The organism is Amycolatopsis sp. NPDC024027, from assembly GCF_040638975.1.
Lineage (GTDB): Bacteria > Actinomycetota > Actinomycetes > Mycobacteriales > Pseudonocardiaceae > Amycolatopsis.
Genome location: NZ_JBEZYY010000002.1, coordinates 232662 through 288256, shown reverse-complemented (window position 1 = coordinate 288256; position 55595 = coordinate 232662). Strand labels below are relative to the sequence as shown.

The 55595-nt window shown below is 70.6% G+C and carries 56 protein-coding genes and 1 pseudogene (1 of these 57 only partly in view); 36 read left to right on the top strand and 21 right to left on the bottom strand.

Going from position 1 to position 55595, the window contains the following annotated elements; genetic code table 11:
- Both AB0F52_RS06250 and AB0F52_RS06245 read left to right on the top strand, forming a co-directional pair.
- Window positions 1-343, top strand: the 3' end of a protein-coding gene (locus AB0F52_RS06250; RefSeq protein WP_360165113.1) for a hypothetical protein. Its footprint begins 4271 nt before the window's first position; only the last 343 of its 4614 coding nucleotides appear in the window; its start codon lies off the left edge, out of view; it ends in the stop codon at window positions 341-343.
- 145 nt (window positions 344-488) lie between these two features.
- A complete protein-coding gene (locus AB0F52_RS06245; protein WP_360165110.1) occupies window positions 489-1196 on the top strand; it encodes a CAP domain-containing protein in 708 nt (235 codons plus the stop codon).
- Window positions 1197-1206: 10 nt separating this feature from the next.
- On the opposite strand, the gene AB0F52_RS06240 is transcribed toward AB0F52_RS06245, so the two are convergent.
- From AB0F52_RS06240 to AB0F52_RS06230, 3 genes are all read right to left on the bottom strand, one after another.
- Window positions 1207-2211, bottom strand: a complete 1005-nt coding sequence (locus tag AB0F52_RS06240) for a cation diffusion facilitator family transporter (RefSeq protein WP_360165108.1) — start codon at window positions 2209-2211, stop codon at window positions 1207-1209.
- A gap of 17 nt (window positions 2212-2228) precedes the next feature.
- Window positions 2229-2660: a DUF742 domain-containing protein gene (locus AB0F52_RS06235; RefSeq protein WP_360165106.1), complete on the bottom strand. Its 432-nt coding sequence runs from the start codon at window positions 2658-2660 to the stop codon at window positions 2229-2231.
- 318 nt (window positions 2661-2978) lie between these two features.
- Entirely contained in the window at window positions 2979-5192 is a 2214-nt protein-coding gene (locus AB0F52_RS06230; RefSeq protein WP_360165104.1) for a (Fe-S)-binding protein, read from the bottom strand.
- A 169-nt stretch (window positions 5193-5361) separates the two neighbouring features.
- Here AB0F52_RS06230 and AB0F52_RS06225 point away from each other — a divergent pair, with 169 nt between their 5' ends.
- Window positions 5362-5922, top strand: coding sequence for a TetR family transcriptional regulator (locus AB0F52_RS06225; RefSeq protein ID WP_167455037.1), 561 nt, complete (start codon window positions 5362-5364; stop codon window positions 5920-5922).
- Window positions 5923-5943: 21 nt separating this feature from the next.
- Window positions 5944-6381 carry a GNAT family N-acetyltransferase gene (locus AB0F52_RS06220; RefSeq protein WP_360165102.1) on the top strand — a complete coding sequence of 146 codons (438 nt, stop codon included), beginning with the start codon at window positions 5944-5946 and terminating at the stop codon, window positions 6379-6381.
- On the opposite strand, the gene AB0F52_RS06215 is transcribed toward AB0F52_RS06220, so the two are convergent.
- From AB0F52_RS06215 to AB0F52_RS06205, 3 genes are all read right to left on the bottom strand, one after another.
- Window positions 6378-6536, bottom strand: a complete 159-nt coding sequence (locus AB0F52_RS06215) for a DUF397 domain-containing protein (RefSeq protein ID WP_360165100.1) — start codon at window positions 6534-6536, stop codon at window positions 6378-6380. The genes AB0F52_RS06220 and AB0F52_RS06215 overlap by 4 nt on opposite strands.
- 1 nt (window position 6537) lies before the next feature.
- Window positions 6538-7377, bottom strand: coding sequence for a helix-turn-helix transcriptional regulator (locus AB0F52_RS06210; RefSeq protein WP_360165098.1), 840 nt, complete (start codon window positions 7375-7377; stop codon window positions 6538-6540).
- 86 nt (window positions 7378-7463) lie between these two features.
- A complete protein-coding gene (locus tag AB0F52_RS06205; protein WP_360165096.1) occupies window positions 7464-7997 on the bottom strand; it encodes a YbhB/YbcL family Raf kinase inhibitor-like protein in 534 nt (177 codons plus the stop codon).
- Between the two features lie 173 nt (window positions 7998-8170).
- Between AB0F52_RS06205 and AB0F52_RS06200 the strand changes: the two genes are divergently transcribed.
- From AB0F52_RS06200 to AB0F52_RS06170, 7 genes are all read left to right on the top strand, one after another.
- The gene (locus AB0F52_RS06200; protein ID WP_360165094.1) at window positions 8171-8941 is read left to right on the top strand and encodes a DUF4097 family beta strand repeat-containing protein; all 771 of its coding nucleotides are present in this window, start codon (window positions 8171-8173) and stop codon (window positions 8939-8941) included.
- Window positions 8942-8969: 28 nt separating this feature from the next.
- Entirely contained in the window at window positions 8970-9203 is a 234-nt protein-coding gene (locus AB0F52_RS06195; protein WP_360165092.1) for a hypothetical protein, read from the top strand.
- Between the two features lie 67 nt (window positions 9204-9270).
- The gene (locus AB0F52_RS06190) at window positions 9271-10713 is read left to right on the top strand and encodes an alpha/beta hydrolase (RefSeq protein ID WP_360165090.1); all 1443 of its coding nucleotides are present in this window, start codon (window positions 9271-9273) and stop codon (window positions 10711-10713) included.
- A 654-nt stretch (window positions 10714-11367) separates the two neighbouring features.
- Window positions 11368-13242 (top strand): molecular chaperone DnaK, encoded by a 1875-nt coding sequence (gene dnaK / locus AB0F52_RS06185; RefSeq protein WP_103338017.1) that lies wholly within the window; start codon window positions 11368-11370, stop codon window positions 13240-13242.
- Window positions 13239-13946, top strand: coding sequence for a nucleotide exchange factor GrpE (gene grpE, locus AB0F52_RS06180; RefSeq protein WP_360165087.1), 708 nt, complete (start codon window positions 13239-13241; stop codon window positions 13944-13946). Before dnaK ends, grpE begins: the two co-directional genes overlap by 4 nt.
- 36 nt (window positions 13947-13982) lie before the next feature.
- Window positions 13983-15164: a molecular chaperone DnaJ gene (dnaJ, locus tag AB0F52_RS06175; RefSeq protein ID WP_360165085.1), complete on the top strand. Its 1182-nt coding sequence runs from the start codon at window positions 13983-13985 to the stop codon at window positions 15162-15164.
- Between the two features lie 5 nt (window positions 15165-15169).
- Window positions 15170-15595 (top strand): helix-turn-helix transcriptional regulator, encoded by a 426-nt coding sequence (locus AB0F52_RS06170; protein WP_360166575.1) that lies wholly within the window; start codon window positions 15170-15172, stop codon window positions 15593-15595.
- A 164-nt stretch (window positions 15596-15759) separates the two neighbouring features.
- Here AB0F52_RS06170 and AB0F52_RS06165 read toward each other — a convergent pair whose 3' ends face one another.
- From AB0F52_RS06165 to AB0F52_RS06145, 5 genes are all read right to left on the bottom strand, one after another.
- Window positions 15760-16293, bottom strand: coding sequence for a DUF305 domain-containing protein (locus tag AB0F52_RS06165; RefSeq protein WP_360165083.1), 534 nt, complete (start codon window positions 16291-16293; stop codon window positions 15760-15762).
- Window positions 16290-17045 (bottom strand): lytic polysaccharide monooxygenase, encoded by a 756-nt coding sequence (locus AB0F52_RS06160; protein WP_360165081.1) that lies wholly within the window; start codon window positions 17043-17045, stop codon window positions 16290-16292. The genes AB0F52_RS06165 and AB0F52_RS06160 overlap by 4 nt, the downstream gene beginning before the upstream one ends.
- A gap of 146 nt (window positions 17046-17191) precedes the next feature.
- Window positions 17192-17908 (bottom strand): dienelactone hydrolase family protein, encoded by a 717-nt coding sequence (locus AB0F52_RS06155; RefSeq protein ID WP_360165079.1) that lies wholly within the window; start codon window positions 17906-17908, stop codon window positions 17192-17194.
- 74 nt (window positions 17909-17982) lie between these two features.
- Window positions 17983-19086, bottom strand: coding sequence for a globin domain-containing protein (locus AB0F52_RS06150; protein ID WP_360165077.1), 1104 nt, complete (start codon window positions 19084-19086; stop codon window positions 17983-17985).
- Between the two features lie 357 nt (window positions 19087-19443).
- Entirely contained in the window at window positions 19444-20619 is a 1176-nt protein-coding gene (locus tag AB0F52_RS06145) for a globin domain-containing protein (protein WP_360165075.1), read from the bottom strand.
- A 305-nt stretch (window positions 20620-20924) separates the two neighbouring features.
- On the opposite strand from AB0F52_RS06145, the gene AB0F52_RS06140 reads away from it, so the two are divergent.
- The 4 genes from AB0F52_RS06140 to AB0F52_RS06125 all read left to right on the top strand — a co-directional run bounded on the left by AB0F52_RS06140 (window position 20925) and on the right by AB0F52_RS06125 (window position 26353).
- Entirely contained in the window at window positions 20925-21368 is a 444-nt protein-coding gene (locus AB0F52_RS06140) for a MarR family winged helix-turn-helix transcriptional regulator (RefSeq protein WP_360166572.1), read from the top strand.
- A 99-nt stretch (window positions 21369-21467) separates the two neighbouring features.
- Window positions 21468-22655, top strand: coding sequence for an MFS transporter (locus tag AB0F52_RS06135; RefSeq protein WP_360165073.1), 1188 nt, complete (start codon window positions 21468-21470; stop codon window positions 22653-22655).
- Between the two features lie 98 nt (window positions 22656-22753).
- Window positions 22754-25348, top strand: a complete 2595-nt coding sequence (gene clpB, locus AB0F52_RS06130; protein WP_360165071.1) for an ATP-dependent chaperone ClpB — start codon at window positions 22754-22756, stop codon at window positions 25346-25348.
- Window positions 25349-25510: 162 nt separating this feature from the next.
- Window positions 25511-26353: a hypothetical protein gene (locus tag AB0F52_RS06125; protein ID WP_360165069.1), complete on the top strand. Its 843-nt coding sequence runs from the start codon at window positions 25511-25513 to the stop codon at window positions 26351-26353.
- Here AB0F52_RS06125 and AB0F52_RS06120 read toward each other — a convergent pair.
- Window positions 26350-27303, bottom strand: coding sequence for a hypothetical protein (locus AB0F52_RS06120; RefSeq protein WP_360165067.1), 954 nt, complete (start codon window positions 27301-27303; stop codon window positions 26350-26352). The two genes, AB0F52_RS06125 and AB0F52_RS06120, sit on opposite strands and share 4 nt — an antisense overlap.
- A 137-nt stretch (window positions 27304-27440) precedes the next feature.
- Between AB0F52_RS06120 and AB0F52_RS06115 the strand changes: the two genes are divergently transcribed.
- The 10 genes and pseudogenes from AB0F52_RS06115 to AB0F52_RS06070 all read left to right on the top strand — a co-directional run bounded on the left by AB0F52_RS06115 (window position 27441) and on the right by AB0F52_RS06070 (window position 35025).
- A complete protein-coding gene (locus tag AB0F52_RS06115; protein WP_360165065.1) occupies window positions 27441-28205 on the top strand; it encodes an SDR family oxidoreductase in 765 nt (254 codons plus the stop codon).
- A gap of 75 nt (window positions 28206-28280) precedes the next feature.
- Complete coding sequence (locus AB0F52_RS06110; protein WP_360165063.1) at window positions 28281-29042, top strand: ABC transporter ATP-binding protein; 762 nt, start codon at window positions 28281-28283, stop codon at window positions 29040-29042.
- Window positions 29042-31489, top strand: a complete 2448-nt coding sequence (locus AB0F52_RS06105; RefSeq protein WP_360165061.1) for an ABC transporter permease — start codon at window positions 29042-29044, stop codon at window positions 31487-31489. Before AB0F52_RS06110 ends, AB0F52_RS06105 begins: the two co-directional genes overlap by 1 nt.
- Before the next feature lie 27 nt (window positions 31490-31516).
- The gene (gene pyrE / locus AB0F52_RS06100) at window positions 31517-32080 is read left to right on the top strand and encodes an orotate phosphoribosyltransferase (RefSeq protein WP_013230857.1); all 564 of its coding nucleotides are present in this window, start codon (window positions 31517-31519) and stop codon (window positions 32078-32080) included.
- A gap of 104 nt (window positions 32081-32184) precedes the next feature.
- Window positions 32185-32736 carry a sigma-70 family RNA polymerase sigma factor gene (locus tag AB0F52_RS06095; RefSeq protein WP_360165059.1) on the top strand — a complete coding sequence of 184 codons (552 nt, stop codon included), beginning with the start codon at window positions 32185-32187 and terminating at the stop codon, window positions 32734-32736.
- The gene (locus AB0F52_RS06090) at window positions 32727-33326 is read left to right on the top strand and encodes an Asp23/Gls24 family envelope stress response protein (RefSeq protein WP_360165057.1); all 600 of its coding nucleotides are present in this window, start codon (window positions 32727-32729) and stop codon (window positions 33324-33326) included. The genes AB0F52_RS06095 and AB0F52_RS06090 overlap by 10 nt, the downstream gene beginning before the upstream one ends.
- The gene (locus tag AB0F52_RS06085; protein WP_360165055.1) at window positions 33323-33694 is read left to right on the top strand and encodes an Asp23/Gls24 family envelope stress response protein; all 372 of its coding nucleotides are present in this window, start codon (window positions 33323-33325) and stop codon (window positions 33692-33694) included. The genes AB0F52_RS06090 and AB0F52_RS06085 overlap by 4 nt, the downstream gene beginning before the upstream one ends.
- Window positions 33691-33999: a hypothetical protein gene (locus tag AB0F52_RS06080; RefSeq protein WP_360165053.1), complete on the top strand. Its 309-nt coding sequence runs from the start codon at window positions 33691-33693 to the stop codon at window positions 33997-33999. The genes AB0F52_RS06085 and AB0F52_RS06080 overlap by 4 nt, the downstream gene beginning before the upstream one ends.
- 310 nt (window positions 34000-34309) lie before the next feature.
- Entirely contained in the window at window positions 34310-34705 is a 396-nt protein-coding gene (locus AB0F52_RS06075; protein WP_360165051.1) for a DUF2784 domain-containing protein, read from the top strand.
- Window positions 34645-35025 (top strand): annotated as a pseudogene (locus AB0F52_RS06070) (hypothetical protein). The gene AB0F52_RS06075 and the pseudogene AB0F52_RS06070 overlap by 61 nt, the downstream one beginning before the upstream one ends.
- Before the next feature lie 3 nt (window positions 35026-35028).
- Here the strand turns inward: AB0F52_RS06070 and AB0F52_RS06065 are convergent.
- Together AB0F52_RS06065 and AB0F52_RS06060 are read right to left on the bottom strand one after the other, a co-directional pair.
- Window positions 35029-36015 carry a cellulase family glycosylhydrolase gene (locus AB0F52_RS06065; RefSeq protein WP_360165049.1) on the bottom strand — a complete coding sequence of 329 codons (987 nt, stop codon included), beginning with the start codon at window positions 36013-36015 and terminating at the stop codon, window positions 35029-35031.
- A gap of 98 nt (window positions 36016-36113) precedes the next feature.
- Window positions 36114-38255: a molybdopterin-dependent oxidoreductase gene (locus AB0F52_RS06060; protein ID WP_360165047.1), complete on the bottom strand. Its 2142-nt coding sequence runs from the start codon at window positions 38253-38255 to the stop codon at window positions 36114-36116.
- A 51-nt stretch (window positions 38256-38306) separates the two neighbouring features.
- Here AB0F52_RS06060 and AB0F52_RS06055 point away from each other — a divergent pair, with 51 nt between their 5' ends.
- The gene (locus AB0F52_RS06055) at window positions 38307-39335 is read left to right on the top strand and encodes a glycoside hydrolase family 76 protein (protein ID WP_360165045.1); all 1029 of its coding nucleotides are present in this window, start codon (window positions 38307-38309) and stop codon (window positions 39333-39335) included.
- On the opposite strand, the gene AB0F52_RS06050 is transcribed toward AB0F52_RS06055, so the two are convergent.
- The 3 genes from AB0F52_RS06050 to AB0F52_RS06040 all read right to left on the bottom strand — a co-directional run bounded on the left by AB0F52_RS06050 (window position 39300) and on the right by AB0F52_RS06040 (window position 41795).
- The gene (locus AB0F52_RS06050; protein WP_360165043.1) at window positions 39300-39812 is read right to left on the bottom strand and encodes a GNAT family N-acetyltransferase; all 513 of its coding nucleotides are present in this window, start codon (window positions 39810-39812) and stop codon (window positions 39300-39302) included. The genes AB0F52_RS06055 and AB0F52_RS06050 overlap by 36 nt on opposite strands.
- A 9-nt stretch (window positions 39813-39821) precedes the next feature.
- Window positions 39822-40688 (bottom strand): substrate-binding domain-containing protein, encoded by an 867-nt coding sequence (locus AB0F52_RS06045; protein WP_360165041.1) that lies wholly within the window; start codon window positions 40686-40688, stop codon window positions 39822-39824.
- Between the two features lie 69 nt (window positions 40689-40757).
- Window positions 40758-41795, bottom strand: a complete 1038-nt coding sequence (locus AB0F52_RS06040; protein WP_360165039.1) for a LacI family DNA-binding transcriptional regulator — start codon at window positions 41793-41795, stop codon at window positions 40758-40760.
- 106 nt (window positions 41796-41901) lie between these two features.
- On the opposite strand from AB0F52_RS06040, the gene AB0F52_RS06035 reads away from it, so the two are divergent.
- The 8 genes from AB0F52_RS06035 (at window position 41902) to AB0F52_RS06000 (ending at window position 48585) form a co-directional block, all read left to right on the top strand.
- A complete protein-coding gene (locus tag AB0F52_RS06035) occupies window positions 41902-42918 on the top strand; it encodes a substrate-binding domain-containing protein (protein ID WP_360165037.1) in 1017 nt (338 codons plus the stop codon).
- Window positions 42915-43910: an ABC transporter permease gene (locus AB0F52_RS06030; protein ID WP_360165035.1), complete on the top strand. Its 996-nt coding sequence runs from the start codon at window positions 42915-42917 to the stop codon at window positions 43908-43910. Before AB0F52_RS06035 ends, AB0F52_RS06030 begins: the two co-directional genes overlap by 4 nt.
- Window positions 43907-44716, top strand: a complete 810-nt coding sequence (locus AB0F52_RS06025) for an ATP-binding cassette domain-containing protein (RefSeq protein ID WP_285987298.1) — start codon at window positions 43907-43909, stop codon at window positions 44714-44716. Before AB0F52_RS06030 ends, AB0F52_RS06025 begins: the two co-directional genes overlap by 4 nt.
- A 2-nt stretch (window positions 44717-44718) precedes the next feature.
- A complete protein-coding gene (locus tag AB0F52_RS06020) occupies window positions 44719-45546 on the top strand; it encodes a PfkB family carbohydrate kinase (RefSeq protein ID WP_360166569.1) in 828 nt (275 codons plus the stop codon).
- Window positions 45543-46178 carry a nucleoside/nucleotide kinase family protein gene (locus AB0F52_RS06015; RefSeq protein ID WP_013230842.1) on the top strand — a complete coding sequence of 212 codons (636 nt, stop codon included), beginning with the start codon at window positions 45543-45545 and terminating at the stop codon, window positions 46176-46178. Before AB0F52_RS06020 ends, AB0F52_RS06015 begins: the two co-directional genes overlap by 4 nt.
- Window positions 46175-46915 carry an SDR family oxidoreductase gene (locus AB0F52_RS06010; protein ID WP_360165033.1) on the top strand — a complete coding sequence of 247 codons (741 nt, stop codon included), beginning with the start codon at window positions 46175-46177 and terminating at the stop codon, window positions 46913-46915. Before AB0F52_RS06015 ends, AB0F52_RS06010 begins: the two co-directional genes overlap by 4 nt.
- Window positions 46916-46987: 72 nt before the next feature.
- Complete coding sequence (locus AB0F52_RS06005; RefSeq protein WP_360165031.1) at window positions 46988-47989, top strand: 2OG-Fe(II) oxygenase family protein; 1002 nt, start codon at window positions 46988-46990, stop codon at window positions 47987-47989.
- A gap of 182 nt (window positions 47990-48171) precedes the next feature.
- Window positions 48172-48585: a VOC family protein gene (locus tag AB0F52_RS06000; RefSeq protein ID WP_013230839.1), complete on the top strand. Its 414-nt coding sequence runs from the start codon at window positions 48172-48174 to the stop codon at window positions 48583-48585.
- 106 nt (window positions 48586-48691) lie between these two features.
- Here AB0F52_RS06000 and AB0F52_RS05995 read toward each other — a convergent pair whose 3' ends face one another.
- The 4 genes from AB0F52_RS05995 to AB0F52_RS05980 form a co-directional block, all read right to left on the bottom strand.
- Window positions 48692-49366: a DedA family protein gene (locus AB0F52_RS05995; RefSeq protein ID WP_360165028.1), complete on the bottom strand. Its 675-nt coding sequence runs from the start codon at window positions 49364-49366 to the stop codon at window positions 48692-48694.
- A gap of 132 nt (window positions 49367-49498) precedes the next feature.
- Window positions 49499-50320 carry a YceI family protein gene (locus AB0F52_RS05990; RefSeq protein ID WP_360165026.1) on the bottom strand — a complete coding sequence of 274 codons (822 nt, stop codon included), beginning with the start codon at window positions 50318-50320 and terminating at the stop codon, window positions 49499-49501.
- Window positions 50317-52911, bottom strand: coding sequence for an MFS transporter (locus AB0F52_RS05985; RefSeq protein WP_360165024.1), 2595 nt, complete (start codon window positions 52909-52911; stop codon window positions 50317-50319). Before AB0F52_RS05985 ends, AB0F52_RS05990 begins: the two co-directional genes overlap by 4 nt.
- The gene (locus tag AB0F52_RS05980; RefSeq protein WP_360165022.1) at window positions 52908-53438 is read right to left on the bottom strand and encodes a MarR family transcriptional regulator; all 531 of its coding nucleotides are present in this window, start codon (window positions 53436-53438) and stop codon (window positions 52908-52910) included. The genes AB0F52_RS05985 and AB0F52_RS05980 overlap by 4 nt, the downstream gene beginning before the upstream one ends.
- A 186-nt stretch (window positions 53439-53624) precedes the next feature.
- Here AB0F52_RS05980 and AB0F52_RS05975 point away from each other — a divergent pair, with 186 nt between their 5' ends.
- Window positions 53625-54050 carry a PPOX class F420-dependent oxidoreductase gene (locus AB0F52_RS05975; protein WP_360165021.1) on the top strand — a complete coding sequence of 142 codons (426 nt, stop codon included), beginning with the start codon at window positions 53625-53627 and terminating at the stop codon, window positions 54048-54050.
- Between the two features lie 73 nt (window positions 54051-54123).
- Window positions 54124-55515 carry an FAD-linked oxidase C-terminal domain-containing protein gene (locus AB0F52_RS05970; RefSeq protein WP_360165019.1) on the top strand — a complete coding sequence of 464 codons (1392 nt, stop codon included), beginning with the start codon at window positions 54124-54126 and terminating at the stop codon, window positions 55513-55515.
- The last annotated feature ends 80 nt before the right edge of the window (window positions 55516-55595 follow it).

Genomic DNA, 55595 nt, shown 5'->3' with positions numbered 1-55595 from the left:
ATCGGCCGGTGACGCAAAAGTCGATGTCGTCCACCCGGAGATCGCCGTGATGAAAGACGCGGCTCCGTACGAAGTCCGGGAAGGCGACACCGTCACCTTTTCGATCCTGGTCAAGAACACCGGTGACGTCCCGCTCGCCGACGTGAGGGTCGTCGACGACCACACGCCGTCTTGCGCGCACACCGTGCCGGACCTGGCCGTGGACGCCGAAGTCTCGTACATCTGCACAACGATCGCGGGCAAAGTTGGCTTCACGGGCAAAGCAACGGCCACCGGTCAAGACCCGGTCCGGCGTCCGGTGACAGCTTCCGGCGAAGCGACGTTCGTCGTTCGAATGAGCTGAATGGAGTAACGCGAGAGCGGCCGATTGCCTCGAAATCGGTGCCTGTCACCGACGGGAAATGTGACCAGTGCGTTCGTAGGGTTCTCGTCGTAATTGTCCCGTGATACGTTCCTGCGCCGTGTCCCCCATTGGTGAACGTGCGCACGTGGTGATCGTGTCACTCAGTGTGCTGCTCGGCGTTTTTTCTGCCGCGGCAGGCACCTGGATGGCCACCGCGGAAGGAAACACCGCGGAGCTCGGCGCCGCGGCGCTGGTCCTGCCCAACGCGCCCGCCGGCGCCGGCAGTGGCAGCGGGACCGACCTCGCCGGCGGCCAGGTCCAGACCACCACCCCCGGTCAGCCCGCCGCGCCCCCGAGCTCGGCCCCGGCTCCGACGTCCTCCAGCGCGGAACCCACGCCGACCGAGACGTCCGCCGCGCCACAGCCCTCGACGTCCGAAGCTCCACCGCCGCCGTCGACCACCAAGCCCGCCGCCCGCGTGGCGCCTTCGACGGCCGCTCAGGTCATCGCGCTGGTCAACGACGAGCGCGCCAAGGTCGGCTGTGAGCCGCTGACCGAGGAATCGCACGTCACGAAGGCCGCGCAGGACTACAGCGACCAGATGTCGGCCGAGAACTTCTTCTCCCACACCAGCCCCGACGGCACGACCTTCGACCAGCGCATCAAGCAGGCCGGTTACCCGAAGCCGGGCGCGGAGAACATCGCGCGCGGGCAGACGTCCGCGGCGCAGGTCATGGACTCCTGGATGAACTCCGAAGGCCACCGCGCGAACATCCTGAACTGCTCGCTCAAGAAGATCGGCGTCGGCGTCACCACCGCGGGCTGGTACTGGGTCCAGGACTTCGGGTACTGAACCAAAGCCGCTAAGGCTTGCTCCACCGCTCGGCGATGTCGCCGTACCGCGCCAGCACCGTTGCCCGCAGGTCCGGATCCGACCGCGGCACCGGCTCGATGAACACCTCGGTGACGTCGTGGAACGCCTCGGTCAGCTCGGACGCGAGCCGGACGCAGGCGCGTTCGAGGTCGGCGGCGCCGAGTGAGTCGTCGAAGTCCACGCGGGTGCAGACCAGCACCTGATCGGTGCCCATCAGCATGGTCTGCAGGTCGACGACGGCTTCGATCTCCGGCGCGGCGGTCAGGTGGTCGCGGATGCCGCGGACCAGCGTCGGGTCGGCCTGGCGCCCGACCAGCAGGCCGCGGTTGGTGCGGCCGAGCAGGTAGGCGACGCAGGCGAGCAGCAGGCCGATGGCGATCGACGCGACGCCGTCCCAGATCTCGGAGCCGGTGAGCTGGTGCAGGCCGATGCCGCCGAAGGCGAGCAGCAGGCCGATCAGCGCGGCCGAGTCCTCGAACAGCACGGTCTTCGGCGTCGGGTCGTCGATGAGCCGCAGGTACGTCCACAGCGAGCGGTTCTCGGCCTTCGACTCCCGGACGACCTGGCGCACCGCCTGCAGCCACGACGTGCCTTCGAGCAGGAACGCCACGGCGAGGACGATGTAGCTGAGCAACGACGTGCTCTGCGCTTCGCCGTGCCCGAGCAGCGTCGAAACGCCCTCGTAGAGCGCGAACATCGCACCCGAAGCGAAGATCGAGACGGCCGCGAGCAGCGACCAGAAGTACCGCTCCTTGCCGTAGCCGAAGGGGTGCACGCGGTCGGCGGGGCGCTCCGAGCGCTTCAGCGCTGTCAGCAGCAGGACTTCGGTGATCGTGTCGGCCACCGAGTGCGCCGCTTCGGACAGCATGGCGCCCGAGCCGGTGATGATGCCCGCGACCAGCTTCATGATGGCGATCGCCAGGTTCACCCCGCCGGCGAGCAGGACGGTCAGGGTGCTTTCGCCGCCGGAGTTCCCGGAGTCTTCCTCGCTCACCTTGGTGAGCGTAGTGCTCAGAGGCGGCGCAGGCCGTGCAGAACGCGTTCCATGAGCGCCATCGCCGGCCGGCCGTCGGCACTGGTCCGGCTGTCGTGGATGGTCACCAGGCCCTGTTCGGCCATGTCGTCGAGCAGGACGCGCACGACGCCGAGCGGCACGCTCAACGTGGCCGCGACCTCGGCGACCGAACGCGGGTGCAGGCACAGCGAGCGCACCGAGCGGATCTCGCCGGTCACCCGGGCGCCGTCCCAGTGCGCCTCGGCCCGCGTCGAGACCATCGCTTCGATCGCGAGGTGCCGCCGGGACTGCGTCCGGCCGCGCGTGAGGACGTACGGGCGCACGAGGGTGCGCTGTGTGGGTACGTAGTCCTGGGCGAGCCGGATTTCGTCCGGGATGGGGTGGAGTGCGTGTCGGCCGGTCGTAGTGGTCCGCCGGTCCTCGGCCATCCGTGCCGCCCCCTGATTCCTTGATCGTCAATGGTGCCCTCGCTGGCAACGGCGGCGGCGAGGAAAGGCCAGGATACGCCGCTTGTCCAGGGTTCAGGCCGTCGTTTCTCCTCAACCTGATGGGCCATTTCGGTGATTATCATGAACAACTTTCAGGAAAACGATTACTTTCACGAAGTCCCAGCTAGCGAGCCTGACAGACAGGACAAAGGTGTGACAACGGGTAGTGGAATGGCTACCTGATTGCCAATCTTGCCGATCACGAAAACGGCCCCGGTCAGGAGTCCTGACCGGGGCCGTGCGTTCTCGGGAAATGTGTCACTCCTCCGCGAGTGACGGCGCTCCGAGCGCGATCGGCTTCGGTTCCGGCTTCCGCTTGACCGACTCCAGCAGCATCTGCGCGACGTCGACGATCTCGACCTTCTCGCTCGCGCTGCCGTCGGCCTGGCGGGCGGTGAGGCCGTCGTTCAGCATCACCTTGCAGAACGGGCAGCCGGTGGCGATCTTCGACGGCGCGGTGCCGAGCGCCTCGTCGACGCGCTCGATGTTGATCCGCTTGCCGATCTTCTCTTCCATCCACATCCGCGCGCCGCCCGCGCCGCAGCACATCGACTTGTCGCCGTGCCGTGGCATCTCCCGCAGCTGCGCCCCGGTCGCGCCGACCAGCTCGCGCGGCGCCTCGTAGACCTTGTTGTGGCGGCCGAGGTAGCACGGGTCGTGGTAGGTGACGTCCTCGGCGACCGGCGCCACCGGCACCAGCTGCTTCTCCCGCACCAGGCGGTTCAGCAGCTGCGTGTGGTGCACGACGTCGAACTGGCCGCCCAGCTCCGGGTACTCGTTGGCGAGGGTGTTGAAGCAGTGCGCGCAGGTCACGACGACCTTGCGGGCCTTGCGCTCGCGGCCCTCGAACACCGAGTTCAGGACCTCGACGTTCTGCTGGGCCAGCATCTGGAAGAGGAACTCGTTGCCGGCGCGGCGGGCCGGGTCACCGGTGCACGACTCCTCCGAGCCGAGCACCTTGTACTTCACGTCGGCCATGTGCAGCAGCTCCGCGACCGCGCGCGTCGTCTTCTTCGCGCGGTCCTCGAACGCGCCCGCACAGCCGACCCAGAACAGGTATTCCGCGTCGCCCATGTCGCCGTCGAACACCGGGACCTCGAAGTCGAGGTCTTCGGTCCAGGCCAGCCGGTCCTTGGCGTTCTGGCCCCACGGGTTGCCCTTGTTCTCCAGGTTCTTGAACATGCCGTTCAGTTCGCTGGGGAACGACGACTCGATCATCACCTGGTAGCGGCGCATGTCGACGATGTGGTCGACGTGCTCGATGTCGACCGGGCACTGCTCGACGCAGGCGCCGCAGCTGGTGCAGGACCACAGGACGTCCGGGTCGATGACGCCGCCGTCGTCCCCGATCAGGGCCTTCTGCGACTCGGCGATCGCCAGGACGTCGATGCCCGCGTACATGTTCTCGCCGGACAGGCCGACCTCGTCGCCCGCCATGTCCCGCTTGCCGCCCGCCAGCAGGTACGGCGCCTTCGCGTACGCGTGGTCACGCAGCTGCGTGATGAGCAGCTTCGGCGACAGCGGCTTGCCGGTGTTCCACGCGGGGCACTGCTCCTGGCAGCGGCCGCACTCGGTGCACGTCGAGAAGTCCAGCCAGCCCTTCCAGCTGAAGTCCTCGATCTTGCCGACGCCGAAGGTGTCCTCGTCGGGGTCGGCTTCCTCGAGGTCGAGGACCTTGCCGCCGCTCATCATCGGCTTGAGCGCGCCCAGTGCGACGCCGCCGTCGGCCTCGCGCTTGAAGTAGATGTTGAAGAACGCGCTGAAGCGGTGCCACGCGATGCCCATGGTCATCGTGCGCGCGACGACGATCAGCCAGACCGTGGCGCTCATCAGCTTGACGAACGCGAAGACCGTGACCAGGTTCGGGCTGGCCGGCAGCAGCTGGCCGATCGGGTTCGAGACGAAGGACGCCCACAGCGGCCCCTCGTGCGTGTTCAGCGCGGACTTCGCGGCCCGGACGCCGATGATGCCGATGCCCTCGATGAGGACGACGGCCTCGATGAAGTACGCCCACTTGAAGTTGGAGCCGGCGAAGCGCGACTGACGGTCGGCGCGGCGCGGGTGGTTGCGCTGCCGGATCGCCATCAGGACCAGGATGCCGACGATCGTGCCCAGCCCGAGCAGCTCCATGAGCAGCTGGAACGGCGGGAAGTCGTCGAGGATCGGCCAGCCCCACGTCGGGACGAAGACCTCGCCGTAGGCCTCGAACAGGGCGAGCGAGCCGAGCAGGAAGCCCCACATCACCAGCCAGTGGGCCGGGCCGACGCTGCGCTTCCGGTTCATCCGCGTGTGCGCGGCGAACTCCTTGATCAGCGTCTTCATGCGCGGCATGAACGGCCCGTTGCGCGTCGAGTCGGGCTGGCCGAGGCGGATCACCCGTACGAAACGGGCGATGGTCGCGGCGAACATGCCCCAGGCGACGAGGCCGAGCACGACGGAGATTCCGCCGAGCGTCAGTTGCAGAGCGCCCATCGTTCGGGTGCCTTTCGTCCGGGAAACTGCGTTGATCAAAGCAGTGGTGGTGCGGGGAGACTAACCGTCCTTACTGATGAGTAACCCGTTGAGTGGCCCTAAGTCCCACCGATGTGGTGTACGTCGCTCTTTGTTTCGGGACGATCGTTCAGGTAGTTTTCACCCTATGGTGAAGCTGCAAGTGGACGGCCGTAAGGCGCGCGGCGAGAAGCGGCGCGCCGAACTCATCGAGGCCACGCTGCGAATCATCGAGCGCGACGGCGTCGCGGGCGTCACCCACCGCACGGTCGCGGCCGAGGCCGGCGTGCCGACGACGTCCACGACCTACCACTTCTCGTCGCTGGACGACCTCCTGGTCGCCACGCTCATCTCGTGCGCGAGGGACATGGCGACCGAGGTCTACTGGATGATCGACCGGGCCCGGTCCCGCGGGTCGCGCGGCGCCGAGGAGGTCGCGGCCCTGCTCGCCGAGGCGCTCGGCCCGCGGCGCGGGCGCACGATGGCGGAGTACGAGCTGTACCTCCTGGCCGCGCGGAAGCCGGAGCTGCGGCCGGCCGCGCGCCGCTGGCTGGACGTCCTGACGTCGATGGTCCGCCACGACGACGAAGTGGCGTTCCGGGTGTTCCTCGCGGGCATCGACGGGCTGCTCATCCAGGGCCTGATCGACGACGGGCCGCCGTCGGCCGACGAGCTGCGTCCGGTGGTCGACTACCTGCTGAAACCGCGTTGACGGCTGTCTTAGTTTCGGATCATGAGGACCTTCGGTGACTACGAGCTCGACGACGACCGCGCGCGGCTGGACCTCGACGTGGTGTGGAAGTTCCTCTCCACCGAGGCCTACTGGGGGCGCTGGCGCACCCGGGCGCAGGTCGAAGCCGCCGTCGACGGCTCGTGGCGGGTCGTCGGCGCCTACCGGAACGGCTCGATGGTGGGGTTCGCCCGCGCCTTCTCGGACGGCGTCTCGTCCGCGTACCTCGCCGACGTCTTCGTCCTCGACTCCGCGCGCGGCAGCGGTCTCGGCAAGGAGATCGTGCGCGAGATGATCGACAACGGACCCGGCGCGCAGTTTCGGTGGATGCTGCACACCGCCGACGCGCACGGGCTGTACCGGCAGTTCGGCTTCGCCGAGCACACCCGCGGGCACTACCTCGAGCGGGAAGGGCCCAACTCGGCGAACTTCGTCGGCTAACGCAGCTCGGCGAGGAGGGCGTCCCACGATCGAGTGGACGTTTCGAGGGTTCCGCCCGGGCGGTCCTTCGTGTCACGGATCCGCACCACCGGGGCCAGCGCCACTTCCACGCAGTCGGCCTCTTGGCCGCTGTAGGTCGACTTCCGCCAGGTCACGTCAGGCCTCCAGTTCGGCGATCACCCCCTCGATGAACGCGCGGGATTCGTCCACGTCCAAGGCGAGGGATGCCACGGTCTTCGCGGCCGACTTGTAGTCCGCCACCTGATCCTCATCGTAGAGGTAGGCGCTCCCGCGATGCTGGTCCAAGAAGACGATGGAGGGCAGGTCGGAGTACTCGAATACGGCGAAAGAACCGTTGAGGCCGGGGTGGAAATCGCCGCCGGACGGCACTACCCGGACCGCCAGCCGTCGCGGGAGACCGAGGAGGTGGCGAAGCTGGTCGGTCAACGCCTCCGTGCCGCCCACCCGCTGCCGGAGCGCGGTTTCGCCGAGCAGGAACGAGCAATCCGGCGCGCGGTGCTCGCGCATGGCCGCCTGCCGGACCATGCGCACCCGCAGTCGCTGCTCGACCAGCTGTGCGGGAGAACCGCCGTAGGACAGGATCGACCGGGCGTAGTCGGGCGTCTGCAGCAGGCCGTGCACCAGCATCGGCTGCCAGCTGAAGATCGCGGCCGCGGTGCGCTCGTACTCGGCCAGCGTCGTGAGGATCGCGGGCGCGTCCGGCATCTCCTTCTCGGCCCAGTTCGGCTCACGCGCGGTGCGGGCCAGCTCGAACAGCCTGTCGCGCTCCTCGCCGAGCACCCGCAGCTGCCCGAGCAGGAGCGCGACCTCCTCGATCCGGGGCACGCGCAGCCCGAGCTCCCAGTTGGACAGCTCGGCCGCGTGCACGCCGGTGGCGCGGGCCAGCTCGCGCAGCCCGTACCCGCGCGCCTTCCGCGCTTTCCGCAGTCCGAACCCCAGCGCTCTCGACCGGGGTGTCGCTATCGGTGGTGGCATGACCGCAGTGTGTCAGCGGGGTCCGACAAAAACGGGCCCGGCTCCGTTGCCGATCCGCAACAGCGCCGGGCCCGTCGTGCGAAAGCTCAGCCCTTGTTCTCGTACACCGGCGTGAGCACCGCGCGGGCCAGCGTGTGGCCGAACATGTTGAAGCCGAGGAACGCCGGCGTCGCGTCCTCCGGCACGTCCAGCTTGTCCAGATCGAGGGCGTGCACCGCGAAGTAGTAGCGGTGCGGGCCGTGCCCGGGCGGGGGTGCCGCGCCGAGGAACTGCTTGACGCCGCCGTCGCCCTTCAGCGTCACCGCGCCTTCCGGCAGGCCCGAGCCGTCTCCCGCGCCGGACGCCAGCTCCGTCACCGAAACCGGGACGTTGAACACCGCCCAGTGCCAGAATCCGCTGCCGGTCGGGGCGTCCGGGTCGTAGCAGGTGATCGCGAAGCTCTTCGTCTCCGCGGGGAAGCCGTCCCACGCCAGGTGCGGCGAACGGTCCTCGCCACCGGCGCCGAAGATGCCGGACAAGTGGGGCGTGGCCAGGGTTTCGCCGTCGGCGACGTCGTTGCTGCGGAGGGTGAAGGACGGCACGTCGGGCAGGAACTCGTACGGGCCGGGTGCTTGCGGCATGGATCCTCCTGATCATGGCACTGGAGACTTCGCCAGGTTAGGCCCAGGGCACCGTCCCCGCGTCTCAGGGAGGTATCTCAGGGTCTTTCGGGGGGTTACCCCCATGTACGGCCCGCTCACCTCGTCATAACGTTTCTCACGCAGAGGAAACAACACTGAGGGGACCAACGACCATGGCGCGCCCGCTTCTGGCTCTGGGTGGCATCGTCCTGATCGGCGTCGGCCTGGCCACCGCGCTCGGGTGGGGCTGGGGTTCGGACTTCGACAACACCGGCACCGTTGCGCAGACCATCCGCAGCGTGAAGCTGGAGGGCGACGCGGGATCGGTGAAGATCCGCACCGGCTCCGGGCCGTCGACGGTGCACGAAGAGGTCAGCTACCACTGGCGGAGCAAGCCGAGCGGCCCCTTCTACCGCGTCGACGGCGACCAGCTGGTGCTCGGCGATTGCGGCACGAACTGCTCGGTCGACTTCGAGGTCGTCGTGCCGCGCGGGGTGCCGGTCACGGGGAACGTCGACTCCGGGGGGCTGGACATCGCCGGGGTGTCGAGTGTGGACGTTCACGCCGATTCCGGGCAAGCCCGCGTCGAGGACGTCTCCGGCGCGGTGAAACTGGTGCTGGACAGCGGCTCGATCGACCTGCGGGACGTCGGCGAAGTCCAGCTGCAGAGCGACTCCGGCAGCATCACCGGCCGCGACGTGCGCGGCCCGGTCGACGTGACGTCCTCCAGCGGCAGCGTCGACTTCACGCTGGCCCAGGCGAACGACGTGAAGGTGCACGCCGACAGCGGCAGCATCGAGCTGGCCGTGCCGGGCGGGCCGTACCGCGTCGAGGGCAACAGCGACAGCGGGCACCGCGAGTTCGGCGTCCCGACCGACCGGTCCGCCCAGCACGTGCTGGACCTGACGACCGAAAGCGGCAGCGTCACGGTTCGCGCGGCCTGACCTTTCTCTTACTACGGGGGCATTTCCGATGGGCAGGATCGAACGGCGGGTGCTGGTGGCCGCGCTGCTGGGGGCGGTCGCGATGTTCGGGGCCGTGGGCTTCTCGCGCGGCGAGCCGGCGGAAACGCCGGCGCAGGGGGTACCGGTCGCCGCGGATTCCCACTATCGGGTGACTTCTTGGGTGGGGCCCCCGGCAGAAGTCGTTGTGCAGCAAGGAAACCCGGATTTCTTCTTCTCTTCCTGGACGGCCCGCCGCTCCTGAACTGTCGGTGGCCGCTGTTAGGAAGGAAGCACGCCGAAGGCCGGCGTGCAGGGGGAGGAACCACATCATGGACGTGCGCCGGGTCGTCGCGGTCATCGCGGCGGTCGTTTTCGTGGCGGCGGTACCGGCCGTCGCCTCAGCGTCGGGTCTGGCGTGGCGCCCGTGCGCCACGCAGCAGGAGCCGTCGGCGGAGTGCGCGACGGTCGACGTGCCGATCGACCGCGCGCGGCCGGAACTCGGGTCGGCGCAGCTGGCGCTGGCCCGGCTGCCCGCACTCGATCCGGGCGGGCGGATCGGCTCGCTGCTGGTGAACCCGGGCGGGCCGGGCGGTTCCGGCGTCGGCTTCGTGCAGTTCGGCGGGCTGGCCTCGCCGGATCTCGCGCAGCTGCGGCAGCGGTTCGACGTCGTGGGGTTCGATCCGCGCGGCGACTGGTACAGCACGCCACGCATCACGTGCGACGCGGCGACGCTGTTCGATCCGGCCCTGAACCGGTTCCCGTCGACGCGGGCCGGGTTCGACGCGCTGGTCGCGCACAACCGCAAGGCGGGCGCGGACTGCCTGGCCCGCACCGGGCCGCTGCTGGCGAACGCGGACACGCAGAGCGCGGCCGAGGACATCGAGACGATCCGGGCCGCGCTCGGCGAGCCTCGAATTTCCTGGCTGGGCCTGTCCTACGGCACCGAGCTGGGCGCGGTTTACGCGTCGAAGCACCCCGGCCGGGTGCGGGCGATGGTGCTCGACGGCGCGATCGACCACGCGCGGCCGATGAACCAGGCGATCCTCGAGGAGGCCGCGGCCACCGAGGATGCGCTGGTCCGGTTCGCGGACTGGTGCCGCGCCGCGCCCGGCTGCGCCCTGCACGGCCGGGACGTCCTGCGCTTCTACGACGACGTCGTGGCCAGGGCGGCGCGCGGCTTGATCTGGTCGAGCGACCTGGGCCGGCCCGCGACGGCCGACGAGGTCTCGGCGGGGGTGTACGGCCACCTCTACCTCCGTGACGACTGGCCGGCACTGGGCCGGGACCTGGCCGCGGCCGGTGGCGAGTTCCCCGACGCGAAGGGACTGACCGAACGCAACCAGTTCCGGTCGCCGATCTACGGGGCGTACCGGGCGATCGGCTGCCACGACTTCCCCTCGCCGTTCACCGGGCCGGCGGACCTGGACCGGATGGCCCGGCTGGTGCGCGCGGCGGCCCCGCACAGCTGGCGGTACTCGGAGTACTGGGACTTCGCGAGCGGGTGCACGGGCTGGCCGATCCCGCCGAAGAACCCACCCCGGCCACACCCGGTCCACGGCGCCCCACCGATCCTGGTCGTGGGCGGCGCCCACGACCCGGCAACCCCGCTGGCCTGGGCCCGCGGCTTGGCGGCAAGCATCGACGGCGCGGCACTGCTGACCCGCACCGACGACGGCCACACGGGACTGTTCAACACCGCCTGCGCCCGGGCCGCCGAGGTCGCGTACCTGGTGAGAGGCGTTGTTCCTGGTCGCGGGGCGGTCTGCCGGTGAGCCGGTTCGGTTGGCCGGGCGGGTCTGGCGGGGCTCGGGTTCGGGCGGTGCGGCTGCGGGCTTGCGCCGGGTGTGGCCGGGACGGCCGGGTCAGGTTCGCCCGGTGCGGCGGCGGGCCGGGGGCTTGCGCGGGGTGGGCGCTGGGCTGCGGTTCGCGGCGGATCCACCCTCCGGCCGGTGGCCGGATCCACCTCCCGACTGGTGGCCGGATCCGTGGTCGGATTCGCAGCTGTCCGATGGCTGGGTGCCCCAGGCCGCGGCAGCAGCCGGCTGCCGGGCCGTCCCCGGGGCGCCCGGTGCCCGCGGATTGCCGACCGTTGCCCGCTGGGTGCTCGCGTCCCCAAGGCTCTCGGGCGCCCCGTCCGGCCGTCGACAGGTGTCCCCGTCGGCAATACCGCTGGTCGCGAGCGGTCTGCCAGCCAGCCGAACCACTGGGTGAGCGGCGTCACAGGAGGTTCGGAGCCCTCGCTCACCGGCCCCGGGAACAAGAACCCGGATCGCCTCGTTAGGCTGGGTACAGAGGTTGAGCGCAGTCGACTCAAGTCCGGCTTGACGGAGTGCGCGAAGGCCCGATAAAACTTGCCAGGGTCTCGCTCAAGGCGAGCGCAAACCTGCAGGTCATGAACATAGCAGTCGCAAACAGGAGGAAGCACCATGGCGCGAGCGGTCGGCATCGACCTCGGCACGACCAACTCGGTCGTCGCCGTCCTTGAGGGCGGCGAGCCGACGGTCATCGCCAACTCGGAAGGCTCCCGGACCACCCCTTCGATCGTCGCCTTCGCCAAGAACGGCGAAGTGCTGACCGGCCAGCCGGCGAAGAACCAGGCCGTCACGAACGTCGACCGGACGATCCGGTCCGTGAAGCGGCACATCGGCACCGACTGGAAGACCGAGATCGACGGGAAGAACTACACCTCCCAGGAAATCAGCGCGCGCGTGCTGATGAAGCTGAAGCGCGACGCCGAGGCGTACCTGGGCGAGACGATCACCGACGCGGTCATCACCGTCCCGGCGTACTTCGAGGACGCCCAGCGGCAGGCCACGAAGGAAGCCGGCCAGATCGCCGGCCTGAACGTGCTCCGCATCGTCAACGAGCCGACCGCCGCCGCGCTGGCGTACGGCCTGGACAAGGGCGAGAAGGAACAGACCATTCTGGTCTTCGACCTCGGTGGTGGCACCTTCGACGTCTCGCTGCTGGAGATCGGTGAGGGCGTCGTCGAGGTCCGCGCCACCTCCGGTGACAACCACCTCGGTGGTGACGACTGGGACGAGCGCATCGTCAAGTGGCTGGTCGACAAGTTCAAGGCCACGAACGGCATCGACCTGACCAAGGACAAGATGGCGCTGCAGCGCATCCGCGAGGCGGCGGAGAAGGCGAAGATCGAGCTGTCCAGCTCGAACTCGGCCAGCATCAACCTGCCGTACATCACCGTGGACGCGGACAAGAACCCGCTGTTCCTCGACGAGACGCTCTCGCGCGCCGAGTTCCAGAAGATCACCGCGGACCTGCTCGAGCGCACCCGGAACCCGTTCAACAACGTCATCCGGGACGCGGGCATCGCCGTCGGCGACATCGACCACGTCGTGCTCGTCGGTGGTTCCACCCGCATGCCGGCCGTGTCGGACCTGGTCAAGGAGCTGACCGGCGGCCGCGAGCCGAACAAGGGCGTGAACCCGGACGAGGTCGTCGCGGTCGGCGCGGCGCTGCAGGCCGGTGTGCTGAAGGGCGAGGTCAAGGACGTCCTCCTGCTGGACGTCACGCCGCTTTCGCTCGGCATCGAGACCAAGGGTGGCGTCTTCACCAAGCTCATCGAGCGCAACACCACGATCCCGACCAAGCGCTCGGAGATCTTCTCCACCGCGGACGACAACCAGCCGTCGGTGCAGATCCAGGTGTTCCAGGGTGAGCGCGAGATCGCCGCGCACAACAAGAAGCTCGGCATGTTCGAGCTGACCGGTCTCCCGCCGGCCCCGCGTGGCGTGCCGCAGATCGAGGTCACCTTCGACATCGACGCCAACGGCATCGTGCACGTGACCGCGAAGGACCTGGGCACGAACAAGGAACAGTCGATGACGATCACCGGTGGCTCCGCGCTGCCGAAGGACGACATCGAGCGCATGGTCAAGGACGCCGAGGCCCACGCCGAGGAAGACAAGACCCGGCGCGAAGAGGCGGAAACCCGCAACCAGGCGGAGACGCTGGTCTACCAGACCGAGAAGTTCCTCAAGGACAACGACGACAAGCTGCCCGAGGACCTCAAGGCCAAGGTCAAGTCCGCGATCGACGAGTCGAACGAAGCGCTCAAGGGCACCGACTCGACCAAGATCCGCGAGTCGATCGAGAAGCTGAACACCGCTTCGCAGGAGCTGGGCACCGCCCTGTACGCCAACGCGAACGCCGACGCGGCGGCCGGTGCGGCCGGTGCCTCGGGCGCGGCCGGTGCGGACCAGGCCGGTGCGGCCGGTGGCCAGGCCAAGGCCGATGACGTGGTGGACGCCGAGATCGTCGAAGAGGACGAGAAGAAGTGACCCACAGCTACGACGAATCCGAGAACCAGGGCCGAGGCCCCGAGGAGCCGGTGGTCGTGCGGGATCGGCGGCGGGTGGACCCCCAGACCGGGCAGGTCCGCCCGCCCGGTCCGGCCCACGCCGCCCCGGAGCCGGAGGAAGCGCCCGTGGAGCACGCGGGCCCCTCGCTCGGCGAAACCATCGTGGACGACTCGGTGTCGGTCGTCTCCGACGTGGAGAAGGAGCTGGCCGAGCGCACCGCCGACCTCCAGCGCCTGCAGGCCGAGTACGCCAACTACCGCAAGCGCGTCGAGCGTGACCGCGAGGCGGTCGTGATCGGCGCGAAGGCGACCGTCGTGAACGACCTGCTTCCGCTGCTCGACGACCTCGAGCGGGCCGAGCAGCACGGCGACCTCACCGGCGCGTTCAAGGCCGTCGGTGACAAGCTGATCAGCGGCCTGCAGCGCGCGGGCCTCGAATCGTTCGGTACCGAGGGCGAGCCCTTCGACCCGAGCGTGCACGAGGCCGTCCAGCACAACACCTCGCCGGACGTGGCGGGCCCGACGGTCACCGTGGTCATGCGCCGCGGGTACCGCTTCGGGGATCGCGTACTGCGGGCGGCGCTGGTCGGCGTGACCGACCACGAGCCCGGTGCGGCCCCGGGGGACCCGTCCGTGGGTGGCGAGCTGCCACTCGGCGGCGGAGTCGATGAGCAGCAGCAGTAAGCACTATCCGGTTCAAGTGGGAGGAGGAGGCGCCCGATGAGTGCACGGGAATGGATCGGTAAGGACTTCTACCGTGAACTGGGCGTCTCCTCCGACGCCACCGCGGACGAAATCAAGAAGGCCTACCGGAAGCTGGCCAAGGAAAACCACCCGGACGCGAACTCCGGCAACGCGCAGGCGGAGCAGAAGTTCAAGGCGGTCTCCGAGGCCTACGGCGTGCTCTCCGACGCGAGCAAGCGCAAGGAGTACGACGAGGCGCGGCGCCTGTTCGGCGGCGGGGGTGGTTTCAACTTCCCCGGTGGCGGCGGTGGCGGCAGCTTCGACATGGGCGACATCTTCGGCCAGGCCGGTGCCGGCGCGGGTCAGCAGGGCGGTTTCGGCGGGCTCGGGGACATCCTCGGCGGGATCTTCGGCCGTGGCCGGACCTCGGCGGGCGCGACGGCGAACCGGCCGCAGCGCGGTGCCGACGTCGAGACGGACGTCCGGATCGACTTCACCGAGGCGGTCAAGGGCGCGACCCTGCCGCTGCGGCTGTCGAGCCCGGCGACCTGTGCGACGTGCAGTGGCAACGGCGCCCGGCCGGGGACGACGCCGCGGACCTGCCCGACCTGTTCCGGGTCGGGACTGGTCAGCCGCAGCCAGGGCGCGTTCGCGTTCTCGGAGCCGTGCCGCGACTGCCGCGGCCGCGGGACGATCATCGACGACCCGTGCCCCGAGTGCGGCGGCGAAGGCATCAGCACGCGGACCCGCACGCTGACCGTCCGGATCCCGCCGGGCGTCGACGACGACCAGCGCATCCGGCTGGCCGGCCAAGGCGAACCGGGCCGGGGCGGGGCGCAGGCGGGCGACCTGTACGTCCGGGTGCACGTGGCTCCGCACGCGCTGTTCGGCCGCAAGCCGAAGTCGCTCGACCTGACGCTCACCGTGCCGGTGGACTTCACCGAGCTGACGCTCGGCACCACGATCACGGTGCCGACGCTGGACGGCAAGGTGTCGCTCAAGGTGCCGCCGGGCACCGCGAGCGGACGGGTGCTGCGCGTGCGCGGCAAGGGCATCGCCAAGCGCGACGGTTCGCAAGGTGACCTGCTCGTCACCCTCCAGGCGGCGATTCCCGCCAAACTGGACGACAAGGCGCGCGAGGCACTGCAGGCGTACGCCGAGGCGATGGCCGGGCACGACCCCCGGCCCGAGATCACCGAGCTGCTGCAAGGTAGGTGAGAGTGGTGTTCGGCGGGATTCCCCAGGAAGGGGACGAGGAGACCCCGGTGTTCGTCATCTCGGTGGCGGCCCAGCTCGCCGGGATGCACGCGCAGACGTTGCGCACGTACGACCGGCAGGGCCTGGTCTCCCCGGGCCGCACCGCCGGCGGTGGGCGGCGCTACTCGATGCGGGACATCGCGCTGCTGCGCGAGGTCCAGCGCCTGTCGCAGGAGGACGGCGTCAACCTGGCCGGCATCAAGCGCATCATCGAGCTGGAGAACCAGGTCGACGCGCTCCGCGCCCGGATCACCGAGCTGACCGAGGAACTGACGGCGGCGTACGTGGCGGCGGAGCAGGCAGCGGCGGCGGCGCACGCGTCCTACCGCCGGGACCTGGTGCCGCTCAACCAGCAGACGGCATTGGTGGTCTGGCGTCCCAAGCGCCGCTGACGACCGACACAGCGAGAAGGCCTCCCCGGGCGACCGGGGAGGCCTTCTCGCGTGAGGGGCTTGGCGGCTTCCCGGCTTCCGCGCGTCTTCCGGGGCGGGAAACTGTCGGTGCCTGCCGGTAGCGTGGAAAACGGGGGCTGCTCAGGCAGGTTTGCGCCGCGGCATTACGTCTTGGTGTTGAGCAACTGCTGCACTTCGGCCGTCCGGGACTCGATCACCCGCCGCGCCAAGTCCCGTGCCTGGGCGTTTATCCCGCCGCCTGCCCCGTTCTCCGTCCGGGCCAGCTCGACCGCTCCCTGCTGCTGTCCGGTCAGGACGTCCAGGAACCGGCGGGTGAACTCGGTGTCCGGAGCCGACCGGAGCGCGCCCACCAAGTCCGGCGAGGTCAGCTTCATGCCGCCGTGGCCCGCGTGAGCTTGAGGGGCCACCGTCTCGGGCTGGTTCCAGTCGTGGAGCCAGCGCCGCATGTCGTCGACCTCGGTCTGCTGCGTCACCTCGATCGCCGCCGCCAGCTCCTTCACCGAGGCCGGCAACGGCCGGGCCGCGGCCAGGCGGACGATCTCGATCCCCTGCTGGTTCTGGGGAATCAGCATCTGCAGGAACATCACGTCGGCGGCGTCGTACGAAGGGGCGGCCGCCGTCGCGCCGCTGCCGCATCCGGCCAGCAGCAGCGCGACGACGGCCAGGACCACTCTCACTGGCGCTGCCAGAGCGCGGGGGTGTTCGGCGGCTCCCAGCCCGCGATCGCCGTGTGCGGCTGGAGGCAGCGGTAGCTCGCGCCGCCGTACGTCACGACGTCGCCCGCCTTGTACGCCGTGCCCGCCGCCCACGTGCCACCCGTCGGCGGCTTGGTCGTCGGGGGCGGGGTCGTGGTGGGCGGCGGAGTCGTGGTCGGGGGCGGGGTGGTCGTCGGCGGCGGGGTGCCACCACCACCCACCTGGAGGTCGACGCAGCTGTAGAACGCGTTCGCCGTGTCCGCGATGTTCCAGATCGCCAGCACCTTGATCCGGCCCGAATAGCCGGCCAGGTTCACCGTGTGCGACAACGTCGACGGCGGCTGCTGGTTGTTGCCGTTGAACACCGCGACGCGGGTGCCGCCGACGTAATACTCGTAGTTCGACGTCGAGTGCCGGGCGGTGAACACCCAGTTGAACGTCACCGTGCTGCCCACCGACTTGGCCGGCCACGGCTTCGACTCGTCGGTCAGCTCGGCGAACTGCGACAACCCGCCGTTGCAGCTGCGCAGCCCCTTCGGGCCTTCGACGCTCTGCGGTTCGTAGACGATCTGGCCGCAGCCGGAGACCTTCCCGGCCGCGCAGTTGGCCTGCCGGCTCGGCGGATCGGACACGTAACCGTGGGCACTCGCGCTGGTGGCGGGGAGGACGACGACCAGCACCGGCGCGAGCAGGGCGCCGGCAGCGGCCGCGAAGAGCTTTCTTTTCCAGGTCATTTCGGCTCCTCGAGGGGGAACAGCGTTGTTCCGGAGGGGAGGACGAACGAGCACGTCCAAGGAAGACGTGGTCTAGACCATAAGGCGATTCGGGCACAACGGTCAACGAACTACCGCCGTTCGGCGAAACCGCTGCTCCGGTCGGATCAGTGCGAAGGTCGGGAGGGCTGCTGCAGGTGTTCGCCGAAGAAAGACGTCACTCGGCTCCACGCGTCTTCGGCCGCTTCGTGGTGGTAGGTGAAGCCGACGACCTTGAGCAGCAGGTTCACCGGGGCCGCGGTGTCGATCTTGTTGGCGAACCCGTGGCTGGCGTCCGGGTACTCCTTGACGTCGTGCGGGATGCCGCGCTCGGTGAGCGCCGTCTCGAGCTTCGCCGCGGCGCCGCGCAGCCCGAAGTCCTTCTTGCCGAAGCTGGCCACGACCGGGCAGGCGTCGTCGAGCACCGACAGGTTCTTCGGCAGCTGCCCGTAGTACGGCGCGGACGCTTCGAACCCGCGTGACGCGGCGACGAGCGCGAAGCCGCCACCCATGCAGAACCCGGCGATGCCGATGCGGCCCGAACAGCCCGGCCGCGCGGCCAGGAGCGCGCGGGACGCCTCGATGTCGTCGAACGCCCGGCCGCGGTTGGCGAACATGTCCGAGAACACCCGCCGCACGCAGCGGACCATGCCGCCGCGCGAATACAGGTCCGGGCTGAGCGCGAGATACCCCTCGCGGGCGAACCGGTCGGTGATGTTCTTCGTGTCCTGGCTCAGCCCGAACGCGTCGTGGACGAGCACCACGCCCGGGTGCGGTCCCGCGCCCGCGGGCTCCGCCAGGTAGCCGCCGATGGTCCCGTCCGAAACCGGAATAGTCATCTCCATATCGGCGAAGATAGCGAGCGACCGCCGCTTCCGCGCCGCACGCTGAGAATTTCTCAGCGCATTCCGGACAAACCTCAGTCCAGGGTGAAGGGGTCGTAGGATATTCGTTCCAGATCGATTCCCCTGGCCAGCAGCTTGGCGACGGTCGCCTGGATCATCGGCGGCGAACCGGAAACGAGAACGTCGTGGTCGCCCCACGTGCCGCGTTGGGTGACGGCGTGGCCGAGCGTGCCGCGGTCGCCGCCGGACAGCGCGCCCTCCTCGGTGACCGGGGTGACCGTCAGCCACTTCGACGTCGCGGCCAGCCGGCGCAGCTCCTCCAGCGCGTACAGGTCTTCCGGTCGCCGGCCGCCGAAGAACAGGTGCACGGGCGGGTTCCGCTTCCAGCGCGAAAGGTCGTCGAGGATCGCCAGCAGCGGCGTGATCCCGGTGCCGCCGCCGATCATCAGCAACCGCCGTTTCGCGGACGTCGGCCGGACGTTCAGGACACCCATCGACGGCCCGAGGCGCCACACGTCCCCCGGTCTGGTGTGGTTGACGATGCTCCCGCTGACCCAGCCGCCGGGCACCGCGCGCACGTGGAAGGTGAGCTGACCGTCGCCGCGGGGCGCGTTCGCCGGCGAGAGGTACCGCCAGAACCGCGGCCGTTGCGGCACTTCCACGCTGACGTATCCGCCCGCGCGGTAGGGCAGCAGGCCTTCGGTGCGCACCTTGACCAGGGCGACGTCGCGGCTGAGCTTCCGGTGCTCGAGCACGGTCGCCGACCACGCCGCCGGCCCGGTCTCCGCCTGGGCGGCCTCCCGCATCGTCTTGGCGATGAGCCCGTAGGCCGAGGTCCACGCGGATTCGACCTCGACGGTCCACTTCTCCTTGAGGAACCGTTTCAGCGCCGCGATCAGCGCGACGCCCACGGCGTCGTAGTGGCGGGAGACGACGGCGAACTTCCGGTGGTCGCGGCCCAGCTGCCCGAGGAAGGTGACCAGCTCGTCGGGCCGGTCGACCATCTGCACCACGTACACCAGTGCGCGCAGCAACCGGCTTCGCTGGGTCGCCATGGTGACCGGGAAAAGATCACGGCAATCGGGGGCGACCACGAACAACGCGCCGTAGAAGTACTGCGCCAGTTCGTCGGCTTTCGGCTCGATCTCCGCGAAACTCTCACGAATCAACCGGGCCATCTCTCGACCTTCCACAGCCGAAACGGGGAGCGTCTCGGGCATGGTGGAGATCTTCACGGATTCAGCACTCATCGGGAACGGTAATCTCCAGTCGTGCAAAGGCTTTTTCGCGCCGTGCATGCGGCGTCGCCGTGCGGTGCCGCCCCCGAGGGTTCCCGACTGTAGGCGAATTCCCGTGCAGATGCGCGTGATTCCGCGTGTTCCCGCTCGAACGGAGCAATTCAGGTACGCCCGGTAAACCCCGTCTGTCGCTGCGTATAAATGATCACGACTTCGGATTCACCCGTTACTGGTTACCGATTTCCGATGCGTAACGAATCACTCACCGGACGGCGGATTGCCAGCGGCGGGTGGTGGCTAGTCGATCGTGAACGGGTCGTACTGGATCTGGTCCAGCGCGCTGCCCGCGACCAGCATGCGCGACACCGTCGCGCGGATCATCGCCGGTGAGCCGGACACCAGGATGTGGTGGCCGGGCCAGGAGCCGTACCGCGTGACGGCTTCGGCCAGCGTCCCCTGCTCGAACCCGGGGACGTCGCCGCCGCGTTCGACCACCGGCGTGACGGTCAGCCACGGGTTCGTCGCGGCGAGCGCGCGCAGTTCTTCGAGGTCGTAGAGGTCCTCGCGGGCCGGGCCGCCGTAGAACAGGTGGGTCTTCGGGTTCTCGCCCCACAGCGCGAGGTGGTCGAGGATCGACCGCAGCGGCGCGACGCCGGTGCCGCCGGCGATCATCAGCACGGCCCGCGAGGACTCCCGGTCGACCGTCATCCGGCCCAGCGGCGGGCCGAGGCGCCAGACGTCGCCGGGCTGGGTGTGGCTGACGATGGCGCGGGAGACCCAGCCGCCGTCGATCGCGCGGACGTGGAACTCGATGCCGCCGTCCTCGCGCGGCGCGTTCGCCGGCGAGAGGTAGCGCCACAGCCGTGGCCGCTGCGGCACTTCGACGCTCACGTACTGGCCGGGGTGGTAGGGCACGGGCTGGTCGGGCACCAGCCGCACCAGGGCGAGGTCCCAGGTCAGCCGCCGGTGCTCGACCACGGTGGCCGACCACGACGGCGGGTTCGTGTCGGCCGCGGCCGCGTCCTGCATGGCCCGCGCGGCGATGGTGAACGCTTCGGCCCACGCCCGCTCGACCTCGGGCGTCCACGCCGGGCCGAGGTGGTTCTTGAGCGACGCCAGCAGCGCGGTGCCGACCGCTTCGTAGTGCCGGGGCACCACGCCGAACTTGCGGTGGTCGCGGCCCAGCTGGCGCAGGAACGGCGCGAGGTCGTCGGGCCGGTCGACCATCTGCACGATGTGCACCAGCGCGCGCACCAGCCGGCCGCGCTGGATCTCCATGTTGATCGGGAAGAAGTCGCGCGTGGTCGGCGCGAGGGTGAACAGCATCCCGTAGAAGAACTGCGAGATGTCGGCGATGTACGGCTCGGACCTGGCCCAGCTGTCCCGGATGAGCCGGACCATCGCGGTCACGGCCGCGGGAGCTTCACGCGGGGCCGACGACCTGGGGAGCGGGCTGACGGAATCTGCTGTCATGAGAGGTTGTTCACGGGTCGGGGACCGCCTCCGGGGTCCTTCGCCACTGCTGCCACCTCGTCACTCAACGTCACTTGAACGCGCCGCGCGCGGCGCCCGTCCGCAGGGTAGCTGCCGGGGGCCCTTTTGCCCGCATTGTTGCTCCGACCGGGTGTATTCGCCCCGGTCAGGCGTGGGCGACCTCACCGGAGAGATGGTTGTTCCGAGCAAGCGTCCGGCAATATACTTGTATGGCACAACTAAGGGAGGTGTCAGTGGTGTCTGCGGGCTTCGACAACACCGACGACGACGTCCGGGTCGAGCTCATGCGCGAGCTGAAGACGGCTTCCCAGCTCCAGCACGCCTGGGTCATGCAAGCCTGGCAGAGCGAGCCCGGGCTGCACCCGGCGGCCGCGATGCTGCTGTCCGACCTGGCGAAGAACGGCGAGACGCGGCCGTCCGAGCTGGCGAAACGCCGGTTCGTCGACCTCTCGGTCGTCAGCAGGCAGATCACCCAGCTGTCCGCGGCCGGGCTGGTCGACCGCCGTCCCGCGCCCGAAGACGGCCGGGCGTCCCTGGTGAGCGTGTCCGAGAAGGGCCGGGCCGAGCTCGCGCGCTGGCGCGCCAACTACGTCGAGTTCATGGAGAAGGCGCTCGGCGGCTGGGACGACGAGCGCGTCACCGACCTCACCGCCCGGCTCGCGGAGATGAACACCGACCTCCGCCGCGCCCTCGGCAGCGACGCCTGGCTGGCTGACACGAACAAGTGACACCGCGGGGAAGAGGCGTACCGGAAGTGGCTTTTTACCCTGTCGAAACTGTCCGTTCGGTCCTGACTTGGCGGCGTTCGTCAGGGTTAACGTCGGTGGGTGACGCGTGACCGGGTCGCACTGCTGTGCGCGCTGGGGATCGACAACTTCGGCTCAGGTCTGTTCCTCCCGTTGGCACTGGTCTACGTGACGCAGGTGGTCGGCGTGCCGCTGGCCGTGGCCGGCACCGCCGTCACCCTGGGTGCCGTCGGCGGGCTCGTCGTGCCGCCGCTCGCCGGCCGGCTCGTCGACCGCGTCGGGCCGCGCGCCGTGGTGATCTGCGCCCAGCTGCTGCAGGCCGCCGGGGTCGGGGCATACCTGATCGCCGACGGTGCGGGCCCGGTGGTGGTCGCGGCCGTCCTGCTGTCAGCCGGGCAGCAGCTCTTCTACAGTTCCCTGTTCGTGCTCATCGCCGACGTCGCGGGCGATGGCCCGAAGGACCGCCCGTTCGCCCAGGTCGGGATGGTGCGAGCCGCCTCCTTCGGCCTGGGCGGTCTCGCGGCGGGAGCGATGCTGACGTGGCTCGGGAACTCCGGCTACCGCATCGCGCTCGCCGTGGACGCGCTGACGTTCTTCCTGGCCGCGCTGATCCTCCTCTCCTTCGTCCGGCTCGCGCGGCCGCACCGGCCGGTCTGCGAACGGTCGGTCCGCGTGCTGCGCGACCGGCCGTACCTGGCTCTCATCGTCTTCAGCGGGCTCTTCGGGCTCTCGCTGGACTTCTTCCTGATCGGTACGCCGGTGTTCGTGCTCGACCGGCTGCACGGCCCGGTCTGGCTGCCGGGTGCGATCCTCGCCCTGCTGACCGTGCTGACCAGCGTCGGCGGCACGCTCGCGCTGCGGCTCACCGCCCGGCTGACGCGGATCGCGGCGATGCGCGTCGGCTCGGCGTTGTTCTCCGCGTGGTGCCTGGTCAGCCTGGGTGTGCTGCTCGTGCCCGAGGCCTGGCGGGTGGTGTACCTGCTGGTGTCGACGCTGGTGTTCGCCGCCGGCGACCTGGTCTTCGGGCCGAGATCGGGGGCGCTCGCCGAGGCCGCGGCACCTCCGGTCGCCCGCGGACGTTATCTCGCCGCGTACCAGTACGCGTTCACCGTGGCGCAGGTGATCGCGCCCGCCGTGGTGGCCTTGTTCTCGGTCGCCGACTGGTTACCCTGGGTGCTGGTGGGGGCGTGTGCCGGTCTCGCCGTGGCCGGGCTCGGCACGCTCGGCTCGCGGTTGCCGGCGAGCGCGGTCGCACCCGGACAGAGTTGAGCGGAACAGACTCAAGTTTTCGTGCGTTAGGGATAATGACGGGTCACGGTCAGGCCTGTCACCAGTACTTTCTCGCAGTACCGAGCATGAGGTGAGGGATGGACGCTTTCAACCCGACCACGAAGACCCAGCAGGCGATCTCGTCCGCGGCGCAGGCGGCCACCATGGCCGGCAACCCGCACGTGTCGGCCCCCCATCTGCTGGGCGCCCTGCTGGCGCAGGGTGAGGGGCTGACCGCACCGCTGCTGACCGCGGTCGGGGCCGACCCGGAGGTGGTGCACAAGGAGCTCGAGCCGCTCATCGCGGCGCTGCCGTCCGCGACCGGCGCGACCGTGTCGAGCCCGCAGTTCGACACCCACGCGGTCAAGTCGCTGACGCGCGCCCAGAAGCTCGCCACCGAGCTGGGCGACGAGTACGTCTCGACCGAGCACCTGCTCGTCGGGCTCGCGACCGAGGGCGGCCAGGTCGCCGACCTGCTCAAGCGCCACGGTGCGACGCCGGACGCGCTGCAGGAGGCGTTCGCCAAGGTCCGCGGCTCGGCCCGGATCACCAGCGCGGACCCCGAAAGCACCTTCAAGGCGCTCGAAAAGTACGGCGTCGACCTCACCCAGCGCGCCCGCGCCGGCGAGCTCGACCCGGTCATCGGCCGCGACACCGAGATCCGCCGCGTCGTGCAGGTGCTCTCGCGGCGCACGAAGAACAACCCGGTCCTGATCGGCGAGCCGGGCGTCGGCAAGACGGCCATCGTCGAAGGGCTGGCCCAGCGCATCGTCGCCGGGGACGTGCCCGAGTCGCTGCGCGGCAAGCGCGTCGTCGCCCTCGACCTCGGGTCGATGGTGGCCGGCGCGAAGTACCGCGGCGAGTTCGAGGAGCGGCTGAAAGCCGTGCTCAAGGAGATCACCGACTCCGCGGGCGAGGTCGTCACCTTCATCGACGAGCTGCACACCATCGTCGGCGCCGGGGCGACCGGCGAGGGCGCGATGGACGCGGGCAACATGATCAAGCCGATGCTCGCCCGCGGTGAGCTGCGGATGGTCGGCGCGACCACCCTCGACGAGTACCGCCAGCACATCGAGAAGGACGCCGCCCTGGAGCGGCGCTTCCAGCAGGTGCTCGTCGGCGAGCCGTCGCCGGAGGACACCATCGCGATCCTGCGCGGGCTGAAGGAGCGCTACGAGGTGCACCACGGTGTCCGGATCACGGATGCCGCGCTGGTCGCCGCCGCGACGCTGTCCGACCGCTACATCACCGCGCGCTTCTTGCCGGACAAGGCGATCGACCTGGTCGACGAGGCCGCGTCAAAGCTCCGCATGGAGATCGACTCGCGGCCGGTGGAGATCGACGAGGTCGAGCGCGCCGTGCGCCGGCTCGAGATCGAGGAGATGGCGCTCGCCAAGGAGAGCGACGCCGCTTCGAAGGAGCGGCTCGCCAACCTGCGTGCCGAACTGGCCGAGAAGCGGGAGACGCTGACGGCGCTGACCGCGCGCTGGCAGAACGAGAAGGGCTCCATCGAGCGCGTCCGCGAGCTCAAGGAGCAGCTCGAGCAGCTGCGCGGCGAGTCGGAGCGCGCCGAGCGCGACGGCGACCTCGGCAAGGCCGCCGAGCTGCGCTACGGCCGGATCCCCGCGCTGGAGAAGGAGTTCGAAGCGGCCACCGCGGCGAGCGAGGCCAGCCAGCAGAACGTCATGCTCAAGGAAGAGGTCGGCGCGGACGACGTCGCGGACGTGGTCAGCGCGTGGACCGGCATCCCGGCGGGCCGGCTGCTGGAGGGCGAGACCGGCAAGCTCCTCCGGATGGAAGAGGAGCTGACCCGGCGCGTCATCGGCCAGGCCGAAGCCGTGCAGGTCGTCTCGGACGCGGTGCGCCGCGCCCGGGCCGGCGTCGCCGACCCCGACCGGCCGACCGGTTCGTTCCTGTTCCTCGGCCCGACCGGTGTCGGCAAGACCGAGCTGGCCAAGGCGCTGGCCGAGTTCCTGTTCGACGACGAGCGCGCGATGCAGCGCATCGACATGAGCGAGTACGCCGAGAAGCACTCGGTGGCGCGCCTGGTCGGTGCCCCGCCGGGGTACGTCGGCTACGACCAGGGCGGGCAGCTGACCGAGGCCGTCCGGCGCCGGCCGTACTCGGTGGTGCTGCTCGACGAGGTGGAGAAGGCCCACCCGGACGTCTTCGACGTGCTGCTGCAGGTCCTCGACGACGGGCGGCTGACCGACGGCCAGGGCCGGACGGTGGACTTCCGCAACACCATCCTGATCCTGACGTCGAACCTCGGCTCGCAGGCGATCGCCGACCCGTCGCTCGACGAGCGGCAGCGGCGGGACGCGGTGCTCGAGGTGGTGCAGCGGCAGTTCAAGCCGGAGTTCCTGAACCGGCTCGACGACATCGTCGTGTTCCACTCGCTCGGCACCGAGCAGCTGACGTCCATTGTGGACATCCAGATCGCCCGGCTCGCCAAGCGGCTGGCCCAGCGGCGGCTGAACCTGGAGGTCACCGACGGCGCCCGCGAGTGGCTCGCGCTCAACGGCTTCGACCCGATCTACGGCGCCCGCCCGCTGCGGCGGCTGGTCCAGTCGGCGATCGGCGACAAGCTGGCGAAGGAGCTGCTGTCGGGCGAGATCCGCGACGGCGACACCGTGCGTGTCGACGGCCCGGAGCTGGAGGCCGGTGCGGCGCTGACCGTCACCCGGGTCTGACGGTTCGTGAAGGCCACCTCGCCCGAGGTGGCCTTCACGGCTGTCCACAGTGGTTCAAGCCGATTTGTCGACCCGGCTGACGCGGAAAATGCTCCGAATGGGCCCGGCGACACGGGTACCGGCGATCATCCCTCCGGCGTAACAGGCGATACCCTGGCGGTCGTGGGTATTCCGGCGTGGATCTGGTTCGTCATCGCGGCCGTCGCCCTGGTGGCGGGGCTGGGGCTGCTCGCCGCCGACCGGGCGAAGGAGGGCTCGCGCAACCGCGAGCGAATGCGGTGGGCACAGTTGCGCGGCTGGCAGTTCGTCGAGGAGGACGAGCGGCTGCCGCAGCAGTGGTCCAACGGCGCGATCGGCTACTTCGGCGCGGACGCGGCCGTGAACGTGGTGGCGGGCTCGACCTTCACCTCCGACGGCCGCCGCCCGGTGTTCATCTTCGACATCGAAACCGAGGGCCAGATCCCCGCGGTGGTGGTCGCGGTGCGCTGCAACAAGAAGCACCGCATCCCGATCGAGATGTGGCTGTCCAGCGTCCCGTTCCAGCGCGCGGACATGCCCGAGATGCTCGGCCCGATCGGAGCGCGTTACGCCTTCGCGGACGACGCGGACGGCGCTCGCGTGGTCATCACGCAGGAGCTCGTCGACGCGGCGGACCAGCTGGGCGGCGACGTCGGCGTGGCCTGGCTGGAGAACGAGTGGGTGCTGGCCAGCGTGGTCCCGACGGCGGGCCCGTCCCGCCTCGAGCGCCTGCTGCGCGACCTGGGCGAGATCGCGGACATCGTCGACCCGTTCGACGAGGATTACGACGCGGGCCGCCACCAGGCGAGCGCGCCGGTCCCGTCCGAGGTGACGGCCTCGAGTGCCCCGGCCGCGAGCACCTCAGCTTCAGGTACCTCGGCCTCGAGCACTCCGGTCGCGAGTACTCCGGCCCCGGGCACCCCGGCAGCGGGGACGCCGGCCCAGCAGCCGCCCGCGGACGCGGAACCGAAGCCGAGCGAAAGCTAAAGGCCCAGCACCGGCTGGTCGAGCGCGCTGAGCGACGCCGACCGGTCGAGCGTGCCGCGCACCGAGGTCGTGCTGCCTTCGGCGTGGACCACGTGGTCCACGCCGAGGTCGCCGCGGATCGAGCCGGCCGGGCCTGCCTCGTCGAACGACTGGCTCGTCTTCGCCAGGCCCCACGCCGGGCCCAGCTGGCCGCCCGCCTCGTGCTTCTGGCCCACGTCCAGGACGCCCGCGATCTGGCCGGTCGCGTACTGCTCGGACGTGGCGCCCACCGCGCCCAGCCCGCCCAGGTCGACCGCCTGGCCCGACGACCTCCTGGCCGACAGTGCGCCGTGGAGGTTGCCGGCGAAGGTGCCGCGCCAGCCCGTGTCGAGTTGCTCGGCGTTCTGGCTCAGGACGTCGGTGCCCTCCGGGAGCCAGATGCCGTGGCTGGTGCCCTCGCCGATGCCGACGCGGCGCTCGGCCGAGCCCGCCAGGCCGGGGGCGATGGTCAGGTCGCGTGAGGCGCCCTGACCGAGCCGCTGGCTGTTCGCCGTGGTCGCCGAGATCCGGCCGAGCCGCAGGGCGTGCTGGCCGGTGCGGACCAGCGATTCGCTCTCGCTCTCCGAAGAGGCCGTCGCGTTCTGCCAGCCCTCGCGGCGGATGGCCGCCGATTCCGAGAGGTTGTCGATCAGCAGGGCGCCCGCCACCTCCTTGGCGACGAAGTCGTGGCGGGTCGCCGTCACGGCCTCGCGGGCGGACGACGTCTCGTTCTCGGTCGCGGTCGAGATGTCGCGGTCGAGCGTGCCGTCGTGGCGGTGGTCGACCGGGAGGGAGATCCGGTCGAGCGGCAGCGTGATGTCGGTCTGGGTGGCGAGTGCCGTGGCCGGGGCCGCGAAAAGCAGCGCGACGGGCGCCGCGCCCGCGGCGACCTTGGGCAGATAGCCGCTTTTGCGCCTGCTGTGCTTACCCATGCGGCGGACGATACTTCCCCGCCGAATCGAACGCATGTCCACCCGTGACCAGCGAGTATGTTCACCCACATGACCACCACAGGTTTCTTTTTCGGGGGTCCGGGTGGCGGAGCCCCCGGCCCGGGGCGAAGCGCCGGATGAACACCGCTCTCATAACCGGCGCCACGGCGGGCATCGGGGCGCAGTTCGCGCGCACGCTCGCCGCCGAGAAATACGACTTGGTGCTCGTCGCCCGCGACGCCGCGCGGCTGGAGTCCTACGCCGCTGAGCTGCGGGAAAAGCACGGCGTCGCGGTGGAGGTGCTGCCCGCCGATCTGTCCGAAGCAGACGGTCGGACGGCGGTCGAGGAGCGGCTCGCCGGTGATCCGGTCGACCTCCTGGTGAACAACGCCGGCTTCGGGCTGAACGGCGACTTCTGGACCATCCCGCCGGACGCGCTGCAGCGCCAGCTCGACGTCAACGTCACTGCCGTCCTGCGGCTCACCCGGGCCGTCCTGCCCGGCATGATCGAGCGCGGTCACGGCGAAATCATCCAGGTCAGCAGCGTGGCGGGCTTCTTCAGCGGCCGCGGCTCGACGTACACGGCCAGCAAGAACTGGGTCACGTCCTTCACCGAGGGCATCGCCGCTTCGCTGCCGAAGGGCGTCCGGATGATGGCGCTGTGCCCCGGCTTCACGGCGACCGAGTTCCACGAACGGGCCGGCATCGGCAAATCCGGTCCGAAAATCGCCTGGCTGGGTGTCGAACAGGTGGTCGGTGAGGCGCTCGCGGACCTGCGCCGCGGCAAGGTGATCTCCGTGCCGAGCCTGCAGTACAAGGCCGTCGTCGCGATCGGCGGCCTGCTGCCGCGCGCGGTGCTGCGCCGGATCAGCGGCGGCTTCGGCGGCAAGGGCCGCACCTGAGTAGGGCTGTCCCCACCTTCGAGACGCGCGTCTGCACCAGGGTGGTCCGGCGGCGGGCTCAATAGCGTTTTGCCCATGACAACTGGGTGGCACGAGGCAGCCGACGCGGTCCGGCTGGAGGCTGTGCGCAAGGAGTACGGCGACGGCGTGGTCGCGCTGGACGGGGTCTCGATCGCGTTCCCGCGCGGCGGGTTCACCGCGGTGATGGGCCCGTCCGGCTCGGGCAAGAGCACCTTCCTGCACTGCGCGGCCGGCCTCGACCGGCCCACGTCCGGCCGGGTCGTGCTCGACGGCCAGGACCTCGACGGCAAGAACGAGACCTACCTGACGAAGCTGCGGCGCGACCGCGTCGGCTTCGTCTTCCAGGCGTTCAACCTGCTCCCGGCGCTGACGGTCGAGCAGAACGTCGTGCTGCCGCTGCAGCTGGCCGGCAAGCGCCCGGACAAGCGGCTCGTGGCCCGGATCCTCACGCACGTCGGGCTCGACGGGCGCCGCAAGCACCTGCCCGGCCAGCTGTCCGGTGGGCAGGCGCAGCGCGTCGCGATCGCGCGGGCCCTGGTCACCGACCCGGCCGTGCTGTTCGCCGACGAGCCGACCGGCGCGCTCGACACCCGGACGGCGTCCGAGGTGCTCGGCCTGCTGCGCGACTCCGTCCGGTCTTCGGGCCAGACGGTGATCATGGTGACGCACGACCCGGTCGCCGCGTCCTACGCCGACGACGTCGTGTTCCTGGCCGACGGCCGGATCGCCGGGCGGCTGGCCCGGCCGACCGCCGAAGCCGTCGCCGAGCGGATGACCCACCTCGGGGCCTGGGACCGGCTGGCGGTGCGCGCCTGATGTTCAAGCTGGCCCTGCGAACCCTCCGCCTGCGCAAAGGCGGCTTCCTGGCGACGTTCGTCGCCGTGTTCTTCGGCGCGCTGGTCGTCTCGGCGTGCGGTGGCCTGATGGAGACCGGCATCCGGTCCGAGACGCCGGTGCAGCGGCTGGCCGCGGCGCCGATCGTCGTCGGCGGGCAGCAGACGCTCGAGCTGCCGAAGGAGGACCCGGCAGCCCTCGAGCCCGAGGACAAGCACAAGTTCGAGAACGCGACCCTGCCCGAGCGCGTCCGGCTCGACGCGGGCCTGGCCGGCCGCCTGCGCGCGGTCCCCGGCGTCACGAACGTCGTCGGCGAGATCAGCTTCCCGGCGCAGATCGGCGCCGCGAGCGCCCTCGGCCACGCGTGGGACTCCGCGGTGCTGACGCCGTACGCGCTCAGCGGCCAGGCGCCGAAGCCGGGTGAAGTCGTCGTCGACGCCGGGCTCGGGCTCGCCGTCGGGGACACGCTGCCGGTGGCCGCGCACGGCAGCGCCGGCCGGTACCGGATCTCCGGGATCGCCCACGCGCCGCAGGCCATGCAGGACGCGGCGGTCTTCTTCGCTGCTCCGGACGCCGAACGGCTCTCCGGGCACCCGGGCCGCTTCGACACCATCGGCGTCTTCGGTGGTGACGTCGCCGCCGTGACCGCGGCCGTCGGGGACGCCGGTGTCGTGGCGACCGGCGTCGGCCGCGGCGCCTTCGAGTTCCCCGAGACGGGCCAGAGCGGCGAGAACCTGATCGTGCTGGCCGCCGTCTCGGGTGGGCTCTCGGCGCTGGTCATGGTGTTCGTCGTGGCGGGCACGCTGACGCTGTCGACGCAGCAGCGCCAGCGCGAACTCGCACTGTTGCGCGCGGTCGGCACGACCCCGCGCCAGCTGCGGCGGATGGTGCTCGGCGAGGCGCTCGTCGTCGGGGTGCTCGCGGTCGGCGTCGCGGTGGTGCTCGGCCCGGTGCTCGGGGAGTGGCTGTTCGATCAGCTCGCCGGCCACCACGTCGTCCCCGACGTGCTGCGCTTCGAGCAGGGCTGGGTCCCGGCCGTGGTCGCCGCGGGTGCGTCCCTGCTGGCGGTTGTGGGTGCTTCCTTCGTGGCGGGACGGCGTGCGTCGCGGATCCGCCCGACCGAGGCGCTCGCCGAAGCCGCCGTGGAGCGGCGCTGGCTGACGCCGATCCGGCTGATCGTCGCGATCCTGTGCTTCGCGGGCGGGACGGCGCTCGGCATCGTCACCGTCGCGGTGATGACCGGCCCGGTCGCGGCCAGCACGGCCGGCCCGGCGGTGATGCTGTGGGCGTTCGGGCTCGCGGCGATCAGCCCCGGCGTGACGAAGCTGATGGCCACGCTGCTGCGCTGGCCGGTGGAGGCGCTCACCGGCGTCAACGGCCGGGTCGCGCTGCGCAACACCCGCGTCGGCGCGGTGCGGGCGGCCGGTGCGGTCACCCCGATCATGCTCGCGGTCGGCATCGCGACCGCCAACATCTACCTGCAGACCACCCAGGAAGCCGTCTCGAACCAGGCCTACACCGAGGACCTGCGCGCGGACGCCGTCGTCGCCGCGCCGGGCGGCCTCGACCCCGCGGTGCTGGGCCGGGTGCGCGCGGTGCCGGGCGTCGCCGGGGCCTCGGAGTACGTCACTAGCACGGTGTTCGTCGAGAAGCCGTTCGACTCGGACCAGCACGACGACGGCCGGCCCGCGCTGGGTGTCAGCGAGCTGACCGGGAACGCCGTCGAGGTGCCTTCGACGTTCGGCCACCACGTCGGCGACACGCTGTCGCTGCGGCTCGGCGACGGCACGCCGGTGGACGTGCGGGTCACCGCCGTCACCGACCAGCGCCCCGGGTTCGAACGGCTCGTGCTGCCCGCGGAACTGCTGGCCCCGCACACGACGCTCGGGCTCGCCCCGCAGCTGCTGGTCCGCGCCGCTCCCGGCGTCGACCCGGCGACCCTGACTTCGCGCCTGCGCGAAGCGACCGCCGGGCTGCCGGTGGTCGTGGGCGATCGCGGCGCGCTGATCGCGGCGCACGCCAAGGGCAACGAGGTCGGCGCCTGGGTCAACTACCTGCTCGTCGGGATGATCCTCGCGTACACGGTGATCTCCGTGGTGAACACGCTGGTGACGGCGACCGCGCGGCGGCGTCGCGAGTTCGGGGTGCAGCGGCTGAGCGGCTTCACCCGCGGCCAGGTGCTGCGCATGGCCGGCGTCGAAGGCGGCCTGATCGCGACCATCGCGGTGCTGCTCGGCACCCTTGTCGCGGCGGGCGCGATCGTGCCGTTCTGCCTGGTGGTGACCGGATCGCTGCTGCCGTCGGGCCCGGTGACGATCTACCTGGCGGTGCTCGCGATCGCGGTGGTGCTCTCGCTCGTGGCCATCCTGGTCCCGGCCTGGGCGGCGACGCGCGGGCGTGCGGTCGACGCCACATCCATCGGTGAGTGAACCCGGCCGTGTGTAAGACTCACGGCCGTGGCGAACCCCGGGTTGGATCAAGCGGCGAAACTCGAACTGGCCAGGCTGGTCACCGATCTTTCCGTGGTGCACGGAAAAGTGACCCTGGCGTCCGGCAAGGAAGCCGACTACTACATCGACCTCCGGCGGGCGACGCTGCACCACGCGGCCGCGCCGCTGATCGGCAAGCTCCTGCGCCAGCTCACCGCGGACTGGGACTACGTGGCGGCCGGCGGCCTGACGCTCGGCGCCGACCCGGTCGCGCTGGCGATGCTGCACTCGGCGGCGTCCGACGGGGTCGTGCTGGACGCGTTCGTCGTCCGCAAGGCGGTCAAGGAACACGGCATGCAGCGCCGGATCGAGGGCATGGAGGTCCGCGGCCAGCGCGTACTGGCGGTCGAGGACACGTCCACGACGGGCGGCAGCGTGCTGACGGCGGTCGAGGCCCTGCGCGAGGCGGGCGCGAACGTCGTCGGCGTCGTGACGGTCGTCGACCGCGACACCGGTGCGCGCGAGGCCATCGAGAAGGAAGGCCTGGAGTACCGGTACGTCCTCGGCAAGGACGACCTCGGCCTGGACTGAGCGCCACCGGGGCGGATCCGTGGATTCGCCCCGGTGGCCACCGTCACCCAGAATCGGTGCGTGACGTTTTCCGCCCGCCGGTGTCCTCCCCCCGAGGAGGTGCCGTGACGACGACTACGCCGCTCGACGACGTGACTCTCGTCGGCCGGGCGCGGGACGGTGACGTCCGGGCCTACGAGCAGCTCGTGCTCCGCTACCAGGGCCCGATGTTCCGGCTCGCCGTCAAGATGCTCGCCCACCGCGGCGACGCCGAGGACGTCGTGCAGGAGGTGTTCCTCAACGCCTGGCGCAAGCTCGGCCAGCTCAGCGAGGACGCCGCGTTCGTCGGCTGGCTCTACCGGGCCACCACGAACCGCTGTCTCAACGCGATCCGCGCGCGCAAGCCTCAGGCCGACGTCGACCTCGACACCGCCGAGTCGCCGCGGGCCGACCTCCAGCCGGAGCGGGCCGCCCAGGTGAGCGGCCAGCTCGCCGCGTTGACCGTGGCGCTCGACCAGCTGACTCCCGAGCAGCGAGCGTGCTGGCTGCTGCGCGAAGTGCACGGCCGGTCCTACGAAGAGATCGGCGAGGTCGTCGGCGTGAACGCGACCGCGGTCCGCGGCCGGATCGCGCGCGCCCGGGCCCAGTTGGCGGAGGTGATGCGGCCATGGCGATGACGGACTACGAGCTGCCCTGTGCGCGCGATGTCGAGCAGGTGTGGGAGCGGCTCGACGCGGTCGGCGCCGGGCTGGCCGACGAGCACGAGCTGACCTGCCCGTACTGCCGGGCCGCGCGCGAGAGCCTGCTGGCCTTGCGCGAGGCCACTTCCGAGCTGGCGGCCACCGAGGACGCGCCGTCGCCGGACCTGTTCGGGCGGATCATGTCGGCGGTGCGCGCCGAGGTGCGGCGCGGCTCGATGGTGCGCCTGCCGACCCCCGAACCCGGGTTCGTCGAGGTCAGCGAGCAGGCGGTGGCGTCGGTGCTGCGGTACGCGGCGGACACCGTCGACGGCGTCCGGGCGCGCCGGTGCCGCCTGCGGCCCGTCCCCGGCGGGGTCGAGGTGGAACTCACCCTCGCGGTGAGCCTGCGGACCGCCACCGGTGGCGCGGCGCTGGCGAAGGTCCGGGAGCGGGTGACCGCGGCGGCCGCGGCCCGCGTGGGCCTGACGCTGGCGAAGCTCGACCTGCTCGTGGACGACATTTTTGGGGAAGGCGCTGTTGAGGAAGGCGCTGTCGAGGAAGACGCTGCCGGGGAGCCAGGGGAATGAGCGCCGACAGTGCCGATTACGTCATCGCCGATCCGGTGATCGCCGGCGTGGCGGCGCGGGCGGCGATCACCACGCCGGGGGTGGTGCGCCTCGAACCGGGCCTGCGCGGCCTGGTGACGGCGTGGACGCGCGCGGCCCGGCAGCGCTGGCAGGGCCTCGAACCGGCGCCGGCGGACGGCGTCCGGGTCCGCACCACCGACGGCCGGGTGACGGTCCGGATCGACCTCGTCACGGCGGCGGCCGACCAGGCGGCGGCGGTGGGCCGGGCGGTCCAGCGCGCGGTGACGCGGTCCGTGGCCGAGCAGACCGGCCTGGTCGTCGCCGAGGTGACAGTGTCCATTATGGACATCGAGCCGGAAGCCCGGTGACCGCGGAAGAAGCCGTCGAGCGGATCGTCGGCGCGCTCGCGGAGGTGGCCGGCCTGCGCCCGGCGACCCCCTCGCTGCCGATGGCCCGGGAGGACATGGCGGTGGACCTGAGCCCGGAGGTGGTCCGGATCCGGCTGATCGCGACCCGGCTGCCGATCCCGCCGCTGCTGGACCGGGCGGTGCGAGCCGTGCGCCCGGTGCTGGCGGGGACGGAGTGGGAGAACGCGCGGCTGCGCCTGGTGGTCACCGACCTCGACGGCGCGGCGTTCACGAGCCCCGGGGTGCCGGGCGATCGCTTTCGGTGAAATCCGGCTGCCGCGGCCACGGTCCGGGCGTACCGTCGGGCTATGGAGGAGCCGCCGGAACCCCAGCGTCCAGCCGATCCGAACCGGAAGAAACCGGACGGGGCGCCGGACCAGTACCCGCACGAGGAGCCGACGCAGTACCCGGCGAAGCGGCCGCCGGAATTTCCACCGGGCGTAACCCCTCCGTCACCGCGCAGGTGAACGGGCTGCTCCGCTGGGTTAAACATCACCCGGCTGGGCACTCTCAAGCGCGGACGCTCGTGGTCGGCGGAGTAAAGTCGCTGGTAGGGGGATCGGTGGAGGGGGTGCGATGGCGAAGTTCCTGGCCGACGTGACCGTCGCGGTGCACATCTTGGCGCTGCTGCTCATCGGTTTCGGCGGATTCGTGGCGTGGCGCTGGCCGAAGCTGATCTTCATCCACCTGCTCGGGCTGGCCTGGGGCATCCTGGTCAACGTGGCACCGGTGCCGTGCCCGTTCACCGCGCTGGAGAACTACTTCCGGCACCAGCAGGGCCTCGGCGACCTGCCCGGCGGGTTCAACGCCTACTACCTGTACGGCACGGTGTTCCCGCAGTCCTGGCTGCCGGCGGTCGGCATCGGCGCGATCGCCGTGGTCGCGTACTCCTACGTGGGCGTCTACCACCGCTGGCGCCACCGCCACGACGACGCCGAAGAAACCCACGTGCGTCCCGTCCACCTCGGCTAGGTGAGTGGCCCGCGGACGAGCGGTACGACCCCAAGCTGCTGCGGGAGGGCGACCGCCGCAACGTCGTCGACGCCTGCCGCTAGTGGCGTCGCGAGGCGATCGTGTCCGATGTGGACAGCCGGCGGCACCCGTTCCACGTCGGCCTGATCGCCTTCGCGGCCGAGCGGGCCAGGGCTGTCGGCCCGGCCCAGGAAGCCGCGTCGCTGGTGGTGCCGGTCGCCCAGTTCGGCACGACCCGCTCGATCAACGCCGGGGTAGCGGCCGGGATCGTCATGCACGCCTGGATCCGGCAGGACGCCGACCTCGGCCGCGCCTGGTGAGGCCTACAGGCCCCAGCCCCAGCGCAACTGCGCCACGCCCGTCGCGTTGTTGGTCTCCAGGCCGTTGCCGCTCTGCCGCGTGATCGAGTACGTGTCGCCGGACCGCAGGCCGGGCCAGTAGACGACGCCCATCTGCCGGGACCGCGCCAGGTCCGTGGTGGCGGCGAAGTACGCGGTGAAGTTGTTGCCGTCCTGGTGGCCGGCGGCGTAGTTCAGGCCCGTCGTCATCGGGGCACCGGCCTCGTCGATGATGGTGCGGGACGAGTACGACCCGAGCCGGTTGCTGAGGTTCGTGGTCCACGCCGAACGGGTCGTGTCCGAAGCCCAGAAGCCGTAGAAGTGCAGCGAAAGCAGCGTGCCGTTCAACGCGCTCGCCGCGCCGACGCCCGTCACGTTGTCGTTGTAGCCGGTGCCGCTGATCAGCACCCGGCCGCGCGGGATGTTCGCGTGCCGGGACAGCCACGTCGAGCAGAGCGACACCCAGGCGCTCAGGCTGTAGCCGAACGGCTCGTTCATCGGCTCGAAGTACACGTTGCCGTTGCCGCCGTAGTCGGCGGTGACCTTGTCCCACATGGTGTTCCACGCGCTCGTGTCGTCGACGAAGCCGTCCTTGTTCGCTTCCCAGTAGCCGAAGACGACCTTCATGCCGTGGGACAGGGCCGAGTCCGCGGCGCCCTTGTACCGCCCCCACCAGTCCGAATTGACGCTTTGCGGGTTGATCGGCAGCCGCACGGTGTTCGCGCCCAGCTTCTGCTGGAAGCCGGTGATGATGCCGTCCGCCTTGGCGCGGACGCTGTCGTAGCTGTCCCCGGCGGTGAGGCCGGTCGGGATCACCCAGCCGTCCACGTAGTTGTCGCGGGCGTCCGCCCAGTTGACGCCGCGGAACGCGTTGGTGGCGGCCGTGGCGCTCTGTGGAACGGCGAGCAGGGGGACAGCGAGTGCCGCGGCCATCGCGGCGCGTAGCCAGATGCGAGTACCAAAGCGCTTCATACGAACTCCGATGTCCGAGGGGCGCGCGGGGCTTAAGATCGATGTTTACGTCAACATCCGAGCTGAGGATGCGACAGCGCCCACACCGGTGTCAAGCGTCAGGCGGGGGCGACCTCGACCGGAATCCCGTTCAACACCGACGTTCCGGACGGAACGTCCAAGAGCGTCTCGTCGGCGACCAGGTTGGAATTGACGCCGGGGTTCGCGCGCGCCACCCGCGTCCGTGAGCCGTCGACGTCGTGGCCCCAGCCGTGCGGGATGCTGACGACGCCGGGGCGGATCTCGTCGGTCACCTCGACCGGGACCTGCAGTTTTCCGGCGCGGGACGTCACCGACGCGAGGCCGCCGTCGGTGAGGCCCAGGCGCGTCGCGTCGGCGGGGTGGACCTGGATGGTGCACCGGTTGCCGCCGCGGACCAGCGGGGCCAGGTTGTGCATCCACGAGTTGTTCGAGCTCAGGTGCCGCCGCCCGATCAGCACGAGACCGGTCTCCGTGGTTTTCGCGAGTTCTTCCCGCAACCGCGGCACGTCGGCGACGACCGGCTCGGGCGCGAGTTCGATCCGGCCCGACGCGGTGCACAGGATCTCGGGGATCCGCGGCTGCAGCGGCCCGAAGTCCATCCCGTGCGGCGCGGCTTCGAGGTCGGCCAGCGTGACGTCGTAAGGGCCGGCGCGCAGCAGCAGGTCGACCAGGCGTGCGGGCCCGGTGCGCTCTCCGGCGACGGCGACGTCGAGCCCGTTGCGGCGCGCGGTCTCCCCGGCGACGAAGTCGTCGAGCGCCGCGACGTCGGCCTCCGGGCCCTGACCGGCGACGATGCCGGTGAGCCGCAGCATCGTCTCCCACTCCTGCGGGAGCGCCGACGGCAGCGTCGCCGGCGTCCAGTTGGCGACGTTGCGGATGGACAGCTGGTAGAAGGCCAGGTCGAAGTGCGGGCGTTCGAGGGGTGACGGGCCGGGCAGGATGACGTCGGCGTGGCGGGACGTCTCGTTGAGGTAGACGTCGACGGAGATCATGAAGTCGAGGCTGTCCAGCGCCGCGGCCAGCCGCCCGGCGTTCGGCGTGCTGAGGCAGGGGTTGCCGCTGACCGTGATCAGCGCGCGGACCTGGCCCTCGCCCGGGGTTTCGATCTCGTCGGCGAGCGTCGCGACCGGCAGTTCGCCGACGACCTCCGGAAGCCCGCGCACGCGGCTGCGCCAGCGCCCGACGGCGAACGGCCGCCGGTTCCCGGTGGGCTGGCACGCGGCCAGCGGGAACATGGCGCCGCCCGGGGAGTCGAGGTGGCCGGTGAGCACGTTGAGGACGTCGACCAGCCAGCTCGCGAGGGTGCCGAAGGTCTGGGTCGTGGTGCCGATCCGGCCGTAGACCACGGCGTTCCCGGAGGTGAGCTCCCGGGCCATCCGGCGGATCTCGGCCGCGTCGATACCGGTGCGCGGGGCGACGGCCTCCGGCGTGAACGGCTGGGCCAGTTCCCGGACGTCGTCGAGGCCGTTGAGGTGTTCCGCCAGTCGTCCCGGTGCGACGAGATCTTCCGCGAACAGGACGTTGACCAGCGCGAACAGCAGCAGCGCGTCGGTGCCGGGCCGGATGGCGTGGTGTTCGTCGGCGAATTGGGCGGTGCGCGTGCGGCGCGGGTCGACGACGACGATCTTGCCGCCGCGGTCGCGGATCCCGCGCAGCCGCCCGCGGATGTCGGGCGCCGTCATCAGGCTGCCGTTGGAGACGAGCGGGTTGGCGCCGAGGATGAGCAGGTGCCGCGTCCGGTCGAGGTCGGGCACCGGGATGGCGAGCGGGTCGCCGAACATCGTGCCGGACGAGTAGTGCTTCGGCAGCTGGTCGACGGAGGTGGCGCTGTAGAAGTTCTTGGTGCCCAAGGCTTTGTAGAGCACGCGGCCGTAGAGCGTCAGCGCGATGTTGTGCACGCCGGGGTTGCCCGCGTACACCGCGACGGCGTCCCGGCCGTGCTGCTCGATGATCGGCGGGAGCCGGCGGGCGATCTCGTCGTAGGCCTCCTGCCAGCTGACCTCGACGAACTCGCCGTCGCGCTTGAGCAGCGGGGCGGTCAGCCGGTCGGGGTCGTGGTGCAGCGCGCCGAGCGACGCGCCCTTGGGGCAGATGTATCCCTTCGAGAAGACATCCTGTTCGTCCCCCTGGACCCGCGTGACCCGCTGGTTCGCGTCGAGCGTCACCTCCAGGCCGCAGGTGGCTTCGCACAGCGGGCAGGTGAGGTGGGCCGTCGTCATGACCACCGAACATACCGAGCGGTATGTCGATCGGCAAGGCACGATTGCGTCATGGACGTCTCGGCCGCGGAACACGCGGTGACTTCGCGGCACCTGCGCCGGGTGTGGGCGCTGCCCGGCACGGTCCTGGGCCGCAGCCGCTGGCCGGCTTCCGCCGATCAGCGGCTGCACTGGCACTGGAACTACTGGTGGCAGGCGCACCTGCTGGACACGCTGGTCGACGCCCAGTTGCGCGAGCCTTCTCCGGCGCGGCTGGCTTCGATCCGCGCTTTCGTGCGTTCGGTGCGGCTGCGCAACTTCGGCCGCTGGACCAACGACTACTACGACGACATCGCGTGGCTCGGCCTTGCGCTGCAACGGGTTTCCGCGCTGGGCATCGACGTCGGCCCGGCGGTGGCGGCGATCGACACACAGTTGCTGTCGGGCTGGACGCCGGCGGCGGGCGGCGGCATCTGGTGGCGCCGCGGCGACGACTTCAAGAACGCCCCGGCCAACGGCCCGGCGGCGATCTTCCACGCCCGGGCGGGCAATCTTTCGCGGGCCCGCGAGATGACGTCCTGGCTGACGTCCACTTTGGTCGATCCCGCGTCCGGTCTGGTCTGGGACGGGGTCCGGGCGGACACCGGCGAGCTGGTGAAGCACATTTACACGTACTGCCAAGGGGTCTACCTCGGTGCCTGCCTGGAATTGTCCGAAATGGACAATGCGGCCCGGACGGTGCGGGCGGTGGCGGAGCATTGCGCACCGGCCGGGGTGATCCGCGGCCAGGGCGGCGGCGACGGCGGGTTGTTCGCGGCGATCCTGGCGAGGTACCTGGCCTTGGCGGCTCGTGCCCTGCCGGGCCCGGAAGCTTCGGTGGCCCGCTCGCTGGTGCTGACGTCGGCGGAGGCCTGCTGGTCGGGGGCCGCGGCCACGCCGGAGGGGCTGCTGTTCAGCGCGTACTGGGACCGCCCGGCACCGTGGCCACTGCCCGAAGACGCCCCGGAGCGGGACCTGTCGGTCCAGGTGGGCGGCTGGATGCTCCTGGAAGCGGCGGCGACGCTGTCACCAGAGGTCGCCGGCCCGCCAATCGGCGGTTAGCCCGCCGTCGAGGTCGAGGAGCGCCGCGCCGGGGAGCACGTACACCCCGCCGTCATCCTCTTCGGTGCGGCGGACCCCGTCGGGCGTCAGGGCGAAGGTCGGTCCGCGCCACCGCTGCCAGCCCCGGCCCGCGTACAGCGCCACGGCTTCCACGGAGGCACTCAGCGCACCGAGGTCGTACCCGGGCAGCAGCCGTTCCAGCGCGGCCATCAACGCGCTCGCGTAGCCGCGTCGGCGGTGGTCCGGGCGAACGGCCACCCCCTCGACATACCCGGCGCGCAGCACGCGCCCGCCGTGCAGGAGCCGTCGTTGGACCAGTGCGGCGTGTCCGACCGGTTCGGTGCCGTCGAAGGCGAGAGCATGCGTGCCACCGAGGGCGTTCTCCCAGTCGGTGTCGGAGAAGTTGCCTTCGAAGGCAGCATCGAGCAGGGTGCGGGTGGCTGCGGGCAGGTCGGCGGTGTGCGCGAGGCGGATCACCCCACCAGTTCAGCAGCCGCAGGAAGCGCCGTGCAGGAACCTCGGGGTCAGCCACACCGATTCCGGCGGCCGGTCCGGGTCGGCCATGCGGGACATCAGCAGCTGGACCGCCCGGCGGCCCAGGTCCGCGACCGGCTGGACCAGCGTCGTCACCGCCGGGCTCACGTGCCGGGCCCAGTCCATGTCGCCGTACCCCACCACCGCCAGCTCCGAGCCGATGCGGATGCCGCGGCGGTGGGCCTCGTACTGGACGCCCACCAGCATCGACTCGTCCGCCACCACCAAGGCCGTCGGGGACGGCCAGCCGTCGAGGAGCTTGGCCGTCGCGCGGGTGGCGCCGCCCGAGTTCGAGAACCCGCTCTCCACCAGCTCGCGGTTGAAGCGCAGGCCCGCCTGCTCCAGCCCGAGCCGGTAGCCGCGGACGCGCTCGCGGCTGACCTCGAGGCTCTCCTCGCCCGAGATCAAGCCGATCTTGCGGTGCCGCCGCTCGGTCAGGTGCCGGACCAGGGACGCCACCGCGTGCACGTTCTCCGTGCCCACCTGGTCGACGTCGTTGCGGGCGGCCACGCGATCCAGCAGGACGGTCGGCACGCCCATCCGCACCAGGCCGTTGATCACCGCTTCGTCGCCGGCCGAGGGGACCAGCAGCACGCCGTCCACCAGGTCCGCGCGCAGCGCGCGCACCACCGCCGCTTCTTCGCCCGCGGTGTCCTCGGTCTCCGCCAGCACGACGTCGCAGCCCGCCTGCGCCGCAGCCGCCCTGATGGCGCGCAGGAGCTCGCCGGAGTACGGGTGCGCGTGCACCCCCATCGCGACGCCGATCCGGTAGGTGACCGGGGGGTCCCACAACCGGAGGTCCGGCGAAAGTGCGGTCATAAGCCCTCGCAGACACTCAGCGGAAAGGTATCCGCTGAAGGGCCGCGCGGGGATATCAGGAACCCAGATTCACTGAAGTGAGTGAACCGGTGGGCAGCCGCACGACTCGCGGTGACGCAGTGTGGGTGCCAACCGGACGGTTTCGGCCTTGCGCGCCGGGTCGTTGATGCGGGCCAGCAGCAGCCGCACCGCCTGCCGGCCGATCTCCTCGATCGGCTGCGCCATCGTCGTCAACGGCGGGTCGACCAGGTCCGCCCACTCGACCTCGTCGTAGACCACCACCGGCAGGTCGCGCCCGATCCGCAGCCCGCGCCGCCGGGCCTCGTGCAGCACCCCGACCATCATGCTGTCGTTCCCGACCACCAGCGCCGTCGGCGGCTCGGGCAGCGCCAGCAGCGTGCTCAACGCCAGCGCGCCGCCCTCGCGCGAGGAGTTTCCGCAGGCCACGAGGTCGGACGACCAGGTGAGCCCGGACCGGCCGAGGCCCAGCCGGTAGCCCAGCACCCGCTCCTCGCTCGTCGACAGCCCGGGCACGCCGCTGATCATCCCGATCCGCCGGTGCCCGAGCGTCGCCAGGTGCGCGGTCAGCGCCGACGTCGCCTGGATGTTCTCCGAGCCGACCTGGTCGACGTCGGTGCGGGTGGCCAGCCGGTCGATGAGCACGGTCGGCACGTCCAGGGACACCAGCTCGCCGATCACCGGCCCGTCGCCGGGGGCCGGGGTGATGAGCAGGCCGTCGACGCGCCGGGAGCGCAGTGCCCGCACGGTGTCACGTTCCGTGTCCGCCGCGTCATGGGTGTCGGCCAGCAGGACGGTGTACCCGTGCGCCGAAGCCTCCCGCTCGATCGCCTGCATCAGCGTCGCGAAGTACGGGTTGGCCACCAGGGAGATCGCCATCCCGATCGACCGCGTGCCGCCCGTGACCAGCGAACGCGCGATGGCGTCGCCGGTGTAGCCGGTCGTCTCGATCGCCCGCAGCACCGCCGCCTTGGTGTCCTCGGCGACCGCGCGCGTCCCGTTCACCACGTGCGAGACGGTCGTGATCGACACGCCCGCGAGCTCGGCGATGTCCCGCTGGGTCGGCCGCGAAGACTTCGACTGGGGCATACCCATCCTTTCCGGCAAGCGTTTGCGCAAACGCTTGCGCGCCGGGAGCAGTCTGTCTACCTTCCCGACCATCGGCAAGCCTCGACACGAACAAAGGCTGGGAATCATGAGACACCGAAGTCTCACCGCGCTCACGTTGGCCGCCGTCCTCGCCGCGACGACCGGGTGCACGGTCGAGCGCCACTGGGGTGGCAACACCAACACGGGCGGGAGCGGCAAGGCGAAGGTCGGCCTGGTCACCAAGACCGACACCAACCCCTACTTCGTGGAACTCCGCAACTCCGCCAGAGCGGCCGCGCAGGCCAACGGCGCCGACTTCAGCGCGCTCGCCGGCCAGTTCGACGGCGACAACGACGGCCAGGTCCGCGCCATCGAGAACCTCCGCCAGCAGGGCGCGAACACCATCCTGATCACGCCCAGCTCGTCCACCGGCGTGCTCAAGGCGATCAAGGACGCCCGCGACGCCGGTGTCCTGGTGATCGCTCTCGACACCGCGACCGAGCCGCCGGACGCCGTCGACGCCACCTTCGCCACCGACAACTTCGCGGCCGGCGAGCAGCAGGGCGCCTACGTCAAGGCCTCGCTCAAGGGCGTCCCGGCCAAGCTGCTGATGGTCGACGGGACCGCGGGCAGCTCGGTCGACACCCAGCGCCACGGCGGTTTCCTCAAGGGCATCGGGCTGACCGACGGCTCGCCGGAGATCAAGGGCCACACCGCGGCCAACGGCGACCAGAGCCTCGCCCAGCAGGGCATGGAGAACCTGCTGCAGCGCAGCACCGACATCAACGCCGTCTACTCGATGAACGAGCCGATGGGCCGCGGCGCGTACGCGGCGTTGAAGGCGCGTGGGCTCACCGGGCAGATCGTGATGGGCTCGATCGACGGCGGCTGCGAAGGCGTCCAGAACGTCAAGGACGGCCAGATCGCCGCCACCGTCATGCAGTTCCCCAAGAAGATGGCCGAGCAGGGCGTGCTCGCCGCCGTCGAGTACGCCAGGACCGGGAAGAAGCCGTCCGGGTTCGTGAACACCGGGTCCGCCGTGATCACCGACAAGCCCCTGCCCGGCATCGAGAGCCACGACTCGGCCTGGGGCCTGCAGAACTGCTGGGGAGGCAAGAAATGACCACGGCCACCGCAACGCACGCCAAGGACCGTGAATCGCTCGGCGACTTCCTCCTCCGCGCCCCGGCGGTCGGCCCGGCGCTCGCGCTGGTCGTCGCCATCGTGGTTTTCTCGCTGGCCACGGACACGTTCTTCGACCTCGACAACCTGTCCACGGTGGTCCAGCAGTCGCTCGTCGTCGGGACGCTCGCGCTGGGCCAGACGCTCGTCATCCTCATCGCGGGCATCGACCTGTCCAACGCGGCCTCGATGGTCGTCGCGACGCTGATCATGGCGAAGCTCGCCGCGGCCGGCACGAACGGCTTCGTCGCGCTGCTCGCCGGGGTGGTGCTGACGATCATCGTCGGCATCTTCATCGGCGGGCTCGCCACCCGGATCAAGCTGCCGGCGTTCATCATCACGCTCGGCACGTTCACCATGCTGACCGCCGTGTCGAAGCTGATCGCCGGCGGCCAGGCCGTGCCGGTGACCGACGGGGTGCTGCAGTGGCTCGGCACCAAGCGCTACCTCTTCGGCGGCATCCCGATCACCTACGGCATGACGCTGGCGCTGCTGATGTACCTCGGCGTCTGGTACGCGCTCACGAAAACCGCGTGGGGCAAGCACGTCTACGCGGTCGGCAACGCGCCGGAGTCCGCGCGGCTGTCCGGCATCAAGGTCAACCGCACGGTGCTTTCGGTGTACATCGTGGCCGGGCTGACCTTCGGCATCGCCGCCTGGCAGGCGCTCGGCCGGACGCCGAACGCCGACCCGAACCAGTTCCAGCTCGGCAACCTCGACTCGATCACCGCCGTCGTCCTCGGCGGGACGAGCCTGTTCGGCGGCCGCGGCTCGGTGCTCGGCACGCTGATGGGCGCGCTGGTCGTGGCGGTGCTGCGGTCGGGGCTGACGCAGATGAACGTCGACGGCAACTACCAGGACCTCGCCACCGGCGCCCTGCTCATCGCCGCCGTCGTGGTGGACCGCATCGCGAGGAGGCAGCAGCAGTCATGAGTGAACCCATCCTCCAGGCGCGCGGACTGGTCAAGCGCTACGGCCGGGTGACCGCCATCGACGGCGCCGACTTCGACCTCCTGCCCGGCGAGGTGCTCGCCGTGGTCGGCGACAACGGCGCCGGGAAGTCCTCGCTCATCAAAACCCTGTCCGGCGCGGTGATCCCCGACGAGGGCGAGATCAAAGTGGACGGCAAGACCGTCCACTTCAAGTCCCCTTTGGACGCTCGCCACTACGGGATCGAGACGGTGTACCAGGACCTCGCCGTCGCGCCCGCGCTCGACATCGCGTCGAACATGTTCCTGGGCCGGGAAAAGCGGCTCAAGGGACCGCTCGGGCTGTTCCGCAAGCTCGACACCGCGACCATGCGGTCCGAGGCGCAGCGGATCCTCGACGAGCTGGGCATCAACATCAAGTCGATCAGCCAGCCCGTCGAGACGCTCTCCGGTGGCCAGCGCCAGGGCGTCGCCGTGGCCCGCGCGGCCGCGTTCGGCACCAAGGCCGTGATCATGGACGAGCCCACCGCCGCCCTCGGCGTCGCCGAATCCGGCAAGGTGCTCGACCTGATCGGCCGGATCCGCGACCGCGGGCTGCCGGTCGTGCTGATCAGCCACAACATGCCGCACGTGTTCGACATCGCCGACCGCATCCACGTGCACCGCCTCGGCAAGCGCGTCGCGGTCGTCTCGCCGAAGACGCACTCGATGAACCAGGTCGTCGGCCTGCTCACGGGTGCGTTGCGGCTCAACGAAAACGGCGAAGTGGAAGAGGCCGCCGCGGCGACGCATGTGGCCGGCTTGAAGTGAGAGTGCTGCTGGCGGGCTTGTGCACCGTGGACGTCGTCCAGCGGGTCGACGAGCTTCCGGCGCCGGGCGAGAAGGTGCAGTCACTGCGGGTGGACGTCGCGGCCGGGGGACCCGCGACGAACGCCGCGGTGACGGCCGCCGCGCTCGGTGCCGAGGCGACCCTGCTGACCGTCCTCGGTGCGCACCCGCTGGCGGCGCTCGCCCGCGCCGACCTCGAAGGCCACGGCGTCCGAGTCGTCGACCTGGCCCCCGAAAACCCCGAGCCGCCGCCGGTCAGCGCGGTCGCCGTCCGTGACCGCGACGGCGAGCGGACGGTCGTCTCGCGCAACGCGGCCGGCTCCGAAGCGACCTGGAGCGGCACGGTCGACGCGGACGTGGTGCTCGTCGACGGCCACCACCCGGGCCTCGCGCTGTCCGTCGCCCGGGCGGCCGGGGACGTCCCGGTCGTGCTCGACGCCGGCAGCTGGAAACCCGTCCTCGACGAGCTCCTCCCGCTGGTCGACGTGGCCGCGTGCTCCGCGCACTTCACCGTGCCGGGGCCCGGCCTGCACGAGCGCGGCGTCCCCACCGTCATCACCACCGCGGGCGCCGGCCCGGTGCGCTGGTCCACTGCGGACGGCGGCTCGGGTGAGGTGCCTGTCGCGGAAGTCGAAGCGCGGGACACACTAGGAGCGGGCGACGTCTGGCACGGCGCGCTCGCCGTGGCCGTGACGCGCGAACGGACGGTGACGGACCGGATCCGCTTCGCCAACGAGGTGGCCGCCGAACGGGTGCGGCATGTGGGACCGCGGTCGTGGACGACCGCGATCGCAGGAAGGAACAGGACATGACGGCGTTCGACGACCTGCTGGCCAGGGCCGAGGGGCTGACCGTGCGCGGGCAGCGCAACGTGCTCGGCATCATCGGCTCGCCCGCGTCCGGCAAGACCACGCTCGCCTGGGCGCTGGCCAACGCGCTCGGTTCGCGCGCGGCGGTGGTCGGTATGGACGGCTTCCACCTCGCGCAGGTCGAGCTGCGCCGGCTCGGCCGCACCGAGCGCAAGGGCGCCCCGGACACGTTCGACGCCGCGGGCTACTACCACCTGATCCGCCGCCTGGCCGAAGGCCGCGAAACGGTGTATGCGCCGGAGTTCCGCCGCGAGATCGAGGAACCGATCGCCGGGGCCGTCGCGGTGCCGCCGGAGGTCCAGCTCGTCATCACCGAGGGCAACTACCTGCTGCTCCCGGACGACCCGTGGAGCGCGATCCGCCCGCTGCTCACCGAGGCCTGGTTCCTCGCGCCCGACGAGCCCGAGCGCATCGAACGGCTCGTGTCGCGCCACCGCCGCTACGGCCGTTCGCTGGTCGAGGCCCGGCAGCGCGCGCTCGGCTCGGACCAGCGCAACGCCGACCTCATTTCGCAGACGCGCGACCGCGCCGACCTGGTGCTGGAGAACCTGCCGCTGGCGAACTTCGCGATTTGACCCTCGTCGTCACCGGCGGCAGCCGCGGGATCGGCGCGGCGATCTGCGTGCTGGCCGCCGCGCGCGGCGAGGACGTCGTCGTGAACTACTCCGGCGACCCGGCGCCCGCCGAAGCCGTCGCCGAGCAGGTGCGTGCTGCGGGACGGCAAGCGCTGCCGTTCCGCGCGGACGTCTCCGACGAGGACGACGTCCGCGCACTGTTCGCCGCGGCGGCCGAGCTGGGCCCGGTGACCGGCCTGGTCAACAACGCGGCGATCGTCGGCAACACCCCGGGCCGGCTCGAGGACTACGAGGCCGGCGTCGTCCGGCGCACCCTCGACGTCAACGTGACGGGGGTGTTCCTGTGCTGCCGCGAGGCGGTCCGCCGGATGTCGACCCGCCACGGCGGCGACGGCGGCGCGATCGTCAACATCTCCTCGACGGCGGCACGCACCGGCTCGGCCGGCGAGTGGGTGCACTACGCGGCGTCCAAGGCGGCGGTGGACACGCTGACGTTCGGGCTCGCGCAGGAAGTGGCGGCGGACGGGATCCGGGTGAACGCGGTCCGGCCCGGCATGATCGACACCGGCCTGCACGCGGCCGCGGGCCTGCCGGACCGGATGGCCAAGTACGCGCCGCAGATTCCGCTGGGCCGGCCCGGTCAGCCGGCGGAAATCGCCGAAGCGGTCCTGTTCCTGCTTTCGAGCGCGTCGTCGTTCACCACGGGCGCGGTCCTGGAGGTCGGCGGCGGCCGCTGATCCTTGTGAACCGGCATTTCCCGGCTTTCGTGTGGTGAGCGTTCCCGGAAACCGCGCGAAAGGTGAACAACAATGCGTACGTTCGAGCTGCCCGATTCGGTGAGTGGGACGACCGCCGATCGGATCCTGGGCAGACAGCTCGTCCGGACCTGGGAGGACGACGGGATCTTCCAGGTCGCCGCCACCGCCGAGCAGGCCCGCATCACCGGAGAAGCACTCGCCGAAAGCCGGCGGTTCTTCGCGAGATCCCTGCCGGAGAAAGCGAAGTTCGTCAGCGATCTGACCTACAGCGGTTACATTGCCTCCGGCGAAGAAGTGACCGCGGGCGAGGCCGACTACTCCGAAATCTTCACGGTGTGCCCGGACATCCCGCTCACCGATACCCGCGTGATCGAAGGCCGGCCGTGCCACGGACCGGTCCCGTGGCCGGACGACGGCTACCGGACGGCGATGGAGGCCCACCTCCGGGAAGCCGGCGAGATCGGCGAGAAGCTCCTGAAACTCGTCGCCCTCGGGCTCGAGGTGGAGCTCGACCGGCTGACGCGGCTCACCCGGGACGGCTGGCACCACATGCGCGTGCTGCGGTTCCCGGCCCGGTCCGCGACCACCGAACGCGGGATCGGCGCGCACACCGACTACGGCCTGCTCGTGATCGCCGCGCAGGACGACGTCGGGGGGCTGTTCATCCGGCCGCCGGTGCCCGGGGAACCGCGTCGCCGCAACTGGCTTCCGGAAGAGAGCACCGCCGGGATGTACCAGAACGAACCGCCCTGGCACTTCGTCGAACCCGAGCCGGCGGTGTTCACCGTCTTCCCCGGCGACATCATGCAGTTCCTCACCGGCGGCCGGCTTCTGTCGACGCCGCACAAGGTCCGGCTCGCGGACCGGGAGCGGTACACGCTGGCGTACTTCCACGAGCCGGCGTTCGGCGTCACCGTCCGCCCGCTGGCCGGTGGCGAGGAAAGCATCCACTACGGCACGCACTTCACGAACATGTTCACCCGCTGCTACCCGGACCGGGTGACGACCAGGCGCATCCACGAGGAGGACCGGATGCGGCTGCTCAGCCAGTGAGTGTCACCGGCGGTCACCATCCGTAAGACGGGTGTGACCGGCGGTAGGTCCTGTCCGCCTGCTGAGACGGCCGGAGACGGCGAGATCACGATCGGACCGGGAACTTGGTCACCTCGGTTTCGGCGATCGAACGCTGTGCAACTCTGGGGAAGCCGCCACCAGAAAGGACGGCTTCGGAAGCCATGGCCAAACTCATGTCCGTGCACCACCTGGCGCTCACCGTGACCGACGTGGACCGCAGCGTGCCGTGGTACGTGCGTGTTCTCGACCTCGAAGAGGTCACCCGGCGCGAAGAACCGGACACGGGGCTGCGCAAGGTCGTGCTGCGGTCCGCCGGGGACGAGTTCTCCGTGGTCCTGGTGCAGCACGCGGACACCGGGCGGCGTGGGTTCGACGAACGCCGGACCGGCCTGGACCACGTCGCCTTCCGGGTGCACTCGGCCGCCGAGCTGGCCGAATGGGAGAGCCGGCTGCAGGAGTTCGGCGTCTCGTACACGCCGGTCGCGCCGTCGCGCACCTTCGAAGGCTCGCGCGTGATCGTGTTCCGCGATCCCGACGGCATCCAGCTCGAAATCTGGACCGACCCGCAGCTCTGAGGACTGTGACATCCGGGGCTTCGCCACCCGGACCCCCGCAAGACTGTGATATCCGGGGCTTCGCCCCGGGCCGGGGGCTCCGCCACCCGGACCCCCGCAAGACTGCTCAGGCGCGGGCGTTGCTGTCGTCCGGTGTGTCCACCGGGCGGCGCATCTCCTGGCGGTAGCGCAGCACGCCGTACCCGGTGCCGAACACGAAGAACGCGATGCTGACCCACAGCGCCGCCGTCTTCAGCCACGGCAGCGCGTCGAGCAGGCCGGCGCCGTAGTAGCCGAGCAGCACCAGCGTCGGCACCCAGAGCAGCCCGCCCAACGTCGTCGCCACCAGGAACCGGCGCTTGTCCATCCGGGCGGCGCCCGCGATCAGCGGGGCCAGCGTGCGGATCCACGGGATCCAGCGGGCCGCCACGATCGCGAAGAAACCCCGGCGGTCCAGGAACCGTTGCGCGCGCTCGAGGTTGTGGCGGTTCAGCACCTTGCCGTCGCGGCGGGCGATCAGCTTCGTCCCGCTCTTGCGGCCGATGTAGTAGCCGATCTGGTTGCCCAGGACGGCGACGATCAGCGCGGCTCCCGACAGGAACCACGCGTTGGCGTCCGAACCGTGCTGCGCGAGCACGACGCCCGCCCCGAACAGGAGCGAGTCGCCGGGCAGGAACAGCCCGACGATCAGCGCGCACTCGACCAGCACGAAGCTCAGCACGATCACCCAGACGAGCAGCGGTCCGGCGGTGTCCAGCCAGCTCACGCCGACGCCCGCGGCCTCGATGCTCACGACGTTCACACCGCGAGCCTACGTGGCCCGGGTGAACGGGCCACGGCGAACGGGCAAATCGAACTTGCCCGAAGATTCCGCTCTCACCAACGGTGAAGGCCCCCTCACCAGCGGTGAGAGGGCCTCCGGAGGAGCGTGACTTCAGAACTGCGGCAAGGTTTCGCCCTGCACCGCTTCGACGTCCAGCTCGATCTTCACCGTCGTGCCGACCGCCGCGACGCCGGCGCGGACCATCGCGCTGTAGTTGATCGCGAAGTCGTTCCGGTGCAGCGTCGTCTCGGCGTGGAACGCGACGCGCACGCCGCCCCAGGGGTCCGGGCCCCAGCCGCCGTAGGTCAGCTCGAGCTCGAGCTCGCGGCGCTCGCCGTGCAGCGTCAGCTCGCCCAGCAGCGTCCACGAGTCCGCACCGCGCTGGCGCAGACCCGTGCTGGTGAAGGTGATCACCGGGTGCACGTCGACGTCGAGGAAGTCCGGCGAGCGCAGGTGGTCGTCCCGCATCCGGATGCCGGTGTCGATGCTCGCCGCCTTGATCTCGGCGTGCACCGACGACCGCTCGGCCGGGCGGCCGATCTCGATCCGGCCGGAGACGTCCGGGAACCGCGCCTTGATGCTCGCGATGCCCAGGTGCCGCGCGGTCGCGACCACCGACGTGTGCATCGGGTCGATCACCCACGGCCCGGCGGGCGGCAGCTCGATCGCCTCGGCGACCGGGGCCAGCACGACGTCGCCGAGCGAGCCGCTGCCGTCCGAGGCGATCTGGGCCGTCCGCGCGACCGGCGTGTACCCGGCCGCCGTGACGACGGCCGTGTACACACCCGGCGCCAGCGCGTCGGTGACGACGTCGCCGCGGACGTCGGCCGCCTGCCGGGCGACCTGCCGCCCGGCCGGGTCGGTGACGGTGAGCACCGCGTGCTCCACCGCCCAGCCCTCGGCCGTGCGGAAGGTCGCGCGCAAGCCGGTCATGAGCGGTCGACCAGCTCGTCGAGGGCCTGGTCGTAGCTCAGCCGGACGTCGTGGTCCGCTTCGCCGCCGGTCAGCTCCACCTGGCTGGTGGCCGGCGGGTAGCCGCTCGCGACCACGGTGTACGCGCCCGCGGGCAGGTCGCTGACCACGTACCGGCCTTCGCCGTCGGTCCGCGCGACCGCCGCCACGTTGCCTTCGGCGTCGAGCACGGTGATCCGCGCGTCCGGGACCACCCGGTCGCCCTCGGTCCGCGCGGTGCCGGCGAGCAGCACCGAGCTGGCGAGCTCGACGTCGTGGCGCAGGACGCCGCTGTCGGGCACGGTCAGCGTCACGGCGAAGGGCCGGTAGCCCGCGCCGCTGGCGACCAGGGTGTAGGCCCCGGCGCCGACCCCGACGAAGGCGTAGGTGCCGTCCGCGGTCGTGATGAACGCGCCGTTCACCTCGCCGCGGCCGTCGGTCAGCGTCACCGTCACGTTCGGCAGCGGCTGGCCGGTCGAGGCTGCCCGCACGGTGCCGGTCAGCTCGCCGGACCCGGTGAGCGTGACGTCGACCGTCGCCGGCCCGTTGCTGATCACGACGCTGGAGGCCTGCGGCTGGTGGCCGTGCGCCGACACGATGAGCACGTACGCGCCCGGGCCCTGGCTGGGCACCGAGTAGCTGCCGTCGGGAGCCCCGGTGGCCCGCGCGACCTGGCGGCCGCGCTGGTCGATCAGGGTCAGCGCCGCGCCGGAGACGTGGCTGCCGTCCTGCCGCCGGACGTGGCCGGTCACCGGCAGGCCACCCGCGCCGACGGGGATGTCGACCTCGGAGTCCGCGACGGAGTTCGTGATCGGCATCGGCAGCGCGCCGGAAACGGCCTGGTAGTCACCGTGCCCGTTGGTGCTCAGCGCGTGCTTGCCACCGCCCACGAGAGCGGGTTCACGGTCGACCGGGCGCACCGGCTCGACGATCTCGGTCGGCGCGTCCGCGAAGTCGTCCTCCTCGAGCAGCGCCTCGCCGCCCTCCATGGCCGCCGCGGCCGGGGCCGCGTTGGTCAGCGGGATCTCCTTCATGAACAGGAGGACCACCGTGGCCAGCAGGGCCACCGCACCGGCGATGTAGAACACCGTGGTGATCGAGTCGGTGAAGCCGATCAGGATCGGCGTTTTGATCGCCTCCGGCAGGGTCTGGATCACGCTGGTGTTCTCGGACAGGTTGCCGACGCTCGCGCCGGCGCCGGCCGGCAGCTGCCCGCCGAACGCCTTCGTGATGTTCGGCATCAGCGTGTTGAACAGGACCGTCAGGAAGATCGCGACACCGGCGGTACCACCGATCTGGCGGAAGAACGTCGCCGACGCGGTCGAGACGCCCATGTCACTGCGCGGGCCCGCGTTCTGCACCGCGATGATCAGCGTCTGCATGCACTGACCGAGGCCGAGGCCGATGATGGCGGCCGCGACCAGCGGGTGCCACACCGGCGAGTCGTATTCGACCTGCGCGAAGAAGAACGCGCCGGCGGCGATCATGAGGGTGCCCACGATCGGGAAGACCTTGTAGCGACCGGTCTTGCCGGTGATCCGCCCGGAGACGATCGAGCTGGTCATGATGCCCGCCATCAGCGGCAGCATCAGCAGCCCGGATTCGGTCGGCGTGTAGCCCTGCACGACCTGCATGAACTGCGGGATCATCGTGATCGCGCCGAACATCGCGACACCGACGATGACACCGCCGATGATCGCCACGGTGAACGTCGAGTTCTTGAACAGCCGCAGCGGGATCAGCGCGGCGTCCTGCATCCACCGTTCGACCGCGATGAACGCGATCACGCCGACGCCGCCGACGACGTAGCAAAGGATCGACTTGCCGTCGCCCCAGCCCCACTTCTGGCCCTGCTCGGCGACGATCAGGAACGGCACGACCGCGACGACCAGAGCGAGGGCGCCCCACCAGTCGATCTTGTGCTTCTGCGGGATGTGCGGCACGTTCAGCACGCGGGCGACGACGAACAGCGCGAGGATGCCGATCGGGACGTTGATCAGGAAGACCCAGCGCCAGCCGTGGATGTCGTAGCCGAAGATGCTGCCGGCGTGCTCGATGCCGGCGAAGAAGCCGCCCAGCACCGGGCCCAGCACGGTGGACAGGCCGAACACCGCGAGGATGTAGCCCTGGTACTTGGCCCGTTCCCGTGGCGGCACGATGTCGCCGAGGATGGTCATGGCCAGCGACATCAGACCGCCGGCGCCGAGGCCCTGCACCGCGCGGAACGCGGCCAGCTGGTACATCGACTGCGCGAAGGCCGAGGCCAGCGAACCGACGACGAAGATCGTGATCGCGGCCAGGTAGAACGGCTTGCGGCCGTAGATGTCGGACAGCTTGCCGTAGATCGGCGTGACGATCGTCGAGGTGATCAGGTACGCCGTGGTCGCCCAGGCCTGAAGGTCGAAGCCGTGCAGGTCGTTGGCGATCTTGACGATCGACGTGCCGACGATCGTCTGGTCGAGCGCGGCGAGGAACATGCCGCACATCAGGCCGCTCAGGATCGTGACGATCTGGCGGTGGCTCAGCCGTGGTGGTTCCTTCGCCACGACTGGTTGTTCGACGGTGGTGCTCATGCGTTGGCCCCCTTGGCCGGTGCACCGGCGGACGCGTGCGCGTCGGCCAGCTGTGGAGAGTGGTTCTCGATACCTGTATTGAGCCGGCCGAACAGGCGGTTCAGGGTCTGGATGTCCCCGTCGGTCCAGTCCCCGAGCACCTCGGCCAGCCATTGGTTGCGGTTCTTGCGGTTCTCTTCGAACACCCGCATGCCCTCGGTCGTCGGCGCGAGCAGGCAGGCACGCCCGTCTTCCGGGTCGGCCTGGCGCTCGACCAGCCCGTGCTGCACGAGCGAGCTCGACTGCCTGCTGATCGTGGAGATCTCGGAGTGGAGCGACTCGGCCAGCTTGCTGGTGCGCTGCGGGCCCTCGTGGATGAGGGTGAAGAGGATCGCGTACGCCGCCCGCTCGATGCCGTCCGGGCCCTGCTTGGAGACCTGCGACTTCGCCTTGTTGATCAGCCGGACCAGGCGGACGAGCTCGTGCCCGAGCTGGTCGGCGAGGTCCAGCTCGGCCGTGGGCCGGGTGGCGGAGTTGTTCGGTGCCATGGTCATCCTTCACGGCGTTGGTTGGCGGCTGCAACTAGTTGCCTCAGGCAAGGATGTGCCTTCACTAGCGGTTATGCAAGCGGAGTACCTCGTGATGTGGCAGAACACACTTTAGTTGTCGTATGCAAGCAGATTTCTCCGGGGTTGCCGCCGGAACAACGCCGCCCGCCGCGGGTTGAGAAGGGTATGACCGACGACACAGCGTTGAAGGACTTTCTCGCCGCCCACCACCACGGCGTCCTCGCCACCATCCGCCGCGACGGCCGGCCGCAGCTGTCCACCATCACCTACCTCCACGACCCGGGATCGGCGACGTTGATCGCGTCGATCACCGAGACCCGGGCGAAGACGAAGAACATGCGCCGGGACCCGCGGGTGACGTTCCACGTGGGCAGTGAGGACGGCTGGAGCTACGTCGTCGCCGAGGGGCGCGCTGCGCTCACGGCACCGGCCGCCGCCCCCGATGACGACACGGTGGAAGCGCTGGTCGACTACTACCGGCGCGCGGCGGGCGAGCACCCGGACTGGGCCGAGTACCGCGCCGCCATGGTCACCGACCAGCGGGTGCTACTGACCGTCCACGTCGAGAAGCTGCTGGGCGTGGTCCGCTGACTCGCTGCTCCGTTTCGGCTGGTTTCGAAAGAAAATTTCCGCACTGCGGACTGTCCGGGCTTACGATGAGGCCATGAGCAACGAAGCTTTGGTCACCCGGCTCCGGGACCTGCTCGGCAAGGGCGCCGTGCTCACCGACTCCGACGTCACGGCTTCATATGCGCGCGACATGATGCCGCTGGCGCCCTCCGGCACGCCGCTGGCCGTCGTCCTGCCCGCGAACGCGGCGGAGGTGCAGGCCGTCGTGAAGGCGTGCGCCGAGGCCAAGGTGCCGATCGTGCCGCGCGGCGCGGGCAGCGGCCTGTCGGGCGCCGCGAACGCGATCGACGGCTGCGTCACGCTGTCGCTGACCAAGCTGAACGAGATCGTCGAGATCGACGCGGGCAACCGGCTCGCGGTCGTGCAGCCGGGCGTGGTCAACCTGGACTTCCGCAACGCCGTGGAGAAGCACGGGCTGTTCTACCCGCCGGACCCGTCCAGCTACGACTGGTGCACGATCGGCGGCAACCTGTCCACCAACGCCGGCGGCCTCTGCTGCGTGAAGTACGGCGTGACGACGGACTCGGTGCTCGGCCTGGAGGTCGTCCTGGCCGACGGATCGCTGCTGAAGACCGGCCGCCGCACGGTGAAGGGCGTCGCCGGCTACGACCTCGCGCGGCTGTTCGTGGGCAGCGAGGGCACGCTCGGGGTGATCACCCAGGCCACGGTCCAGCTCAAGCCCCTGCCCCAGGCTCCGGCGACGCTGGTCGCGGGCTTCAGCACCACCGAAGCGGCGGGGGAGGCCGTCGCCCGGGTGGTGCGCGAAGGTCTCGTGCCGTCGTTGCTGGAGATCATGGACGCGTCCTCGATCAAGGCGTCGGAGGCGTACCTGAAGACCGACCTGGGCGCGGGGTCGGACTGCCAGGCGCTGTTGATCGGCCAGTCGGACGCGGGCGGCGAGGTGGCCCGCCGCGAGCTGGCGGCACTGGAGCAGATCTGCCTGGGCTGCGGCGCGGACCTGGCGTACACCACGGAGGACCTGGAGGAGGGCCGGATGCTCCTGCACGCCCGCCGGGTGGTGCTCACGGCCCTGGAGACGTACGGGCTGTGGCTGACCGACGACGTGTGTGTGCCGCGGACGCGGATCGCGGAGCTGATCCGCGGGTGCGAGAAGATCAGTTCCGAGGTGGGCCTGCGCATCGCGGTGGTCGGCCACGCCGGCGACGGCAACATGCACCCGACGATCGTCTACCAGCCGGACGACCCGGACGAGTTCGAGCGGGCCCAGCGCGCGTTCGACGAGATCCTCGAGGTGGGGCTGTCCCTGGGCGGCACGGTGACCGGCGAGCACGGGGTGGGGAAGATCAAGCGCGAGTGGCTGGCCCGGGAAATCGGGCCGGTGGGGCTGCGGGTGCACCAGCAGATCAAGCGGGCGCTGGACCCGGAGAACCTGTTCAACCCGGGCTCGATGTTCTCGATGACCTGACGGTTCGGGCTCGCGCGAAGGTCGCGAATGACTCATTCGGGACCTCCGACGTCCCCAAATTTTGAATTGCGTCCACCCTG

Bases quoted from the DNA above. Each gene is read 5' to 3' on its own strand.
- AB0F52_RS06235 (WP_360165106.1), bottom strand. From the start codon at position 2,660: ATGGCCGAGGACCGGCGGACCACTACGACCGGCCGACACGCACTCCAC.
- AB0F52_RS06230 (WP_360165104.1), bottom strand. From the start codon at position 5,192: ATGGGCGCTCTGCAACTGACGCTCGGCGGAATCTCCGTCGTGCTCGGC.
- AB0F52_RS06220 (WP_360165102.1), top strand. From the start codon at position 5,944: ATGAGGACCTTCGGTGACTACGAGCTCGACGACGACCGCGCGCGGCTG.
- AB0F52_RS06210 (WP_360165098.1), bottom strand. From the start codon at position 7,377: ATGCCACCACCGATAGCGACACCCCGGTCGAGAGCGCTGGGGTTCGGA.
- AB0F52_RS06205 (WP_360165096.1), bottom strand. From the start codon at position 7,997: ATGCCGCAAGCACCCGGCCCGTACGAGTTCCTGCCCGACGTGCCGTCC.
- AB0F52_RS06200 (WP_360165094.1), top strand. From the start codon at position 8,171: ATGGCGCGCCCGCTTCTGGCTCTGGGTGGCATCGTCCTGATCGGCGTC.
- AB0F52_RS06195 (WP_360165092.1), top strand. From the start codon at position 8,970: ATGGGCAGGATCGAACGGCGGGTGCTGGTGGCCGCGCTGCTGGGGGCG.
- AB0F52_RS06190 (WP_360165090.1), top strand. From the start codon at position 9,271: ATGGACGTGCGCCGGGTCGTCGCGGTCATCGCGGCGGTCGTTTTCGTG.
- dnaK (WP_103338017.1), top strand. From the start codon at position 11,368: ATGGCGCGAGCGGTCGGCATCGACCTCGGCACGACCAACTCGGTCGTC.
- dnaJ (WP_360165085.1), top strand. From the start codon at position 13,983: ATGAGTGCACGGGAATGGATCGGTAAGGACTTCTACCGTGAACTGGGC.
- AB0F52_RS06160 (WP_360165081.1), bottom strand. From the start codon at position 17,045: ATGACCTGGAAAAGAAAGCTCTTCGCGGCCGCTGCCGGCGCCCTGCTC.
- AB0F52_RS06155 (WP_360165079.1), bottom strand. From the start codon at position 17,908: ATGGAGATGACTATTCCGGTTTCGGACGGGACCATCGGCGGCTACCTG.
- AB0F52_RS06150 (WP_360165077.1), bottom strand. From the start codon at position 19,086: ATGGCCCGGTTGATTCGTGAGAGTTTCGCGGAGATCGAGCCGAAAGCC.
- AB0F52_RS06145 (WP_360165075.1), bottom strand. From the start codon at position 20,619: ATGACAGCAGATTCCGTCAGCCCGCTCCCCAGGTCGTCGGCCCCGCGT.
- AB0F52_RS06140 (WP_360166572.1), top strand. From the start codon at position 20,925: ATGCGCGAGCTGAAGACGGCTTCCCAGCTCCAGCACGCCTGGGTCATG.
- clpB (WP_360165071.1), top strand. From the start codon at position 22,754: ATGGACGCTTTCAACCCGACCACGAAGACCCAGCAGGCGATCTCGTCC.
- AB0F52_RS06120 (WP_360165067.1), bottom strand. From the start codon at position 27,303: ATGGGTAAGCACAGCAGGCGCAAAAGCGGCTATCTGCCCAAGGTCGCC.
- AB0F52_RS06115 (WP_360165065.1), top strand. From the start codon at position 27,441: ATGAACACCGCTCTCATAACCGGCGCCACGGCGGGCATCGGGGCGCAG.
- AB0F52_RS06110 (WP_360165063.1), top strand. From the start codon at position 28,281: ATGACAACTGGGTGGCACGAGGCAGCCGACGCGGTCCGGCTGGAGGCT.
- AB0F52_RS06105 (WP_360165061.1), top strand. From the start codon at position 29,042: ATGTTCAAGCTGGCCCTGCGAACCCTCCGCCTGCGCAAAGGCGGCTTC.
- AB0F52_RS06090 (WP_360165057.1), top strand. From the start codon at position 32,727: ATGGCGATGACGGACTACGAGCTGCCCTGTGCGCGCGATGTCGAGCAG.
- AB0F52_RS06085 (WP_360165055.1), top strand. From the start codon at position 33,323: ATGAGCGCCGACAGTGCCGATTACGTCATCGCCGATCCGGTGATCGCC.
- AB0F52_RS06075 (WP_360165051.1), top strand. From the start codon at position 34,310: ATGGCGAAGTTCCTGGCCGACGTGACCGTCGCGGTGCACATCTTGGCG.
- AB0F52_RS06065 (WP_360165049.1), bottom strand. From the start codon at position 36,015: ATGAAGCGCTTTGGTACTCGCATCTGGCTACGCGCCGCGATGGCCGCG.
- AB0F52_RS06060 (WP_360165047.1), bottom strand. From the start codon at position 38,255: ATGACGACGGCCCACCTCACCTGCCCGCTGTGCGAAGCCACCTGCGGC.
- AB0F52_RS06055 (WP_360165045.1), top strand. From the start codon at position 38,307: ATGGACGTCTCGGCCGCGGAACACGCGGTGACTTCGCGGCACCTGCGC.
- AB0F52_RS06045 (WP_360165041.1), bottom strand. From the start codon at position 40,688: ATGACCGCACTTTCGCCGGACCTCCGGTTGTGGGACCCCCCGGTCACC.
- AB0F52_RS06040 (WP_360165039.1), bottom strand. From the start codon at position 41,795: ATGCCCCAGTCGAAGTCTTCGCGGCCGACCCAGCGGGACATCGCCGAG.
- AB0F52_RS06035 (WP_360165037.1), top strand. From the start codon at position 41,902: ATGAGACACCGAAGTCTCACCGCGCTCACGTTGGCCGCCGTCCTCGCC.
- AB0F52_RS06030 (WP_360165035.1), top strand. From the start codon at position 42,915: ATGACCACGGCCACCGCAACGCACGCCAAGGACCGTGAATCGCTCGGC.
- AB0F52_RS06025 (WP_285987298.1), top strand. From the start codon at position 43,907: ATGAGTGAACCCATCCTCCAGGCGCGCGGACTGGTCAAGCGCTACGGC.
- AB0F52_RS06015 (WP_013230842.1), top strand. From the start codon at position 45,543: ATGACGGCGTTCGACGACCTGCTGGCCAGGGCCGAGGGGCTGACCGTG.
- AB0F52_RS06005 (WP_360165031.1), top strand. From the start codon at position 46,988: ATGCGTACGTTCGAGCTGCCCGATTCGGTGAGTGGGACGACCGCCGAT.
- AB0F52_RS06000 (WP_013230839.1), top strand. From the start codon at position 48,172: ATGGCCAAACTCATGTCCGTGCACCACCTGGCGCTCACCGTGACCGAC.
- AB0F52_RS05990 (WP_360165026.1), bottom strand. From the start codon at position 50,320: ATGACCGGCTTGCGCGCGACCTTCCGCACGGCCGAGGGCTGGGCGGTG.
- AB0F52_RS05985 (WP_360165024.1), bottom strand. From the start codon at position 52,911: ATGAGCACCACCGTCGAACAACCAGTCGTGGCGAAGGAACCACCACGG.
- AB0F52_RS05980 (WP_360165022.1), bottom strand. From the start codon at position 53,438: ATGGCACCGAACAACTCCGCCACCCGGCCCACGGCCGAGCTGGACCTC.
- AB0F52_RS05975 (WP_360165021.1), top strand. From the start codon at position 53,625: ATGACCGACGACACAGCGTTGAAGGACTTTCTCGCCGCCCACCACCAC.
- AB0F52_RS05970 (WP_360165019.1), top strand. From the start codon at position 54,124: ATGAGCAACGAAGCTTTGGTCACCCGGCTCCGGGACCTGCTCGGCAAG.